This window comes from Fictibacillus barbaricus, assembly GCF_014635025.1.
In the GTDB taxonomy this organism is placed as follows: domain Bacteria; phylum Bacillota; class Bacilli; order Bacillales; family Fictibacillaceae; genus Fictibacillus; species Fictibacillus barbaricus.
In genome coordinates this window covers 1-56,126 of the sequence record NZ_BMCE01000006.1, presented here as the reverse complement: position 1 = coordinate 56,126, position 56,126 = coordinate 1, and the positions used below count along the sequence as shown (strand labels likewise).

Here is a 56,126-nt window from a genome sequence, read left to right as displayed (position 1 = left end):
TAGCGCAGCAGATCATCAATAACGAAGTGCCTGAAACGCTTCGTGATAAGCGTGTTATGACACTTGATATGGGGACGGTTGTTGCCGGTACAAAGTATAGAGGTGAATTTGAAGACCGCTTGAAAAAGGTAATGGATGAGATTCGCCAGGCAGGCAACATCATTCTATTCATCGATGAACTTCATACGTTGATCGGTGCTGGTGGAGCAGAAGGTGCGATTGATGCATCCAATATTTTAAAGCCAGCTCTTGCTCGTGGTGAACTTCAATGTATTGGTGCTACAACACTTGATGAATACAGAAAATATATTGAGAAAGATGCAGCGCTTGAGCGCCGTTTCCAGCCGATCACGGTAAATGAGCCGACGAAAGATGAAAGCATTCAAATTCTTCAAGGTCTTCGTGATCGTTATGAAGCACATCACCGTGTAACGATTACTGATGAAGCGATTGAGGCATCTGTTCAATTATCAGACCGATATATCTCAGACCGCTTCTTGCCGGATAAAGCGATTGACTTAATTGATGAAGCAGCATCAAAAGTACGTCTTCGTTCTTATACAGCTCCGCCAAACTTAAAAGAGCTGGAACAAAAATTAGAAGAAGTCCGTAAAGAGAAAGATGCAGCAGTTCAAAGCCAAGAGTTCGAAAAGGCCGCTTCACTAAGGGATTCTGAACAGCGCCTGCGTGAAGAGCTTGAGAAAACAAAAGACGTTTGGAAAGAGAAGCAAGGAAAAGAGAATACAGAAGTAACACCAGAAGATATCGCTCAAGTCGTTTCTTCATGGACGGGAGTTCCGGTTTCAAAGCTTGCTGAAGAAGAGACTGCACGCCTATTGAAGATGGAAGAAATCCTGCATGATCGTGTAATCGGTCAGTCTGAAGCGGTAACAGCCATCTCTAAAGCGATTCGAAGAGCGCGTGCAGGATTAAAAGATCCGAAGCGTCCGATCGGTTCGTTTATCTTCTTAGGACCAACAGGTGTTGGTAAAACAGAGCTTGCTCGAGCAGTGGCTGAAACGCTGTTCGGAGATGAGGATGCGATTATCCGCATCGATATGTCTGAGTACATGGAGAAACATACGACATCACGTTTAGTTGGTTCGCCTCCAGGATATGTTGGACATGAAGAAGGCGGTCAGTTAACTGAAAAAGTAAGAAGAAAGCCTTACTCTGTTATCTTGCTTGATGAGATTGAAAAAGCGCATCCTGAAGTCTTTAACATCTTGCTTCAAGTACTCGAAGACGGGCGTCTTACCGATTCCAAAGGACGCACTGTCGACTTCCGAAATACGGTTGTGATCATGACTTCAAACGTAGGAGCGAGCACACTTAAACGTAACCGTTCATTAGGATTTGCTGTTCATAGCGAAGGCCAGAAGTACAACGATATGAAGTCCAAAGTGATGGATGAATTAAAACGTGCTTTCCGTCCGGAGTTCTTGAACCGTATTGATGAGATCATCGTGTTCCATTCTCTTGAGAAAGAACACTTGCTCAAAATCGTGACGCTTATGGCGGATTCACTCAAAAAACGTCTAAGCGATCAAGGTATCGAGATAGAACTTTCCCAAGCAGCTCTAGAAAAAATAACGGAAGAAGGATACGATCCAGATTATGGAGCACGTCCATTACGCCGTGCCCTGCAGCGTAAGATTGAAGACCGCTTATCTGAAGAGCTTCTTAAAGGTAATATCAACAAAGGGCAAACCGTTAAGATCGATGTGGAAGAGAATGATTTTGTAGTAGAGACGGTTTAACTCTGAATATATGAGAATATCCTACAAAAAACCCGGAAGGCAGTCATGTCCTCCGGGTTTTTGTCGAAATAATTCTTACGTTTCGTCTTTTTTTGCGGAGCCCAAAATGGAAAGAGTTGTTAGGATTTATGTTATGATAAAAGGAAGTAAATCCTGTATTTTTCAGTATTGAACTATTTACTATATAAAAGCTTCGGATTTGATAAATAGATGTATTTTATGGTGTGAAGTTTGGAAGAGGAGTTTTTTAGATGGCTAAAGTAAAATCAATCTTTCTTTGCCAAGATTGCGGTTATGAATCTCCAAAATGGATGGGGAAATGTCCAGGCTGCCAGGCTTGGAATACGATGGTCGAAGAAACGATCCGTCCCGAAAAGAACGTAAGGGGCTTAAGTTCTGTCGGAGATACAAACGTAAAGCAAAAACCTCAGTCGATAACGGAGATCAAGAGTGAGCAGGAACCGCGTATCCCAACAAATTATCAGGAGTTTAACCGCGTTTTAGGCGGCGGAATCGTTCCGGGCTCACTTGTTTTAGTAGGAGGAGATCCGGGAATCGGAAAATCAACGCTGCTTTTGCAAACATCCGCACAGCTCGCTCGTAAAGGAGAACGTGTTCTATACATATCTGGTGAGGAATCGGTTAAGCAGACGAAATTAAGAGCAGATCGATTGGAGATCGATGCAAAAGATTTGTTTGTTTTAGCTGAAACAGATTTAGAACTTATTGAGCAGGCTATGAGCGATGTGATGCCGTCAGTCATGATAATAGACTCTATTCAAACCGTATATCGGTCTGAAGTAACATCAGCACCCGGAAGTGTTTCACAAGTAAGGGAATGTACATCACATCTCATGAGAATGGCGAAAACAAAGGGTATTGCTGTATTTATCGTTGGACATGTTACAAAAGAGGGTAATATCGCCGGTCCCCGTCTTTTAGAGCATATGGTAGATGCCGTGTTGTACTTTGAAGGTGAAAGACATCATACTTTCCGTATATTAAGAGCTGTTAAAAATCGTTTTGGCTCAACTAACGAGATTGGTGTTTTTGAAATGAAAGAAGAAGGGCTCGAAGAAGTATTAAACCCTTCTGAAATTTTCCTGGAAGAACGTTCAAAAGGGGCAGCAGGCTCTACGGTTGTTGCTTCTCTAGAAGGAACGCGGCCGATGCTCGTGGAGCTTCAGGCTTTAATATCTCCTACAAGCTTTGGCAATCCTAGAAGGATGGCTACCGGAATCGATCATAATCGTGTCTCTCTATTAATGGCCGTTTTAGAAAAGCGAGTGGGATTGCTGCTTCAGAACCAAGATGCGTACTTGAACGTAGCGGGTGGTGTAAGACTTGATGAACCAGCCATCGATCTGGCTGTTGCGATCAGTATCGCGTCAAGCTTTCGCGATTCACCCACAAAGCCTACGGATGTTATGATTGGTGAAATAGGATTAACGGGAGAGGTTAGAAGGGTTTCCCGTATTGAGCAGCGAGTACATGAAGCTGCAAAGTTAGGTTTTACGCGTGCTATTATACCTGATAAAAATATCGGCGGCTGGACAGTTCCAAAGGGGATTGAAGTCGTTGGTGTATCTACTGTTTATGAGGCATTACAAGCAGCGTTAGGAGGGTAAAGCATATTATGGACCATGCGATTAAAGAAGCAATCATAAGCCAAATGTTACAGCTTGTTGCTCCCGGCACTCCGCTACGGGAAGGTATCGACAATGTTTTGCGTGCGAATACGGGCGGACTGATCGTTGTTGGATATAACGATAAAGTAAAAGAAATAGTAGATGGGGGTTTTTCAATTAACTGTAAGTACTCCCCGGCATCACTATATGAGCTTGCCAAAATGGATGGAGCTATTATCTTAAATGAAGATGCAGTTAAAATTCTTTACGCGAATACACAGCTAATTCCGGATACTGTTATTCCTTCTACGGAAACGGGTATTCGCCACAGAACAGCTGAGCGAGTTGCGCGCCAGACTGGCAACCTCGTCATCTCGATCTCTCAGCGCCGAAACGTCATTACGCTTTATCAAGGGATGATCCGTTATTCCTTAAAAGAGATCGGTGTCATCTTAACAAAAGCAAACCAGGCGATTCAAACACTTGAAAAATATAAAGTGGTTTTTGATCAGAGTGTTACGAATCTTGGCGCGCTTGAATTTGAAGAATTGGTGACTTTCCAAGAAGTTACACAAGTTATTCATAGAATTGAGATGGTTTTACGCATAAAAAATGAGATTATTAAATATGTTAATGAACTTGGTGTTGAAGGAAGACTCATCAGAATCCAGATGGAGGAGCTTGTTTCTAACATTGAGGAGGAAGCGCTGCTCTTAATCAAGGACTATATGAAGGATAGCGAAAGTGATCCATATGCTATTCTTCGCCAGTTGAATAAACTTTCCAGTGAAGAATTATTTGATGAATCTGTCATTATGAAACTTTTAGGCTTCTCAGCCGGTATGAATATACAAGATGAGACCATTCATCCGCGCGGATACCGTATTCTTGCCAAGATACCAAGATTGCCATCTGTTATTATCGAGAATTTAACAGATGCTTTTGACAACCTTCCACAAATCTTACGCGCATCTATTGATGAGTTGGACGAGGTTGAAGGTATAGGTGAGATCCGTGCAAGAAAAGTAAAAGAAGGATTAAAACGAATCCAAGAACAGCTTTTTGTAGATCGCCATATCTAGTCTTATCATAAGAATAGGCGAAACATAATTTAAAAAGAATTTTCTATTTTTGCACGTTTTTATTACGGTCATTTTGTAAATAATGATTAGGGGAGGTGAATCAGGCATGCTAAAAAGAATTGTTCAACTATTTTTTATCGTCATAGGGGGCATGCTAGGCTATCTTTATATACCAGATCTCATTCGTGTACTTAACTTTGGCGATTTGCCGAATCAAGTAACATCCCCATATGTCGGGGCAGTGATTGGTGCACTTATACTATTTTTATCTACATTTTGGCTGTCAGATTACGTAGTAGGTTTAATACGCTGGGCAGAGGAAACGGTTGTCAAAGCCCCTGCAACCGATCTTTTATCAGGAACGATGGGATTGATCTTTGGACTGATCGTTGCGTTTTTGATTCAGTCACCGCTTAGCTCTATGGATATCGTTGTTGTAAGTTCGATCTTGCCGATCGCTATTACGTTTCTACTCGGTTATCTAGGTTTTCAGGTTGGTTTTAAAAAGAGAGACGAGTTGATTCAGCTGTTCTCCTTAAACCGACAAGGAAAAGAACGAAAGAAAGAAGCAGAGGTAGATAAGCCGCGCGGGAAGTACAAGATACTGGATACAAGTGTTATTATAGACGGACGAGTTGCCGATATCTGTCAAACCGGTTTTTTAGAAGGACCGCTTATCATCCCTCGTTTTGTGTTAGAAGAATTGCAATATATCGCTGATTCTTCTGATGTATTGAAACGAAATCGAGGGCGCCGTGGTCTTGATATCCTAAATCGTATTCAAAAAGAGCTTTCTATGAAAGTTGAAATCTATGAAGGTGACTTTGAAGAAGTAACCGAGGTAGACAGCAAACTTGTGAAACTCGCTCAGTTGTTAACCGGCGTTGTTGTAACGAACGATTTTAACTTAAATAAAGTATGTGAACTGCAGAACGTTGCCGTACTTAACATTAATGATTTGGCAAATGCGGTAAAACCGGTTGTATTACCTGGTGAGGAACTGGTTGTCCAAGTTATTAAAGATGGGAAAGAGCAGAATCAAGGCGTTGGCTATCTGGATGATGGAACGATGATCGTTGTAGAAGATGGACGTGATTATGTTGGTAAAACGATCGATGTGATTGTAACTTCCGTCCTTCAAACATCAGCGGGCCGTATGATTTTTGCTAAGAAAAAGTTGTTAGAAAAAGCATTGTAATGAACGGTGGGGAAGCACGTGAATTATTGGACAGTCATTCCTGCTGCTGGACAAGGGAAAAGAATGAATGCCGGCATTTCCAAGCAATGGATTGAGCTATTAGGAAAACCGGTTCTTGCACACACGCTTGATGTGTTTGAGAAAGACCCTGCATGTGCAGGTATTATCCTAGTTGGCAGTGAGCAGGAATTGCAGCAGATGCAGAATTTTGTACAAACATTCCAATATACAAAAGTGCGACAAATCGTTCCAGGCGGGGAAGAACGTCAGCAAAGTGTATATGAGGGCTTAAAGAAGGTACCGGAAGATGCAGACCTTGTTCTCGTTCATGATGCAGCACGTCCTTTCATCACTATTGACTCCATTGGACAACTTGTAAACAAAGCTGTAGACACTGGTTCTGCCGTATTAGCTGTACCTGTCAAGGATACGGTTAAACGAGTTGTTCAACATCAGGTGGAAGAAACGATCGACCGTTCCAGCTTGTGGGCTGTTCAAACCCCGCAAGCTTTTCGTCTTTCTATCGTAAAGAGAGCACATGAAGAAGCAGATTCGGATGGTTATCTTGGAACGGATGATGCGAGCCTTGTGGAACGAATTGGAGAAACAGTCGCTATTGTAATGGGAGACTATCATAATATAAAATTAACTACGTCTGATGACTTGTTGTATGGACAAGCCATCTTGTTAGAGAGACAGGGGGAAAAAGCATGATGCGCATCGGACAGGGTTTTGATGTACATGCCTTTTGTGAAGGGCGTCCGTTAATTATCGGCGGAGTAACCATTCCATATGAAAAGGGACTTTTAGGACATTCAGATGCTGACGTTCTTTTGCATGCGATCACAGATGCATTGTTAGGAGCAGCGGGTGAAGGGGATATCGGGAAACACTTCCCAGATACTGATCCTGCCTATAAAGACGCAGACTCAAAACGATTACTATCAGACTCTTGGAAGATGGTCGAGAACAAGGGCTATCGTTTAGGCAATATAGATTGTACGATCATCGCACAAAAACCAAAAATGCTGCCGCACATTGAAGAAATGCGTTCAGTAATTGCTGGTATCTTTGCTGTTCCGGCAGACCAGATCAATGTAAAAGCAACAACGACTGAAAAGCTAGGATTCCCTGGCCGTGAAGAGGGAATCGCCGCACAAGCTGTTGTTTTAATCGAGAAGTCAGATTTATAAACTTAAAATTTTGAAGAGGTGAAGCAAGATGGCAAACGAAGTTCGAGTACGCTATGCACCAAGTCCAACAGGACATTTACATATCGGGAACGCACGAGCTGCTTTATTTAATTATTTATATGCACGCCACACTGGCGGTAAATTTATTATCCGAATCGAAGACACCGATCAGAAACGCAACATCCAAGGTGGGGAAGAAAGTCAGTTGAACCACTTGAAATGGCTTGGTATGGATTGGGATGAAAGTGTTGATATCGGCGGAGATTATGGCCCTTATCGACAAATGGAACGACTTGATCTTTATGAAAAGTATACAGATGAACTTCTGTCAAAAGGCCTTGCTTATACGTGTTATTGTACGGAAGAAGAGCTGGAAGCATCTCGGGAAGAGCAGATGGCAAAAGGTGAAACGCCTGTATATGACGGACGCTGCCGCAGCTTAACGGTTGAAGAGAAAGCTGCTTTAGAAGCAGAGGGCCGACGTCCGAGCATTCGTTTCCAAGTACCACAAGACCGCACCATAACGTTTGATGATATGGTAAAAGGTGAAGTTTCCTTTGAGTCCAATGGGTTTGGTGACTTTGTTATCGTAAAAAAAGACGGAATCCCGACATATAACTACGCAGTTGTGATTGATGATCACGAAATGGCGATCTCTCATGTACTACGCGGTGATGACCATATCTCAAATACACCGAAGCAGTTATTGATCTATGATGCGCTGGGCTTCGAACACCCGAAGTTTGGCCATACAACATTGATCGTTAATGAAAACAGAAAGAAATTAAGTAAACGTGACGAATCAATCGTTCAGTTTATCGAGCAATATAAAGACTTAGGCTATCTGCCGGAAGCGCTGTTTAACTTTATTGCCCTTTTAGGATGGTCACCGGGCGGGGAAGAAGAAATCTTCAGCCGTGAAGAATTTATCAAAATCTTTGACCCGAACCGTTTATCAAAAGCACCTGCTGTATTTGATACACAGAAGCTAGAATGGCTGAACAACCAATATATGAAACAGCAAGATGTTGATCGCATCGTTGAACTTTGCTTGCCTCATCTTAAAAAAGCAGGAAGAATCTCTGAAAATCCAAGTGCAGAAGAACAAGAGTGGGTAACGAAACTTGTTGCTCTTCATCAGGAGAAGATGAGCTATGGTGCAGAAATCGTAGACCTAACGGAACTATTCTTTAAAGAAGAGATCGAATATGAAGGGGAAGCGCTAGAAGTATTACAAGGTGAAGGAGTTCCATCCGTTATGGAAGCTTTCTTAAACCAGGTTGAGAACAGCGAATCGTTTGAGGCAGAAGATATTAAAGCGATGATGAAGACTGTTCAAAAAGAAACCGGACAAAAAGGGAAGAACTTGTTCATGCCAATCCGTGTGGCTACAACTGGACAGACACATGGTCCAGATCTCCCAGCAGCTGTTTCTCTTTTAGGAAAAGAAGTCATTGTAAAGCGCCTAAATGCAGTACTGACTCAAATTAATAAGTAATAAAAGTACACATTTTGCGAAGATTATAATATAGTAAAAGAAACTTAAATTTAAAGGTAAAACGCAGATGAGGAAAGTAGGCTAGCGCCTTTTCATAGTAGAGAGAACCATCACCGGCTGAAAGTGGTTCATGAAAATGCTTGCTGAAGTGCCCCTCGGAGTCCCTGGCTGAAAGCATAGTAGGTTTGGGCGGAATCTCCCCGTTATGGAGCTTAAGGGAACAGGTGCTTTTTATTTTACCTGTTAAACAGAGTGGAACCGCGTCTAAAACAAGCGTCTCTGTGTCATTTTTGGCACAGAGGCGTTTTTTATTTCTCGCCATTTTATAAAAGAATGCTGTTCTTGAGTCGTTTTTCTAAAGTGACTTCATTGATAAGTTGATTAGAGTGTAAGGTGCGAGACTCCTGCGGGATCAGTGGGACAGGTGAGACTTTTATAGGCGCAAAGCGCCAAGGCTCACCGCACACCCCGCGGAAAGCGAGCATCCTGGAACGGAGATCAACCACTTTCAAGAGCAACAAAGTAAGCGTAAAGTGCCTTATTTTAAAAAGCAAGGAGGTTGGGGGAGCTTGTTTTCAGACATAAAAGAAGACATTCAGGTCGTTTTCGAAAAAGATCCAGCTGCAAGAAGTTCGTTGGAAGTGATCTTAACGTATTCAGGATTGCATGCTGTATGGGCCCACAGACTGGCGCATAAATTGTTTAAACGAAACTGGCTGTTCTTAGCTCGTTTAATATCACAGATCAGCCGCTTTTTTACAGGGATTGAAATACACCCTGGCGCACAGATCGGGAAACGTTTCTTTATCGATCATGGAATGGGCGTCGTAATCGGTGAAACGTGTATTATCGGGAATGATGTAACGTTATATCAAGGGGTAACACTCGGTGGAACCGGAAAAGAAAAAGGAAAGAGGCATCCAACATTAGAGGACCATGTACTCGTCGCCACAGGGGCCAAAGTCCTGGGGAACATTACAATTGGGAAAAATTCTAAGGTCGGAGCGGGTTCGGTTGTTCTGCAAAATGTTCCTCCTAACGCGACCGTAGTTGGAATACCAGGGAGAGTCGCCGTTCAAGACGGAGTCAAGGTTGGCTGTGAGCTTGATCATCGTGACTTACCTGATCCGGTAGCAGATAAATTTAGAGAAATGCATGATGAGATGATAAAAATGCGTGAAGAACTGGAAAGACTGAAAAAAGGGAGTGAAGTCTAATATGGGTATTAAAATTTATAATACGATGACACGTCAGAAGGAACTTTTTGTTCCATTAGAAGAAGGCAAGGTAAAGATGTACGTGTGCGGACCGACTGTATACAATTACATTCATATCGGAAATGCTCGTCCCGCTATCGTTTTTGACACCGTTAGAAGGTATCTCGAATACAGAGGCTTTGATGTACAGTTTATCTCTAACTTTACTGATGTTGATGACAAGCTGATTAAAGCAGCGAATGAAATGGGGAGCGATGTTCCGACGATCGCTGAAAAGTTCATCAATGCCTATCACGAGGATACTTGCGCGCTAGGAGTTCAAAAAGCAGATGCACATCCTCGAGTAACAGAAACGATGCCCGAGATTATTGAATTTATCGAGAATTTAATCAAGAAAGGTTTTGCTTATGAAGCAGCGGGTGATGTTTATTTTAAAACGCGTTCGTTCAACGGCTACGGAAAACTGTCGCACCAGTCCATTGATGACTTAAAATCTGGGGCAAGAATTGAAGTTGGCGAGAAAAAGGAAGATCCGCTTGATTTTGCGTTATGGAAAGCAGCAAAAGAAGGCGAGATCTATTGGGAAAGTCCATGGGGCAATGGGCGTCCTGGCTGGCATATCGAGTGCTCGGCAATGGCTAAGAAATATTTAGGCGATTCGATCGATATTCATGGCGGAGGGCAAGATTTAACATTTCCGCATCACGAGAATGAGATTGCACAATCTGAAGCATTAAATGAAGCTCCGATGGCTAAATATTGGATGCATAATGGGTATATTAATATTAACAACGAAAAAATGTCCAAATCACTCGGGAACTTTGTACTCGTTCACGATCTGGTAAAACAGCAGGACCCGCAAGTTATCCGATTCTTTATGCTTGCTGTACATTACCGCAACCCGATCAACTTCAGCCAAGAACTTTTAGAAGCGGCTGAATCAGGTTTAAACCGAATCCGCACGGCGTATGAGAACTTAAAACATCGTTTAACCGTTTCGGCAGATCTTTCTGAAGATACGGATAAGTGGACGGCACTCATTTCAGAAACAAGAGCGAAGTTTATCGCAGATATGGATGATGATTTCAACACAGCAAACGCTATCTCCATTCTGTTTGATTTCTCAAGAGAAGCGAATGTCTACCTTCAGGAAAAGAACACATCTAAAGCTGTTATCACGGAATTCATCGCATTATTTGATGAACTTACAGGTGTGATGGGACTTACTCTTCATAAGGAAGAGGAACTGTTGGATGAACAGATTGATGCTCTGATCCAAGAACGAAATCAGGCCCGTAAAGAAAAGAACTTTGCTCGTGCCGATGAGATCCGTGATCTGCTCAAAGAACAGAACATCATTTTGGAAGATACCGCACAAGGTGTACGGTGGAAAAGAGATAGGTAGATGAAACTAACAGATGCAGATTTTAAACAATTGAACGGAACCACGCTTGCTTACATGGGCGATGCGGTTATGGAACAATTTGTCCGTGAACACCTTATCCGTAACGGTCAGATAAAACCGAACAGACTTCATGTATCAGCTACCAAGTTTGTTTCAGCAAAAGCTCAGGCAGTCATGGTCGTTCAACTGCTTGAAGAAAACTATTTTACAGAAGAAGAGATCGCTGTCATCAAGCGTGGTCGAAACGCCAACCAAGGAACAGTTCCAAAGAATACAGATGTTCAAACGTATAGACATGCAACAAGTTTTGAGGCGATCATCGGTTATCTCCATCTGTTGAACCAGCATGAACGTCTTAAAGAGATCATGGAATATGTCTTAACAGATAAATCTTGAAAGGGGGAGGTCAAAAGATGAGTGAAGGAAAAGAACAAGAACTGATTATTGGCCGTAATCCGGTCATGGAAGTGCTGCGCTCCGGCCGTGATATTAATAAAATTTTTGTAGGAGAGGGTTCTCAAAAGGGTCCTGTTAGTACAATTGTTTCAATGGCAAAAAAACAAAACGTACTTGTACAATATGTACCGAAACAAAAGCTAGATTCTTTAAGCGGCGGAGGTAACCACCAGGGTGTTATCGCTGGTGTGGCTGCATATACCTATGCTGAGATCGATGATTTGTTTAAAATAGCTGAAGAACGCGGTGAAGAGCCTTTCTTTATTTTATTGGACGAGCTGGAAGATCCGCATAACCTAGGATCGATCATGCGTACAGCTGATGCCGTCGGAGCACATGGCATCATCATACCGAAAAGACGTTCAGTAGGTTTAACGGCAACTGTTGCAAAGGCTTCTACGGGGGCTATCGAATATATTCCTGTTGTTCGTGTAACCAATATTGTTCAGACCATGAAAGAATTAAAGGACCGCGGCATGTGGTTTGCCGGGGCTGATATGAAAGGGAAAGAAGATTACAGGCAGGCAAAGTGGGACATGCCATTAGGCCTTGTTATTGGAAGTGAGGGGAAAGGGATGGGGAGACTCGTTTCTGAGACATGTGATTTCCTCGTTCAGCTTCCAATGAAGGGACAAGTAACTTCTTTAAACGCTTCAGTTGCTGCCAGTCTGTTAATGTATGAAGTGTACCGCAACCGCAATCCGCTAGAAGCGCGAAAATGAAAACCCGCCACTATCTGATTGTTGATGGATACAACATCATTGGCGCTTGGCCCGAACTTCGGAGCCTAAAAACATCAGACTTTGCAAAAGCAAGGGATCTGCTGATCGAGTATATGGCAGAGTACCAGGGAACAACGGGGTATCAAGTCATTGTTGTATTTGATGCCCACCTGTCACCCGGCACAGAGAAAAAGACAAAAAATCATCGTGTGGAAGTTATTTTTACACGAGAGAATGAAACAGCGGATGAACGGATTGAACGGCTGGTTGGAGAATTGAAATCGATAGACACACGTATTTATGTGGCGACATCGGATTCAACAGAACAGTGGCAGATCTTTGGTAAAGGTGCACTTCGCAAATCCGCACGCGAACTAAAGAACGAAATGGATGAAATAGAAAAACACATACATGTTTCCGTCGGCGAACGAAAAAGAAAACAAAACCCCTCCTCTATCCATCTATCAGATGAAATTGCCGAAATATTTGAAAGATGGAGAAGAGGTCAAAAATAAGGAATCTTGACGCTTTTGTGAACTATAAGATATAATATTTCTATATTTTGCCGGTAAAAACCTGGTGGGGGGATTTGTCGTGAACATAGATCTCAAGGAACTGTCAGTAAGCGATTACGAGCTAATGGAAGATGAAAGCCTTGTGGAACTGGTTCATGAGGGAGACAGCGCAGCACTTGAATATTTGATCAACAAGTATAAAAATTTTGTTCGTGCTAAAGCGAGATCATACTTTTTAATCGGTGCAGACCGGGAAGATATTATTCAAGAAGGAATGATCGGGCTGTACAAAGCCATTCGTGATTTTAAAGAGGACAAGCTGTCATCCTTTAAAGCTTTTGCCGAACTCTGTATTACGAGGCAAATGATTACCGCTATTAAAACGGCAACTAGACAAAAACACATTCCGTTAAATTCGTATGTGTCGTTGGACAAGCCCATCTATGATGAAGAGTCTGACCGTACACTAATGGATGTTATATGCGGTACAAAGGTCACCGATCCTGAAGAACTGATTATCAATCAAGAAGAATTTGATGATATTGAAGTAAAGATGGGAGAAATATTGAGTGATTTAGAACGTAAAGTTCTTATGCTGTACCTCGACGGAAGATCATATCAGGAAATCTCAGTTGATCTCGACAGGCACGTAAAATCGATTGATAACGCCCTGCAGCGAGTAAAACGTAAATTAGAACGGTATCTAGAATTAAGAGAGATAACATCTTAAGAGCAGGGGGAAGTGATCCTGCTCTTTTTTTGCTTACTTTGTTTTTTTAAGCTCCAGGCTGCTCGCTTTCCGCGAGGGGTAAGGTGAGCTAGCTAATTGCACCTGCAGAGTCTCACCTGTCCCGCTGCTCCCGCTGGAGTCTCGCACCTTGCGCTAATTAACGGGGTGCTTTACGAAACCCTTTCAAAAGCCACAACCTTTAAGATCGGAATGTAGAAATAACCTAATGAAGTAGCGTTTAGACTTAATTAGATGCGATTTTAGACTTAATTACTATCTATTTAGACTTAATATGGTTCAGTTTAGACTTAATTTAGATCTGCTGCCCTTTTGGAAGTGTCCTTAAAAGTCTACGCCTGTAGAGGAAAGAATGAAAGGGGCCAGTTTATCCTGGGAAAGGGAGCGGATTAAATGCCATCAACATGGTTTTGAGGTCATTTCCCCTTTATTGACAAGCTTATACCCCTATGTTAAGGTTTTAAAAGTAACATTGTAACGTGGATGAGTGGCTTTGTCGCACGAAAGGTGTTTATTTAGCATGAGAAAAAAAGTTTTTTTAGCCTGTAAACAATGCTCAAAACGAAATTATACTACGATGAAGAACCAACAAAACAATCCTGAACGAGTCGAGGTTAAAAAGTTTTGCAGCTACTGCAATGCTCATACCATTCACCAGGAAACGAAGTAAGCGAAGTAAGCTTTTTTTATAAATGTTAAATGAATTAAAGGCATGGGGGTTTATGAAGATGGCGGATGTTGCAGAAAAGACAAAAAAATCACCAGCAAAGTTTCTTTCCGATGTAAACAAGGAAATGAAGCGCGTTAGCTGGCCTTCGCGAAAAGAATTATTTCGCTATACGGGGATTGTACTGTCAACTGTAGTGATTATGGCTTTGTTCTTCTGGGTTGTGGATCTAGGTATTTCACAATTAGTTGAGCTTATTTTAGGGTAGATTAGATACAGCTTCTTTTGGATAGAATGCTAGAGTATTATCCATTTTAGGAGGGAAAGGACACGGGTCCCATCGTATGGAAAAAAATTGGTACGTAGTTCATACCTATTCAGGTTATGAAAACAAGGTAAAAGCAAACTTGGAAAAGCGTTTAGAATCTATGGGGATGACAGACAAGATTTTCCGTGTACTTGTACCTGTAGAAGAAGAGACCGAAACAAAGAACGGCAAGACGAAAACTAGCATGAAGAAAGTTTTCCCGGGTTATGTATTAACGGAAATGATCATGACGGATGATTCATGGTACGTAGTGCGTAATACACCTGGGGTAACGGGGTTTGTCGGTTCTGCTGGAGCGGGCTCAAAACCAACGGCACTATTGCCTGAGGAAGTAGAACATATTCTTAAAGGTATGGGTATGGAAGCGCCGCGTGTTGAAGTGGATTTCGAGATCAAGGAATCTGTAAAAGTAAAAGAAGGTCCTTTTGCTGACTTCGTTGGTACGATCGAAGAGATCGATGCAACAAAACGCAAGCTTAAAGTTCACGTCAATATGTTTGGCCGTGAGACGCCTGTTGAACTCGAGTTTAACCAAGTTAGCAAGTTATAATGGAAAAAGACTTGTAATCACTTTGAAAAGGTGATAGAATTTTTTATGTTTGATATTACTAATCAACTGCTTCTTCTCTTTTAGGAGGGGAAGCGTATTTTTGAGTGGGAGGGTTTCGGCCCATAATACCACATCACGGACTTAAGGAGGTGTGTCGCGTGGCTAAAAAGGTTATTAAAATGGTGAAATTGCAAATCCCTGCTGGTAAAGCAAACCCGGCACCGCCAGTTGGACCTGCACTAGGACAAGCTGGGGTAAACATCATGGGATTCTGTAAAGAATTCAACGCTCGTACTGCTGATCAAGCTGGTTTAATCATTCCGGTAGAAATCACGGTTTTCGAAGACCGTTCATTTACATTCATCACTAAAACTCCTCCGGCTGCTGTTCTTTTAAAGAAAGCTGCGGGAATCGAGTCAGGTTCTGGTGAGCCAAACAAGAAAAAAGTTGCGACTGTAAAGCGTGATAAAGTTCGCGAAATCGCAGAAACAAAAATGCCTGATCTAAACGCTGCTAGCGTAGAAGCTGCAATGCGTATGGTTGAAGGTACAGCGCGCAGCATGGGAATTGTTATCGAAGACTAATTCCGTGTTTGATGTTTATTAGGTTGCGAGTAAATGGATTGATATCCTGCCGTTAACGGTTCGCAACCTTTATTCATGCAATGCGTTTGAATTGCGTTTATTCATAAGCGCAATAAGTGGGAGGAATATCCGCTAAACCACATAAGGAGGACAATACAATGGCAAACAAAGGTAAGAAGTACCAAGAAGCGGCTAAATTAGTAGACCGCACAAAAGCATACGATGTTGCAGAAGCGATCGAGCTTGTTAAAAAAGCTGCTCCTGCAAAATTTGACGAGTCTGTAGAAGTTGCAGTTCGTTTAGGTGTAGACACGAAGAAAGCTGACCAACAAGTTCGTGGAGCAGTAGTGCTTCCAAACGGAACTGGTAAAACTCAACGTGTATTAGTTTTCGCTAAAGGTGAAAAAGCAAAAGAAGCTGAAGCTGCTGGAGCAGATCACGTTGGAGATTCTGACTACATCAACAAAATCCAACAAGGCTGGTTCGAGTTCGACGTAATCGTTGCAACTCCTGACATGATGGCTGAAGTTGGTAAACTTGGACGTGTTTTAGGACCAAAAGGCTTAATGCCAAACCCTAAAACAGGAACTGTTACATTTGAAGTAGAAAAAGCGATTAACGAGATCAAAGCTGGTAAAGTTGAATACCGTGTTGATAAAACGGGTAACGTACACGTGCCGATCGGTAAAGTATCTTTCGAAGCTGACAAGCTTGCAGAAAACCTTTCAACAATCATCGAAACATTGTTAAAAGTAAAACCTGCTGCTGCTAAGGGAACTTACATGAAGAACGTAGCAATTTCTTCAACTATGGGACCTGGGATCAAAGTTAACCCATCTTCTTTCACTGTAAAACGATAGTTGACAAACGGGAAAACACCCGTTATATTATATACTGTTAAACACAAACGCATCAGATGAATGCCGTAGACAGCAGGAGCCATCAGGCTTAAAATTTTCCTGCCGAGGTGAAGCGTCGATAAGCTCATTAGTTATTTACTTATGACTTTAGATACTCACGCCTCCATGTCTCGACATGGAGGCTTTGTTTTTGGACAAAACCTGCGGTGATGCAATCATTTTACAGGAGGTGTAATAATGAGCAGCATTTTAGAAACAAAAAAGCAAGTAGTATCCACTATTTCTGAGAAAATCAAAAATAGCCAATCAACGATCCTTGTTGACTACCGTGGTCTTACTGTTGCTGAGGTTACTGAACTTCGTAAGTCTTTGCGTGATGCTGGCATCGAGTTTAAGGTTTACAAAAACTCAATGGTAGTCCGCGCTGCTGAAGCGAATGACCTTAAAGAATTAGCTGAACACTTGACTGGTCCTACAGCGATCGCATTCTCAAATGAAGATGTTGTAGCTCCGGCTAAGATCCTTAACGACTTCGCGAAGAAACACGAAGCGCTTGAAATTAAAGCTGGTGTAATCGAAGGACGCATCGCGTCTCTAGAAGAAGTAAAAGCTCTTGCTGAACTTCCTTCAAGAGAAGGTCTTCTTTCTATGGTACTCAGCGTGCTTCAAGCACCTATCCGCAACTTTGCGTTGGCTACTAAGGCTGTTGCAGAACAAAAAGAAGAACAAGGCGCGTAAGCCGATTCTTCATCCAATAATAACTTACATTCCATAAGGAGGAAATTATAATGTCAAAAGAACAAATCATTGAAAGCTTAAAAACAATGACTGTTTTAGAGCTTAACGACCTAGTTAAAGCAATCGAAGAAGAGTTTGGTGTAACTGCTGCTGCTCCTGTAGCTGTAGCTGGTGGAGCTGCTGGTGCAGACGCTGCTGCTGAACAAACTGAATTCGACGTAATTCTTGCAAGCGGTGGAGCTTCAAAAATTAAAGTTATCAAAGTTGTTCGTGAACTTACAGGTCTTGGACTTAAAGAAGCGAAAGAACTTGTTGACGGTGCTCCAAAGCCAGTTAAAGAAGGCGTATCTAAAGAAGAAGCTGAAGAAATCAAAGCTAAGCTTGAAGAAGTTGGAGCTTCTGTTGAAGTTAAGTAATTCAAAAGAAAAGGTTCGCCCGATGGCGGACCTTTTTGCTTGTTTTATTGTTAGATAGACCGTTAAACGATTTTGAAACGGGAATACTGTCTTTATCAGAAGGTAAGGAGAGTTGTTTAAACGATGAAGAACCATTATTATTCTGAAACACCGGGTACAGAAAGTAAAAGAGAAACATGGGATTTTGTATTAAAGGGTGAAAAGTTTCGTTTCACGACAGATGCCGGCGTTTTTTCCAAAAAAGAAGTAGATTTTGGCAGCCGTGTTTTAATAGAGTCCTTTGTACCTCCGGAAGTGCCTGGTGATTATATAGATGTAGGCTGCGGATATGGACCGATCGGACTATCACTTGCAAAAGCAGAGCCTGATCGAACTGTTCAAATGGTAGATATTAATGAAAGAGCTGTTGAACTCGCGAAAGTAAATGCTCAAGCTAACAAAGTAGATAACGTCAAGATCATGAAAAGTTATCTGTTTACCGAAGTGAAAGACAGTGATTTTGCGGCTATTATTACAAATCCGCCAATCCGGGCAGGCAAGGCAGTTGTTCATCAGATTTTTGAGGATGCCCATCGTAAACTTTGCATTGGTGGCGAGTTATGGGTGGTCATTCAAAAGAAACAAGGTGCGCCATCTGCTATGGAAAAAATAGAAGAATTATTCGGGCAAGTTGAAACTGCCGCGAAGAAAAAAGGTTACTATATTTTACGCGCAATAAAAGTTTGACTTGATAAATCCCGTATGTTAGTATTATAAAATGCCAATGGATTCGCATTTTCCTGCTTATTTTTCGTGGTAAGCGAAAAAACGTTGATATATCAACGTTTTTTACTCATGTTTAGACGTATAGAATGTGAAAAAGTTGGACAAAATTATATAATAGCTTTTATCAAAATAGGAAAACTGCGGTTTTAACATATGAAACCCTTTTTCTTTTTGTTTTCTAATGTTCTTACTAGAATGTTAGATAGAAATAAAAAAACACGAAAAAAACGCTGGATTTGAGGGGTGAAGCAGTTGACAGGTCAACTAGTTCAGTTTGGACGCCACCGCCAACGAAGAAGTTATGCAAGAATTAGCGAAGTGCTTGAATTACCAAACTTAATTGAAATTCAAACCGCTTCCTATCAATGGTTTCTTGATGAGGGGTTACGTGAAATGTTCCGAGACATTTCGCCGATTGAAGATTTTACAGGGAACCTCGTTTTAGAGTTTATTGATTATAACTTAGGTGAGCCGAAGTATCCTGTAGATGAATCAAAAGAGCGCGATGTTACTTACGCTGCTCCGCTTCGTGTGAAAGTGCGTCTGATCAACAAAGAGACGGGCGAAGTAAAAGAGCAGGAAGTATTTATGGGAGATTTCCCGTTAATGACAGATACGGGAACCTTTGTGATCAACGGGGCAGAGCGTGTAATTGTATCACAGCTCGTTCGTTCACCAAGTGTTTACTATAGTGAGAAAATCGACAAAAACGGTAAAAAAGGTTTTACCGCTACTGTCATTCCAAACCGCGGTGCCTGGCTGGAGTTTGAAACAGATGCTAAGGACGTAGTTTATGTGCGTATTGACCGCACGAGAAAAATCCCTATTACCGTATTGCTTCGTGCTTTAGGGTTTGGGTCTGATCAAGAAATCATTGATTTGCTTGGAGAAGACGAGTATCTTCGCAATACGCTGGATAAGGATAATACAGAAGGAACGGATAAAGCCCTTCTCGAAATCTATGAGCGTCTTCGTCCAGGAGAGCCTCCAACAGTAGATAATGCCAAAAGTTTATTAGATTCAAGGTTCTTTGACCCGAAACGCTATGACTTGGCTAACGTTGGACGTTACAAAATCAATAAAAAGCTTCATATAAAGAATCGCCTGTTCAACCAGAAACTAGCTGAAACGCTCGTTGATGCTGAAACCGGTGAAGTAATTGCTGAAGAAGGTACACTTCTTGACCGCAGAACGCTAGATAAGATTATTCCTGCTCTTGAAAGTGGTGTAGGTTTCAAAACTGTAACACCTGCAGGTGGAGTGGCAGAAGATCAAGATATCGCACTTCAATCTATTAAAATCTATGCACCTGACGATCAAGAAGGCGAAAGAATCATTAATGTTATCGGAAACGGACTTGTTGATAAAGAAATTAAAAACATTACCGTGTCAGACATTATTGCTTCTATCAACTACTTCTTTAACCTATTGCATCAAGTAGGAAGCACGGATGATATCGACCACCTTGGAAACCGTCGTCTGCGTTCTGTTGGTGAACTTCTTCAAAACCAATTCAGAATCGGACTTTCCAGAATGGAGCGTGTAGTTCGTGAACGTATGTCTATCCAAGACACGAACGCGATCACACCGCAAGCACTGATCAATATCCGTCCTGTTATTGCTTCTATTAAAGAGTTCTTTGGTAGCTCTCAGCTTTCACAGTTCATGGATCAAACGAACCCGCTCGCAGAATTGACGCACAAACGTCGTCTTTCCGCACTAGGGCCAGGTGGTCTTACACGTGAACGTGCAGGCTTTGAAGTTCGTGACGTTCACTACTCTCACTACGGACGTATGTGTCCGATCGAGACGCCGGAAGGTCCGAACATCGGGCTGATCAACTCACTTTCTTCTTATGCAAAAGTGAACCAATACGGTTTTATCGAAACACCATACCGTCGTGTAGATCCTGAAACAGGCCGTGTAACGAGCCGTATCGATTACTTGACTGCCGATGAAGAAGATCTATACGTAGTGGCTCAGGCAAACTCCATCCTTGGAGAAAACGGAGAATTCATGAACGAAGACGTAATCGCACGTTTCCGTGGTGACAACACTGTTGTTAAGCGCGAACGCATCGACTACATGGATGTATCGCCGAAACAGGTTGTATCCGCTGCGACAGCTTGTATTCCGTTCTTAGAAAATGATGACTCCAACCGTGCCCTGATGGGAGCGAACATGCAACGTCAGGCTGTACCTTTGCTTGTTCCTGAATCACCGATCGTTGGTACAGGAATGGAGCACGTATCTGCAAAAGACTCCGGAGCTGCAGTTATCTGTAAGCACGAAGGTATTGTAGAGCGTGTTACAGCGAAACAAGTTCAAGTACGCCGCATTAAAGAAGTAGATGGCAAGGAAGTTAAAGGCGACCTTGACACTTACAACATGCTTAAGTTTATTCGTTCCAACCAAGGAACGTGTTATAACCAGCGTCCGATCGTAAGCACAGGTGACCGAGTAACCAAAGGGGAAATCTTAGCGGATGGACCTTCGATGGAAAAGGGTGAACTTGCTCTAGGTCGTAACGTTCTTGTTGCCTTCATGACTTGGGAAGGTTACAACTACGAGGATGCTGTCATCATGAGCGAACGCCTCGTAAAAGATGATGTTTACACTTCTATTCATATTGAAGAATATGAGTCAGAAGCGCGTGATACAAAACTTGGACCAGAAGAAATCACTCGTGATATTCCAAACGTCGGAGAAGATGCATTACGCAACCTGGACGAACGCGGAATCATCCGTGTTGGTGCAGAAGTTAAAGATGGTGACATCCTAGTTGGTAAGGTAACGCCTAAAGGGGTAACTGAACTAACTGCAGAAGAGCGCTTATTGCATGCGATCTTCGGTGAAAAAGCCCGTGAAGTCCGTGATACTTCATTGCGTGTACCTCACGGTGGCGATGGAATCATCTTGGATGTTAAAGTATTCAACCGTGAAGATGGCGATGAACTTCCTCCAGGCGTGAATCAGCTCGTTCGTGCATATATCGTGCAAAAACGTAAGATTCACGAAGGGGATAAGATGGCCGGACGTCACGGAAACAAAGGTGTAATTTCTAAGATTATGCCTGAAGAAGACATGCCGTATCTTCCAGATGGAACACCAGTTGACATCATGTTAAACCCGCTAGGGGTACCTTCCCGTATGAACATCGGTCAGGTATTGGAGCTTCACCTTGGAATGGCTGCTCGCCAGCTGGGCATTCATGTCGCTACACCGGTATTCGATGGAGCGCGTGAGGAAGATGTTTGGTCTACGATCGAAGAAGCCGGAATGGCTCGCGATGGTAAAACGGTACTTTATGATGGACGTACAGGTGCTGCGTTCGATAACCGTGTATCAGTTGGGGTTATGTATATGATCAAACTGGCTCACATGGTCGACGATAAGCTGCATGCTCGTTCAACTGGACCATACTCACTTGTTACACAGCAGCCTCTTGGCGGTAAAGCGCAATTCGGAGGTCAGCGTTTCGGTGAGATGGAAGTATGGGCGCTTGAAGCATATGGCGCAGCATACACACTGCAGGAAATTCTTACGGTTAAATCCGATGATGTTGTCGGCCGTGTGAAAACGTATGAAGCTATCGTTAAAGGTGAAAACGTTCCTGAACCAGGTGTTCCAGAATCATTTAAAGTATTGATCAAAGAACTTCAATCTCTTGGAATGGACGTTAAGATCTGTTCTGGAGATGATCAGGAAATTGAAATGAGAGAGCTTGATGATGAAGACGATCAGGCAAGCGAGAAGTTAAATCTAAATCTTGAGTCTTACACTGCGAATGACTAAACCAGGATATCAAAAGGGAGGTACGCTCCTTGATAGACGTAAATAATTTTGAATATATGAAAATTGGTCTTGCTTCACCGGACAAGATCCGGTCGTGGTCAAGAGGGGAAGTAAAGAAACCTGAAACAATCAACTACCGTACACTTAAGCCTGAAAAAGACGGCTTGTTCTGTGAGAGAATTTTCGGTCCTACAAAAGACTGGGAATGTCATTGCGGAAAGTATAAGCGCGTCCGTTATAAAGGCGTGGTTTGTGACCGTTGTGGTGTTGAAGTAACAAGAGCTAAAGTTCGACGTGACCGTATGGGTCACATCGAGCTTGCTGCTCCTGTATCTCACATTTGGTACTTCAAAGGTATCCCAAGCCGTATGGGTCTTGTTTTGGATATGTCTCCAAGAGCATTAGAAGAAGTAATCTACTTCGCATCTTACGTTGTTACTGAAACAGGAGATACTCCTCTTGAGAAGAAACAACTGCTTTCAGAAAAGGAATACCGCACATACCGTGAAAAGTATGGAAAAGGCTTTACTGCACAGATGGGTGCAGAAGCGATCAAACGACTTCTAGAAGACATCGATGCTGAAAAAGAAGTAGAGGTGCTGAAAGAGGAGCTTAAAACTGCACAAGGGCAACGCCGTACTCGTGCGATTAAGCGTTTAGAAGTATTGGAAGCATTCCGTCATTCCGGCAATCATGCCGATTGGATGATTCTTGAAGTACTTCCGGTTATCCCGCCGGAATTGCGTCCGATGGTTCAGCTTGATGGCGGACGTTTCGCCACTTCTGATCTTAACGACCTTTACCGTCGTGTTATCAACCGTAACAACCGTTTGAAGCGTCTATTAGACCTAGGTGCTCCTAACATTATCGTTCAAAATGAAAAACGTATGCTTCAAGAAGCAGTCGATGCATTAATCGATAATGGCCGCCGTGGCCGTCCGGTTACAGGGCCAGGAAACCGTCCATTAAAATCACTTTCACACATGCTGAAAGGGAAACAAGGACGTTTCCGTCAAAACTTGCTGGGTAAACGTGTTGACTACTCTGGTCGTTCGGTTATCGTTGTAGGTCCGAACTTAAAGATGTATCAATGTGGTCTGCCTAAAGAGATGGCACTGGAACTGTTTAAACCGTTTGTTATGAAAGAGCTAGTATCAAAAGGCCTTGCACACAATATTAAGAGTGCAAAACGTAAAGTAGAGCGCGTTCAGCCTGAAGTTTGGGATGTTTTAGAAGAGGTTATCCGCGAGCACCCAGTGCTTCTTAACCGTGCACCTACACTTCACAGACTTGGTATCCAAGCATTCGAACCAACGCTTGTTGAAGGCCGTGCAATTCGTCTTCACCCGCTCGTATGTACAGCATATAACGCTGACTTCGACGGTGACCAAATGGCGGTTCACGTACCTTTATCTGCTGAAGCTCAAGCAGAGGCTCGCATCTTAATGCTTGCGGCCCAAAACATCTTGAACCCGAAAGATGGTAAGCCAGTAGTAACCCCTTCACAGGATATGGTATTAGGTAACTATTACTTAACACTTGAGCGTGCAGGAGCTATTGGAGAAGGGTCTGTATTCAAAGACATCAATGAAGCGATCATTGCTTATGAAAACGGATATGTACACCTGCATTCACGAATTGCAGTGCCTGTATCCAGCTTGAATAAAGAAACTTTCACAGAAGAACAACAATCTAAACTTCTGATGACAACCGTAGGTAAATTGTTATTTAACGAGATCCTGCCGCCGTCATTCCCTTACATTAACGAACCGACTACGACGAACCTTCAAGTGGAAACACCTGAAAAGTACTTCTTAGATCCGGCTGCAAATGTAAAAGAAGAAATTCAGAAGCATGAAGAAATTGTTCCTTTCAAGAAAGGGATCCTTGGTAAGATTATCGCTGAAGTATTCAAACGTTTTAAGATTACTGAAACGTCTAAAATGCTTGACCGCATGAAGGACTTAGGATTTAAATACTCTACACGCGCTGGTATCACGATCGGTGTATCCGATATCGTTGTATTACCTGAAAAGCAAGAAATCCTTGCTGTTGCGGAAGAAAAAGTAGTAAACGTTACAAAGCAATTCAGACGTGGTTTGATCACTGAAGAAGAACGCTATGAGCGTGTAATTAATGTTTGGAGTTTGGCGAAAGACGAAATCCAAAATAAATTGATGGGTACCCTTGATAAGCGAAACCCAATCTTTATGATGAGTGACTCCGGTGCCCGTGGTAACGCATCTAACTTTACACAGCTTGCTGGTATGCGTGGTCTAATGGCCAACCCGGCTGGTAAAATCATCGAGCTTCCGATCAAATCAAGTTTCCGTGAAGGCCTTACTGTACTCGAGTACTTTATCTCTACTCACGGAGCGCGTAAAGGTCTTGCCGATACAGCGCTTAAAACAGCTGACTCTGGTTACCTTACTCGTCGTCTGGTTGACGTTGCTCAAGACGTTATCGTACGTGAAGATGACTGTGGAACAGACCGCGGCTTAGAAGTTGCTGCTATTAAAGAAGGCAACGAAGTGATCGAGCCGCTTCATGAGCGCTTGATCGGCCGTACTGCCTTTAAAAAGGTATACCACCCTGAAACAAACGAAATTCTTGCAGACGTTAACGAGCTGATCACAGAAGATATGGCTGCTCATATTGAAGAAGTAGGCGTGAAGTCAGTAACGCTTCGTTCTGTATTTACGTGTGATACTCGTCACGGTGTTTGTAAGAAATGTTACGGGCGCAACCTTGCAACAGGCTCTGACGTTGAAGTTGGGGAAGCTGTTGGAATTATCGCTGCTCAATCCATCGGTGAGCCAGGTACACAGCTTACAATGCGTACCTTCCATACAGGTGGGGTAGCAGGAGACGATATCACACAAGGTCTTCCGCGTATCCAGGAATTGTTTGAAGCGCGTAACCCGAAAGGTCAGGCTGTTATTTCTGAGCTTGAAGGTACGGTTGTCGGCGTGAACGACAATAAAGATAAGCGTGAAGTTGTCGTCCAAGGCGAGATAGAATCTAGATCTTACACGATTCCTTTCGGTGCCCGCATTAAGGTTGTTGAAGGGGATAAGGTAAGTGCTGGGCAAGTATTGACAGAAGGTTCTATCGATCCTAAAGAATTAATTAAGGTACGCGGTGCTGAAGGCGTACAAGAATACCTATTGCGTGAGGTACAGAAAGTTTACCGTATGCAAGGGGTTGAAATCGGGGATAAGCACGTTGAGGTTATGGTTCGCCAGATGCTTCGCAAAGTGCGCATCATCGATTCTGGTGATTCTCAAGTACTTCCAGGAGCTCTTATGGACATCCATGCGTTTACGGATGTTAACCGTAATGTACTTCTTGAAGGTGGAACTCCTGCTACAGGACGCCCGGTACTTCTTGGTATTACAAAAGCATCACTTGAGACAGAATCCTTCTTGTCTGCTGCATCGTTCCAAGAAACAACTCGAGTTCTTACGGATGCTGCCATCAAAGGTAAGCGTGACGAACTACTCGGACTTAAGGAAAATGTTATTATCGGTAAGTTGATCCCGGCTGGAACAGGTATGAACCGTTACAGAAACCTAGGAATCAATTCTCCGGTAGTTGAAGAAGAGAACAGCGAAGAGGCAGAACTGCCGACAGAACTTGTTTCTCAAGATTAATAAATGAAATGTTGACATTGGGAGCGCATCGGTGATATGATAACGGATGTGCTCCTAAGAATTGTTACTTTGGAGGATATTCGTATGTCTTATGAAAAAGTGACACAGGCTTCTGAAATTATCGTAGGTACTAAGCAAACAATCAAAGCTTTACAAAACGGCGAGGTCAAAGAGCTGGTCGTTGCGGAAGATGCTGATTTTCGAGTAACGAGCAAAGTATTGCAGATTGCTGAAGAGAAGTATGTACCGATCGTGAAGGTTGATTCCATGAAAAAGCTTGGAAAAGCATGCGGTATAGATGTCGGGGCCGCAACTGTTGCGATAAAAGGATAAAATTACTGTTTTTGCGATGAGCAAGGTCTGTCGCTCCGCTCGCAAAAACTTTCTTTTGTCCTAAAATGAACCACCTGGGTCGGTGGTATTACGAAACAAGAGAGGAGGAAATACAAAATGCCTACAATTAACCAATTAGTTCGCAAAGGTCGTGTTTCTAAAATAAAGAAATCTGACTCTCCTGCGTTAAACAAAGGTTACAACAGCTTCAAAAAGTCCCAAACTAACGTTTCATCTCCGCAAAAGCGTGGAGTTTGTACACGTGTTGGTACTATGACTCCTAAGAAGCCGAACTCGGCGCTTCGTAAGTATGCGCGTGTTCGTCTAACTAACGGAATCGAAGTTACAGCTTACATTCCTGGTATTGGCCACAACCTACAAGAGCACAGTGTTGTTCTTATCCGTGGTGGACGTGTAAAAGACTTACCGGGGGTACGCTACCACATCGTTCGTGGTGCTCTTGATACGGCTGGTGTTAACAACCGTATGCAAGGTCGTTCTAAATACGGAACTAAGCGTCCAAAAGAAGCTAAGAAATAATATAGCTTTTAAAATAAATTAAACAACTATCAGAAAGGAGGGGACCACATGCCACGTAAAGGACCTGTTGCTCGTCGTGATGTGTTACCTGATCCAATTTACAAGTCTAAGCTTGTAACTCGTCTAATCAATAAAATTATGATTGACGGTAAGAGAGGGGTAGCTCAAACAATCTTGTACAATGCGTTCGATCTTATTAAAGAACGTACAAACCAAGATCCTATGGAAGTGTTTGAACAAGCTCTTAAAAATATCATGCCAGTTCTTGAAGTTCGTGCACGCCGTGTTGGTGGTGCTAACTACCAAGTTCCTGTTGAAGTTCGCCCAGAGCGTCGTACAACACTAGGACTTCGTTACCTAACGAACTACTCTCGTCTACGCGGAGAAAAGACAATGGAAGAACGTCTTGCGTACGAGATTATGGATGCTGCTAACAATACTGGTGCTTCAGTTAAGAAGCGCGAAGATATGCACAAAATGGCTGAAGCGAACAAAGCGTTTGCTCACTACCGCTGGTAAAATCATAGAGACAGTTTTCGGACTGTCTCTAAAACACTATAAAAATTCCTGTGCATAAGGAAGGAGAGAAATTCATGGCTAGAGAATTCTCCTTAAAAAATACTCGTAATATCGGGATCATGGCTCACATTGATGCTGGTAAAACAACGACTACTGAACGTGTACTTTACTACACTGGCCGTATCCACAAAATTGGTGAAACTCATGAAGGAGCTTCACAAATGGACTGGATGGAGCAGGAACAAGAGCGCGGAATTACGATTACTTCCGCTGCGACAACTGCTCAATGGAAAGGTCACCGTATCAATATCATTGATACACCAGGACACGTAGACTTTACAGTTGAAGTAGAACGTTCATTACGTGTATTAGACGGAGCGGTTGCTGTACTTGATGCTCAATCAGGTGTAGAACCACAAACAGAAACAGTATGGCGTCAAGCGACTACTTACGGTGTTCCACGTGTAGTATTCGTAAACAAAATGGACAAGATTGGTGCGGATTTCTTATACTCCGTTAAAACGATCCATGATCGTCTTGGTGCTAACGCACACCCGATCCAATTACCGATCGGTGCTGAAGACCAATTCGAAGCAATCATCGACCTAATCGAAATGAAGGCTGTCTTCTATGGTAACGACCTTGGTACTGATATCGAAGTTCGTGACATTCCTGAAGAGCACATGCCTTTAGCTGAAGAATACCGTAACAAGCTAATTGAAGCGGTAGCTGAGCTAGATGAAGAAATGATGATGAAGTACTTAGAAGGTGAAGAGATTACGAAAGAAGAGCTTAAAGCAGGAATCCGTCAAGGTACTTGTAACGTTGAGTTCTACCCAGTAATCTGTGGATCTGCATTTAAGAACAAAGGTGTTCAGCTAATGCTTGACGCTGTTCTTGATTACCTTCCATCACCAGTTGATGTACCAGCGATTAAAGGTACACTTCCAGATTCAGAAGAAGAAGTAACTCGTGAATCAAGTGACGAAGCTCCGTTCTCAGCACTTGCATTTAAAGTTATGACTGACCCTTATGTTGGTAAGTTAACGTTCTTCCGTGTTTACTCTGGAACACTTAACTCTGGATCATACGTACAGAACTCTACTAAAGGAAAGCGCGAGCGTATTGGACGTATTCTTCAAATGCACGCAAACTCCCGTGAAGAGATCTCTATCGTATATGCTGGAGATATCGCGGCAGCTGTAGGTCTTAAAGATACTACAACTGGTGATACACTATGTGATGAAAAGAGCCTTGTTATCTTGGAATCAATGGTATTCCCAGAGCCAGTTATCTCTCTATCTATCGAGCCGAAGTCTAAAGCAGACCAAGATAAGATGGGTATGGCACTTGCTAAGCTTGCTGAAGAAGATCCAACATTCCGTACTGAAACAAACGAAGAGACTGGACAAACGATCATCGCAGGTATGGGTGAGCTTCACCTAGACATCCTAGTTGACCGTATGCGCCGTGAATTCAAGGTAGAAGCTAACGTGGGTGCTCCTCAGGTTGCTTACCGTGAGACAATTCGCCAAGCAGCTAAAGTTGAAGGTAAATTCGTTCGTCAGTCTGGTGGTCGTGGACAATACGGTCACGTTTGGATCGAATTCGAGCCAGGTGAAGAAGGATCTGGATTCGTATTTGAAAACAAAATCGTTGGTGGGGTAGTTCCTCGTGAATACATCCCTGCTGTACAAGCTGGTATTGAAGAATCAATGAAAAACGGTATGCTTGCTGGTTTCCCATTACTTGACCTTAAAGCCCGTATCGTTGACGGTTCATACCATGATGTTGACTCCAACGAGATGGCGTTTAAGATTGCCGGTTCAATGGCTCTTAAAAACGCAAAAGCAAAATGTGACCCTGCAATTCTTGAGCCAATCATGAAAGTTGAAGTGGTTGTTCCTGAAGAGTACATGGGAGACATTATGGGTGACGTAACTTCTCGTCGTGGACGTGTTGAAGGTATGGAAGCTCGTGGTACTGCACAAGTGGTTAAAGCAATGGTTCCACTTGCAGAAATGTTCGGATATGCAACTAGCTTGCGTTCTCGTACACAAGGCCGCGGTGTTTACTCAATGCACTTCGATCACTACGAAGAAGTACCGAAGTCAATCTCTGAAGAAATCATCAAAAAAGCAACTGGAGCTTAATCTCTTCGGTTGTAAGAAGCAATATTTTCATGTAATCTAAAATGGGCAGTACAAACTGTCTGTTTTAAATAAAAAAACTACTATATGTACACATATTAAGGAGGAATCTTTCTCATGGGTAAAGAGAAATTTGATCGTTCCAAAACGCATGCTAACATTGGTACTATCGGTCACGTTGACCATGGTAAAACAACTTTAACAGCTGCTATCACTACTGTTCTTGCTAAGAAAAACGGTAAAGGTGTAGCTATGGCTTATGACCAAATCGACGGTGCTCCAGAAGAGCGCGAGCGTGGTATCACAATCTCAACTGCACACGTTGAGTATGAAACTGATTCTCGTCACTATGCACACGTTGACTGCCCAGGACATGCTGACTATGTTAAAAACATGATCACTGGTGCTGCACAAATGGATGGTGGGATCCTAGTAGTATCTGCTGCTGACGGCCCAATGCCACAAACTCGTGAGCACATCCTTCTTTCTCGTCAAGTAGGTGTACCTTACCTTGTTGTATTCATGAACAAGTGTGACATGGTAGACGACGAAGAACTTCTTGAGCTAGTTGAAATGGAAGTTCGTGACCTTCTTTCTGAGTATGACTTCCCAGGAGATGACATTCCTGTAATCAAAGGTTCTGCTCTTAAAGCTCTTGAAGGAGATGCTGAGTGGGAAGCTAAAATCCATGAGCTAATGGACGCTGTAGATTCTTATATCCCAACTCCTCCTCGTGACACTGAAAAGCCATTCATGATGCCAGTTGAGGATGTATTCTCAATCACTGGCCGTGGTACAGTTGCTACTGGACGTGTTGAGCGTGGAGTAGTAAAAGTTGGTGACGTAGTTGAGATCCTTGGTCTTACTGAAGAGCCAAAATCAACAACTGTAACAGGTGTTGAAATGTTCCGTAAGCTTCTTGACTATGCTGAAGCTGGAGACAACATTGGTGCACTTCTTCGTGGGGTTTCCCGTGACGATGTTGAGCGTGGACAAGTTCTTGCTAAGCCAGGTACTGTTAAAGCTCACACTAAGTTCAAATCAGAAGTTTATGTTCTTTCAAAAGAAGAGGGTGGACGTCACACTCCATTCTTCTCTAACTACCGTCCTCAGTTCTACTTCCGTACAACTGACGTAACTGGTATCATCCAACTTCCTGAAGGCGTAGAAATGGTTATGCCTGGAGATAACGTTGAGATGACTGTAGAACTAATCGCTCCAATCGCTATCGAAGAAGGAACTAAGTTCTCTATTCGTGAAGGTGGACGTACAGTTGGTGCAGGCGTAGTTGCAACAATCACTGAGTAATCTCATTACTCTTTAATAAAAAGCACTCTCCTTATGGAGGGTGTTTTTTTATTTATTCTGTTGCGCTTTACGTTTGCGGGGTCTCTACTGTCCCGCTGCTTCCGCAGGAATCTCGCACCTTCCGTTCCAGTCAACGTCTTTATCAACAGATTGCTTTTAAAAAACATACCTAAAAAACTATAATCTTGTAGAAAAGAACGATTTCTGTCTGAAAAACCAGGGATATTCCTTATGACCATAATCGATAGACAGCACAGAGCTGCCAAGATATCAATAATTCCTGAAAATCAGGGTTTAATCCGGCAAGTTTCGTACATAATCCGGCGAGTTTTCCATCTAATCCGGCAAATTTTACGTATTTTTCGGCAAGTCGATCAGTTTCGTCCAAAGACACAAATCTTGCATACGAACTCAATCATTACCGGAACACAAGCAACTTAACCGTCATTACTGTTTCTTCTATATAGATGAAACTCATTTAAGTGTGTAAAAGAAGAAAAAGGAAGTTGAAATCGGCGAATAAAGTCTCTATAATAGAAAAAGTGCGATTAGCAATAAAAAAATGCAAATAAAACTTGCATTGGGCGTTGCTATTCACTATAATAAGTAATGTTGGTCATTCACTGCGATGATTCGGAAGGTTGCTGACACACCAGGCCCCTTTGCCATGGCTGGTGACATCAGGTTGAATTTCCGTGGAGCAATGTCTGTTTATCAAAATAGGCGAATAAAGGAGGGAAAATAATGGCAAAGCAAAAGATTCGTATCCGTTTAAAGGCGTATGATCACAGAATTCTTGATCAATCAGCTGAAAAAATCGTTGAAACTGCTAAGCGTTCAGGAGCAAAGGTATCAGGTCCAATCCCACTACCTACTGAGAAAGCGATCTACACGATCCTTCGTGCGGTTCATAAGTACAAGGACTCTCGTGAGCAGTTCGAAATGCGTACTCACAAGCGCTTGATCGATATTATCGAGCCAACACCACAAACAGTTGATTCGTTAATGCGTTTGGATCTACCGTCTGGTGTAGACATCGAAATTAAACTATAATTTCACGTTTGCTAATAAATTATTTTACTTACTAATAGGAGGTGTGACGAATGACCAAAGGAATCTTAGGTAAAAAAATTGGTATGACTCAAGTTTTCGCAGAAAACGGAGATCTTATCCCAGTTACTGTAGTAGAAGTAACTCCTAACGTTGTTCTTCAAAAGAAATCCGTTGAGAACGATGGCTACGAGGCTATCCAACTTGGATTTGACGATAAAAAAGAATCTCGTACTAACAAGCCGCAAGCAGGTCATGCTGCGAAAGCTAGCACGAGCCCTAAGCGCTACGTTAAAGAATTCCGTAATGTTGATGTTGCGGGATACGAAGTTGGTCAGGAAGTCAAGGTTGATATTTTTGCAGAAGGTGACGCTGTAGACGTTACTGGTACATCTAAAGGAAAAGGATTCCAAGGTGTTATCAAACGTCACGGGCAATCACGCGGGCCAATGAGCCACGGTTCCCGTTACCACCGTCGTCCTGGTTCAATGGGTGCAGTTGACCCTAACCGTGTTTTCAAAGGGAAAGCATTGCCTGGACGTACTGGCGGAGATACAGTAACTGTACAAAACCTTGAAGTTATTAAGGTTGATACAGAACGTAATCTTCTATTGATCAAAGGTAACGTACCTGGAGCGAAAAAGAGCTACGTTACAATTAACTATGCTGTTAAAGCAAAGGATGCTAAATAAGGAAGGAGGACAATCTGATGCCAAAAGTAGCATTATTTAAACAAGATGGTACTCAAGCTGGCGATATCGAATTAAACGAATCCGTTTTCGGTATTGAACCAAATAAAAGCGTGCTTTTCGACGCTGTTATTATGCAGCAAGCATCACAGCGCCAAGGAACTCATGATGTTAAGAACCGTTCCGAAGTTGCTGGTGGTGGACGCAAGCCATGGAAACAGAAAGGTACTGGACGTGCTCGTCAAGGATCTATCCGTTCTCCACAATGGGTTGGCGGTGGAGTGGTTTTCGGACCTACACCAAGAAGCTATTCTTACAAATTACCTAAGAAGGTTCGTCGCTTAGCTATTAAATCAGCGCTATCTTCTAAGGTTCTAGATAACGACTTGATCGTATTAGAAGCACTTGCATTCGACGCTCCTAAAACAAAGGAAATGAAGCAAGTACTTACAAATCTATCCGCAGATCGTAAAGCATTAGTTGTAACTGCTGATTACAATGACGCTGTTGCTCTATCTGCACGTAACATCCCTGGCGTAACAGTTGTTACGGCTAACGGCGTTAGTGTTCTTGACGTGTTAAACCACGACAAGCTTCTTATGACTAAAGACGCTGTGGAAAAAGTAGGGGAGGTGCTCGCATAATGGAAGCTCGTGATGTGATTAAGCGCCCCGTTATTACAGAGCGTTCTACTGAAATAATGGCTGACAAAAAATACACGTTCGAAGTAAACCCTCGTGCAACTAAGACTCAAATCAAAGGCGCACTAGAAGAAATCTTTGGCGTGAAAGTACAAACTGTTAACACTGCTAACTACAAAGGTAAGTTTAAGCGTGTAGGCCGTCACACTGGTTACACATCTAAACGTAAAAAAGCTGTAGTTACATTAACTCCAGAAAGCAAAGAACTCGACTTTTTTGAAGGAGTTTAAGAAGAACTCGTAAAGGAGGGAAATTACAATGGGTATCAAAAAGTTTAAACCGACAACTAACGGTCGTCGTAACATGTCTCAGCTTGACTTTGCTGAAATTACAACTGACCAACCAGAAAAATCCTTGCTTGCTCCACTTAGCAAAAAAGCTGGTCGTAACAACCAAGGTAAACTAACTGTTCGTCACCAAGGTGGTGGACACAAGCGTAAGTATCGTATCATCGATTTCAAACGTAACAAAGATGGAATACCAGGTCGCGTTGCTACAATCGAATACGATCCAAACCGTACAGCTAACATCGCTCTGATCCACTACGCAGATGGTGAGAAGCGTTATATCCTAGCTCCAAAAGGAATCCAAGTAGGTCAACAGATCATGTCTGGACCTGAAGCTGATATCAAAGTGGGTAACTCACTTCCATTAGCTAATATTCCTGTAGGTTCTACTATCCACAACATCGAACTTAAGCCTGGTAAAGGCGGGCAATTAGCTCGTTCAGCTGGTGCTGAAGCTCAGCTTCTTGGTAAAGAAGAAAGATACGCACTAGTTCGTCTTGGTTCTGGTGAAGTTCGTATGATCCTTCTTACTTGCCGTGCAACAATCGGTCAAGTTGGTAACCTTGAGCATGAACTTGTAAACGTTGGTAAAGCAGGTCGTTCTCGTTGGAAGGGTATCCGCCCAACAGTTCGTGGTTCTGTAATGAACCCTAACGATCACCCACACGGTGGTGGTGAAGGACGCGCTCCAATCGGACGTAAATCACCAATGTCTCCATGGGGCAAACCAACTCTTGGATATAAAACTCGTAAGAAAAACAGCCAAACTGACAAGTACATTGTACGTCGTCGCAAAAAATAATGTGATTGTCCTACGGTTCAATCGAGCCGTAGCGCAAACACAAAGGGAGGTTCTCAAATGGGTCGCAGTTTGAAAAAAGGGCCTTTTGTAGATGACCACTTGATGAAAAAGGTCGAGGCACTTAATGAATCTAACGACAAGAAAGTAGTTAAAACTTGGTCTCGTCGTTCTACGATTTTCCCTGACTTCATCGGTCACACAATCGCTGTTTATGATGGTCGTAAGCACGTGCCGGTATATGTAACAGAAGATATGGTCGGTCACAAGCTAGGTGAGTTTGCACCTACTCGTACTTACAAAGGCCATGCAGCTGATGATAAGAAAACTAGACGTTAATTGAGGGGAGGTACACAAAATGGAAGCAAAAGCAATTGCTAAACAAGTGCGTATTGCTCCTCGTAAAGCTCGTATCGTAATCGACTTGATTCGAGGCAAGCAAGTAGGTGAGGCACTTGCGATTCTACGTTTGACGCCTAAAGCAGCTTCTCCTGTAATTGAAAAGGTGCTTAAGTCTGCTATTGCAAACGCAGAACACAACTATGAAATGGAACCGAACAACCTAGTGATTAAGCAAGCGTTCGTTGATGAAGGTATTACTCTTAAGCGTTTCCGTCCTCGTGCGATGGGTCGCGCAAGCCGTATCAACAAACGTACTAGCCACATCACAATCGTTGTTTCTGAAAAGAAGGAGGGTTAAGACGTGGGTCAAAAAGTAAATCCAATAGGTCTACGTATTGGCGTCATCCGTGACTGGGATTCAAAATGGTACGCTGAAAAGGATTACGCTAATCTTTTACATGAAGACCTTAAGATCCGTTCTTATATTGAAAAGCGTTTAAAAGACGCGGCTGTATCCGGTGTTGAAATCGAACGTGCAGCTAACCGTGTAAATATCACAATCAAGACTGCTAAGCCAGGAATGGTAATCGGTAAAGGTGGATCTGAAGTTGAAGCACTTCGTAAAGCTCTTAACGATATGACTGGTAAGCGAGTTCATGTAAACATCTTTGAAATCAAGCAAGCTGACGTTGATGCTAAGCTAGTAGCTGAAAACATCGCTCGTCAACTTGAAAACCGTGTATCTTTCCGTCGTGCAATGAAGCAAGCGATTCAACGTGCTATGCGTGCTGGTGCGAAAGGTATCAAGACAGAAGTATCAGGCCGTCTTGGCGGAGCTGATATCGCTCGTTCTGAACATTACAGTGAAGGAACAGTTCCTCTTCACACACTTCGTGCAGACATCGACTACGGTACTGCTGAAGCAGACACAACTTACGGTAAGCTTGGAGTGAAAATCTGGATTTATCGTGGTGAGGTCCTTCCAACAAGAGGAACGAAAAAAGAGGAAGGAGGCAAATAATTATGTTATTGCCAAAACGTGTTAAATATCGTCGTGAACACCGTGGTAAAATGCGTGGAAACGCAAAAGGCGGTACTGAAGTTCATTTCGGGGAATTCGGTTTGCAAGCTCTAGAAGCTTCTTGGATTACTAACCGCCAGATCGAAGCAGCTCGTATTGCGATGACTCGTTATATGAAGCGTGGCGGTAAAGTATGGATTAAAATTTTCCCGTCTAAGCCTTACACTGCAAAGCCTCTTGAAGTCCGAATGGGTTCTGGTAAAGGTGCTCCTGAAGGATGGGTAGCAGTTGTTAAGCCTGGAAAAGTTATGTTTGAAATCGCTGGTGTCTCTGAAGAAGTGGCACGCGAAGCGTTGCGTCTTGCAGCACACAAACTTCCAGTAAAATGTAAGTTTGTTAAACGCGAAGAAGTGGGTGGTGACACAAATGAAGGCTAATGAAATCCGTAACCTGACCACTGCAGAAGTTGAACAAAAAGCAAAAGCACTTAAAGAAGAGCTTTTTAACCTTCGTTTCCAACTAGCGACAGGTCAACTAGAAAACCCAGCCCGCATTCGTGAAGTTCGTAAAGCAATTGCCCGTGCAAAAACGGTTTTACGTGAAAGAGAGCTTGGGATTACTAACGGTTAAATCTTGAGAGGAGGTTCGCACAATGAGTGAACGTAACCAGCGCAAGGTGTATACTGGTCGTGTTGTATCTGACAAGATGGACAAAACGATTACAGTACTTGTTGAAACATACAAAACACACCCTTTATATAACAAGCGCGTGAAATACTCTAAAAAGTTAAAAGCGCATGATGAAAACAACACTGCAAAGATCAATGATATCGTTAAGATCATGGAGACGCGCCCGCTTTCTAAAGATAAGCGATTCCGTCTAGTAGAAGTTGTTCAAGAAGCAGTAATTATTTAATAAATTGTTCGGATTATACTCATATCCGAAAGGAGGTCCATTCGCATGATTCAACAAGAATCCCGTTTAAGAGTAGCAGATAACTCCGGTGCGAAAGAGCTACTTTGCATTAAAGTTCTTGGTGGTTCTGGTCGTAAGTACGCTAACGTTGGTGACATTATTGTATGTTCGGTTAAGTCCGCAACACCAGGTGGCGTTGTTAAGAAAGGTGACGTTGTTAAAGCGGTAGTGGTACGCTCTAAGCGTGGTATGCGCCGTAACGACGGATCTTACATCCGCTTTGATGAAAACGCGGCTGTAATCGTTAAGGATGACAAAGGTCCTCGAGGAACTCGTATCTTCGGACCTGTAGCACGTGAACTTCGTGACAAGCAATTTATGAAAATCGTATCTCTTGCTCCAGAAGTTCTTTAATATATTTACTAGCAAGGCGCTTATTGTCTTGTAAGGAGGTGCAACATCACAATGCCATTGCATGTGAAAAAAGGCGATAAAGTACAAGTTATTTCCGGCAAGGATAAAGGCAAACAAGGTGTGATCCTTGAAGCATATCCAAAGCTAAACAGAGTGCTTGTTGAAGGCGTGAACGTTGTTAAGAAACACGCAAAACCTTCTCAAGCTAATCCACAAGGTGGAATCCTTAGCCAAGAAGCACCAATTCATGCTTCTAACGTAATGCCTCTTGACCCTAAAACTGGTGCTCCTACTCGTGTAGGCTACAATGTAGTTGATGGGAAAAAAGTTCGTGTGGCCAAAAAATCTGGTGAAACCCTAGATAAATAAGTCTCAGAGTGAAAGGAGGACACATAATGAACCGTCTACAAGAGCGATATAAATCAGAGATCTTACCATCTCTAATGGAAAAGTTTAATTACACTTCAATTATGCAAGTGCCAAAGATTGAAAAAATCGTTATTAACATGGGTGTTGGTGAAGCAGTTTCCAACTCTAAAGTGTTAGATACAGCAGTAGAGGAACTTACAGCAATCGCTGGTCAAAAGCCTGTGATTACTCGTGCAAAGAAATCTATCGCTGGATTCAAACTTCGTGAAGGTATGCCGATCGGATCAAAAGTTACACTTCGCGGAGAGCGCATGTATGACTTCCTTGATAAGTTAATCAGCGTTTCCCTTCCACGTGTACGTGACTTCCGCGGGGTTTCCAAGAAGTCTTTCGACGGCCGCGGTAACTACACGCTTGGAGTTAAAGAGCAATTGATCTTCCCGGAGATCGACTATGATAAAGTAAACAAAGTTCGCGGAATGGACATCGTTATCGTAACGACTGCGAACACTGACGAAGAAGCACGTGAGCTTCTTACACAAGTCGGAATGCCATTCCAAAAATAACCTTTAGCCAAAGGAGGTTTACCCGTGGCAAAGAAATCCATGATTGCTAAGCAACAACGCAAGCAAAAGTTCCAAGTGCAAGAATATACGCGCTGTGAACGTTGCGGGCGTCCTCATTCAGTAATCCGCAAGTTCAAACTGTGCCGTATCTGTTTCAGAGAACTTGCTTACAAAGGTCAAATTCCTGGCGTTAAAAAAGCCAGCTGGTAATACCCTGAAAAAAGGGAAGGAGGTAACTAGTAATGGTTATGACAGATCCAATTGCAGATATGCTTACTCGTATCCGCAACGCAAACACTGTTCGTCACGATAAGTTGGAGCTTCCTGCTTCTAATATGAAAAAAGAAATAGCTGAAATCCTTAAGCGTGAAGGTTTTGTTCGCGATGTTGAATATGTAGAGGATAGCAAACAAGGAATGATTCGCATCTTCCTTAAGTACGGTTCTAACAATGAGCGTGTAATCTCAGGTCTAAAGCGTATTAGTAAGCCTGGTTTACGTGTTTATGCAAAATCAAGTGATCTGCCACGTGTACTTGGCGGACTTGGAATTGCGATCGTATCTACTTCTAAAGGCATTATGACTGATAAAGAAGCTCGCCAATCACAAATGGGTGGCGAAGTACTAGCGTACGTTTGGTAATAAATAGCGAATGGAGGTGTCAACATGTCTCGCGTAGGTAACAAACCGATAGAAGTTCCAGGCGGCGTTACGATCGATGTTGCTAATGACAACACTGTATCTGTAAAAGGCCCTAAAGGTGAACTTTCTCGCAAATTCAATGCTGACATTAAAATTAATGTTCAAGATAACGAAATTACTGTGGAACGCCCGAGCGACCACAAAGAGCACCGTGCATTGCATGGTACGACTCGCAGCGTATTAAACAACATGGTAATCGGTGTAACAAACGGTTATGAAAGAGCTCTTGAAATTATCGGGGTTGGATATCGTGCTTCCAAAGCTGGTAACAAGCTTGTACTTAACGTAGGTTACTCTCACCCTGTTGAAATCGTTCCTGAACAAGGAATCGACATCGAAGTACCTTCTAACACGAAGGTTATCGTTAAGGGTATTGACAAGCAACGTGTAGGTGAAGTTGCTGCAAACATCCGTTCAGTTCGTTCACCTGAGCCTTACAAAGGTAAAGGTATTCGTTACGAAGGTGAATTCGTTCGCCGTAAAGAAGGTAAGACTGGTAAATAAAGCCGTTAGGTAGCGGAAAGGAGTGCAAAGGATGATCACGAAAGCAGATAAGAATGTCAATCGTAAGAAAAGACATGCTCGTGTTCGCCGCGTTGTAAGCGGAACAGCACAACGTCCTCGTTTGAACGTATTCCGTTCTACAAAGCACATCTATGCTCAATTGATCGATGATCAAGCAGGTGTAACAATTGTATCTGCATCTTCCCTTGATAAAGGTGTAAGTGTAGAAAACGGTGGAAACGTGGATGCTGCTAAAGCGATTGGTGAAGAAATCGCAAAGCGTGCAATTGAAAAAGGAATCAAAGCGGTAGTATTTGACCGTGGCGGTTATTTATACCATGGACGTGTAAAAGCATTAGCAGACGCAGCTCGTGAAGCTGGGTTAGAATTTTAATCGAAGGAGGGAACCTGATGCGTATCGACCCTAACAAACTTGAACTTGAAGAACGCGTCGTTACGGTTAACCGTGTAGCTAAGGTAGTAAAAGGTGGACGTCGTTTCCGCTTTGCTGCAGTGGTTGTCGTAGGTGACAAAAATGGTCACGTTGGATTCGGTACTGGTAAAGCCCAAGAGGTGCCAGAAGCGATCCGTAAGGCGATTGAAGATGCTAAGAAGAACTTAGTAACTGTACCAATCGTAAAAACAACAATTCCTCACCAAGTAATTGGACGCTTTGGAGCAGGTAACGTACTTCTTAAGCCTGCATCTGAAGGTACTGGGGTAATTGCTGGTGGACCTGTACGTGCGGTATTGGAGCTTGCTGGTGTAGGTGACATCCTTTCTAAGTCACTTGGATCTAACAACCCAATCAACATGGTTCGTGCAACAATTGAAGGTTTGAAAAATTTAAAGCGTGCTGAAGATGTTGCGAAACTTCGCGGTAAATCAGTACAAGAGCTTTTAGGTTAAGGAGGGAACTTTAGATGGCTAAGAAATTAGAAATCACCCTCACTCGCAGTGTAATCGGCCGTCCGGAAAACCAACGTATCGTTGTTAAGACACTTGGTTTACGCAAAATGCACCAGACAGTTGTGCACGAAGATAACGCGGCTATCCGCGGTATGGTTAATAAGGTGTCTCACCTTTTAACAGTGAAAGAATTAGAAGCTTAATAAGTTAAATAAATCATGAGGAGGTGCTCAGATGAAACTTCATGAGTTGAAGCCATCAGAAGGATCCCGTAAAGTTCGCAACCGTGTAGGTCGCGGTATCGGATCAGGCAATGGTAAAACAAGTGGTCGTGGACACAAAGGTCAAAACTCTCGTTCAGGCGGTGGTGTTAGACCTGGATTCGAAGGTGGACAAAATCCATTAGCACGTCGTTTACCGAAACGCGGATTCACAAACCCTACTCGTAAAGAGTATGCAGTTGTAAATCTTGAGAAGCTAGTACGTTTTGAAGAGGGCACAGAGGTAACTCCTGAACTTCTTCTTGAAACAGGAGTAGTAAGCAGTCTTAAGAACGGTATCAAAGTTCTAGGTAATGGCAAGTTAGAAGTTAAGCTTACAGTTAAGGCGCACAAATTCTCTGTTTCTGCTAAAGAAGCAATTGAAGCAGCGGGCGGAACTACTGAGGTGATCTAATGTTCCAGACAATCTCCAACATTATGCGTGTGGGTGATCTGAGAAACAAGATATTGTTTACACTTGCAATGCTGGTGGTGTTCCGTCTAGGAACATTCATCCCAGTACCTGGTGTAAATCGCGATGTACTGAAATTCAGTACAGGCGACAGTGCTAACATTTTTGGTTTTTTAAATACGTTTGGCGGTGGAGCGTTACAGAACTTCTCCATTTTCGCTATGGGTATCATGCCGTATATTACAGCTTCGATCATCGTGCAGCTTCTGCAGATGGACGTTGTTCCTAAATTTACGGAGTGGAGTAAGCAAGGTGAAGTTGGGCGTAAGAAATTAGCTCAGTTCACGCGCTATGGAACTATTGTTCTTGGTTTTATCCAGGCAATCGGTATGTCTATCGGTTTTAACAATCTTTTCCCAGGACTTATTCAAAACCCTAGCATGACTACGTATCTATTTATCGCGTTAGTTTTAACTGCAGGTACTGCATTCTTAATGTGGTTAGGTGAGCAGATTACCCTTAAGGGGATTGGAAACGGAATCTCAGTTCTGATTTTTGCGGGGATTGCCGCAGCTATTCCTACAGCAGTTAACCAGCTTTTCACAACGCAATTTGAGGGCGGTAACGATCAGTTATTCATGCATATCGTAACGATTGTACTGCTTGCTCTTGCGATTGTACTCGTTATTATGGGTGTTATCTTTATTCAACAAGGTGTTCGGAAAATCCCGATTCAGTATGCAAAACGAGTCGTTGGAACAAAGCCTGTTGGCGGCCAGTCCACTCATCTGCCGATCAAAGTTAACGCAGCAGGTGTTATCCCGGTTATCTTCGCGATTTCCTTGATCATCACGCCAAGAACTGTTGCTGGCTTTTTCGGACAGAATGATGTTACGACTTGGATTATCAACACGTTTGACTACACGAAGCCAGTCGGAATGATTATATATGCGCTCCTTATTATTGGGTTCTCGTATTTCTATACGTTTATCCAGGTAAATCCGGAGCAAATGGCGGAAAACTTAAAGAAGCAGGGTGGATACATTCCTGGGATTCGCCCAGGGGCTAACACTCAAACTTATATAACAAGAATTCTGTATCGATTAACATTTGTTGGATCTCTATTCCTGGCTGCAATCGCAGTCCTGCCAGTTGTCTTTACAGCAATTCCAGGTTTGAACCTTCCGCCAGCCATTCAAATTGGTGGAACAAGCTTGCTGATTGTTGTAGGTGTGGCATTAGACACCATGAAGCAGATTGAGAGCCAGCTGATCAAGCGGCACTACAAAGGCTTCATTAAATAAGAGCTCGGGAAGAATCATCTTCCCAGCATGCTCTTACAAAAAGACGATTGTGATTTATGGAGGGATTAGATGTATCTAGTCTTAATGGGATTGCCCGGAGCAGGTAAGGGTACTCAAGCAGAACGAATTGTTGAGAAATACGGAATACCTCATATCTCAACTGGAGATATGTTCCGAGCAGCAATCAAAGAGGAGACTCCTCTTGGACTTGAGGCAAAATCGTACATGGATGCGGGTAACCTCGTTCCTGACGAAGTTACAATCGGTATCGTACGTGACCGACTTTCTAAAAAGGACTGCGAAAAAGGATTTTTACTAGATGGATTCCCTCGGACAGCTGCCCAAGCGGAAGCACTGGAAGAAATCACGAATGAGCTAGACCGAAAGATTGATTATGTTCTAAACATCTCAGTAGATTCGGATAAGCTGATGCAGCGATTAACAGGTCGTCGGATTTGCCAAACATGCGGAAGCACGTATCATGTAATATTCAACCCGCCAAAGGTTGAAGGAGTATGTGATAAAGACGGCGGTACGCTTATCCAACGTCAAGATGATAATGAAGAGACCGTTCGAAACCGTTTAGATGTAAACATGAAGCAGGCTAAACCACTGCTTGATTTTTATGGTGAAAAAGGTTACCTGAAAAACATTAATGGTGATCAGGATATCGACAAAGTCTTTCAAGACATTGACCAACTTATTGGGGGATTGGCGAAATGATAATCTGCAAAACACCGCGGGAGATTGAAATCATGCGGGAGGCAGGTCGCATTGTTGCCTTAACTCATCAAGAGTTAAAAAAACACATTAAGCCTGGCATAACTACTAAGGAACTGGACAAAATTGCTGATAAGTTTATCCGCAGCCAAGGTGCAATTCCTTCATTTAAAAACTATAATGGTTTTAGTGGGAGCATCTGTGCTTCTGTAAATGAAGAACTTGTGCACGGGATCCCAGGTAAACGCGTACTCAACCATGGCGACATTATCTCTATAGATATTGGGGCGAAGTACAATGGATACCACGGAGACTCCGCTTGGACGTATGGGGTTGGCGAGATTTCAGATGAAGCTCAAAAACTTCTGGATGTGACCGAAGAGTCTTTATATAGAGGACTTCAAAAGGCAAAAGCCGGTGCCCGGTTGACTGATATTTCTCATGAGATACAAAAGTATGCTGAGGAAGAAGGTTTTTCTGTTGTTCGCGAATACGTTGGACACGGAATAGGCCAGGACTTACATGAGGACCCGCAGATTCCTCATTATGGACCGCCTGGTAAAGGGCCAGTACTGAAAAAGGGCATGGTTCTAGCAATAGAACCTATGATAAATGCGGGAACTCGCTATGTTCGAACATTATCCGATAACTGGACGGTTGTCACAACGGATGGCAAATGGTGTGCTCACTTTGAACATACGGTTGTCATTACGGAAGAAGGCTTTGAAATCTTAACTAAGATCTAAGTGAAGGTGATGAAATGGTAAGCGAATCTGATTCGGTACCGAACATAGGTCAACTGGTTCGGATACTAAAAGGAAGAGACGCAGATCGGTTAGGTGTTATCGTCGGTATTCTCGATGGGCGTTTCGTCCTCGTAGCAGATGGCGACAAGCGCAAGTTTGATCGGGCCAAACGGAAAAACCTAAACCACTTAGAACTGCTAGATTTTACTTCTCCGGAAGTTGTTAAAAGCATTCTTGAAACAGGTCGTGTAACCAATGGCAAATTGCGTTATGCAGTAGCGAAGTTTTCCGACGAGAAAGTCATTGCTCTGAAGAAGGGAGATCAAGTCGATGGCTAAAGATGATGTTATTGAGGTAGAAGGTACAGTTATTGAACCTCTTCCGAACGCCATGTTTCGTGTTGAACTAGAAAACGGACACAAAGTTCTAGCGCACGTTTCTGGAAAGATTCGTATGCACTACATTCGAATTCTTCCAGGGGATAAAGTAACCGTAGAATTGTCTCCGTATGACTTATCACGTGGTCGTATAACGTATCGTTTTAAATAATCAATGTACTCCGTGACATAAGGAGGTTATAAAAAATGAAGGTAAGACCATCAGTCAAGCCAATATGTGAAAAATGTAAAGTGATTCGCCGCAGAGGCACTGTAATGGTGATCTGTGAAAATCCGAAACATAAACAAAAACAAGGTTAATAAACAGGAGGTGCAAAAATTATGGCACGTGTTGCAGGTGTAGATATTCCTCGTGACAAGCGAGTAGTTATCTCATTAACTTACATCTTCGGTATCGGTAAAACAAAAGCACAGCAAATTCTTGCTCAAGCTGGAGTTTCTGAAGATACACGCGTTCGTGATCTTACTGAAGATGAATTAAATAAAATCCGCGAAGTCATCGATGGACACAAAGTGGAAGGTGACCTTCGCCGTGAAGTATCACTTAACATCAAGCGTCTAATCGAGATCGGAGCATATCGTGGTGTTCGTCATCGTCGTGGATTACCAGTACGTGGTCAAAACACGAAGAACAACTCCCGTACTCGTAAAGGACCTCGTAGAACTGTAGCGAATAAGAAAAAGTAAGTAAAGGAGGTAAACTCTAAATGGCAAAAGCACGTAAGACTAATACACGTAAGCGTCGTGTCAAAAAGAATGTTGAAGTCGGCGTAGCACATATCCGTTCTACATTCAACAACACGATCATTACGATCACTGACACGCACGGGAACGCAATCTCTTGGGCGACTGCTGGTCACCTAGGATTTAAAGGTTCTCGTAAGTCTACTCCGTTCGCAGCACAAATGGCAGCTGAAACAGCTGGTAAGACTGCAATGGAACATGGTATGAAAACGTTGGAAGTATCCGTTAAAGGACCTGGTGCTGGACGTGAAGCAGCAATCCGTGCCCTTCAAGCGGTAGGCTTAGAAGTAACAGCTATTCGTGACGTTACTCCTGTACCTCACAACGGTTGCCGCCCGCCAAAACGCCGTCGCGTGTAACGATATACACGGTATATATTTCTATAACTTGTCTATAATGGTTATAGTGAAAGTTTTGGTAATTGATAAGTCGGAATGCCTATGGGGAATTTCGGCTGGAAATCTCCAGCCGAGATTCGACGTTTGAAGGAGGGTTCAGTTGAATGATCGAAATCGAAAAGCCAAGAATTGAGACGGTTGAAATCAGCGACGATGCCACATACGGAAAGTTTGTTGTTGAACCACTTGAACGTGGATACGGGACTACACTAGGCAACTCCTTGCGTCGTATCTTGTTGTCCTCACTACCTGGTGCAGCAGTTACATCTATTCAGATTAATGGCGTATTGCATGAGTTCTCTACAGTTGAAGGTGTAGTTGAAGATGTAACAACCATCATCTTAAACCTAAAGCGATGTTCAAGGCGACGGTGTTGTAACAGCTGGTGACATTACTCATGACAGCGATGTTGAAATCCTTAATCCGGATCTTCATATCGCAACACTAGCAAAAGGAGCTCATTTCCAAATGAAGCTTCATGCTAAGCGTGGTCGTGGTTATGTTCAGGCAGAAGGCAATAAACGCGAAGACCTGCCGATCGGAGTTATTCCTGTTGATTCAATTTACACACCTATTTCTCGTGTGAATTACCAAGTGGAAAACACTCGTGTAGGACAAGTAACAAACTATGATAAGCTAACGCTTGATGTATGGACAGATGGGAGCATTCGTCCAGAGGAAGCAGTTTCTCTTGGTGCGAAGATCATTAGCGAACATTTAAACATTTTTGTTGGCTTAACAGATCAAGCTCAGAACGCTGAGACGCAACCTTGGAAAGAAATCTCTTGAAGAAGTTCAAGAGAAACTTGAAGAGTTAGGTCTTTCATTACGCGCTGACGATTAATTCGTAATACGCGCTTTTTCAAGACGAGAGAGAAACGCGCAGAGGAGGGAATACAAGCATGGGATACCAAAAGTTAGGTCGTGTATCTGCGGTTCGTAAAGCAATGCTTCGTGATTTAGCTACTGATTTAATCATCAACGAGCGTATTGAAACTACAGAAGCACGTGCAAAAGAAGTTCGTAAATTTGCTGAAAAAATGATTACGCTTGGTAAGCGTGGAGACCTTCATGCTCGTCGTCAAGCAGCTTCATTTCTTCGTAATGAAGTAGCTGACACAGAGACTGGCCAAAGATCTCTTCAAAAGCTTTTCAGTGATCTTGCACCTCGCTATGCTGAGCGTAACGGTGGTTACACTCGCATCGCAAAAATCGGCCCTCGCCGTGGTGATGGTGCACCAATGGTTATCATTGAATTAGTTTAATAAAACGTATGAAAGGGCGGGATCAAGTCTTCGATGACAATCTTGCCCTTTTTTATTTGATTTAAAGTGCTTTAACAAAAGCATTTGTAGCTATTAGTAAGGGTTGATCTGCGCTCCATGTGCTCGCTTTCCGCGGGGTGGGCGGTGAGCCTCCCTATCGCTTTGCGCTGGCAGGGTCTCACCTATCCCCCTCATCCCGCAGGAGTCACGCACCTTGCGCTCCAATCAACTTGTCAATGAAGAGTTAGTCAATTAAAAAACAACAATTTTTAGAAAAGATTAATTATGAGCAGAGAGCAGCTAGAATGAGCAGCAGCTAAGAGGAGGATGTCACATGAAAAACATCATTACCGTTAAAGATGTGACCTTTTATTATCCAGGAGAAGAGACACCTACACTAAAAGGTGTAACGTTAGATGTGCATAAAGGAGAATGGCTGTCTATTGTCGGCCACAACGGTTCAGGCAAATCTACATTAGCCAAGATGCTTAACGGACTTCTGTTGCCTAACGAAGGGACTGTTTATGTCTCAGAATACGCGACAGCGCGTCCAGAGGACATCTGGGAGGTAAGAAGACAAGTTGGTATGGTCTTTCAGAATCCGGATAATCAATTTGTCGGGACAAGTGTACAAGATGATATCGCGTTTGGTCTCGAAAATTTCGGTGTTCCCCGGAAAGAGATGATTAAGCGGATCAGTGAGAGTGTAGAGCGTGTTGGGATGGAAGCTTTTTTAAATCAGGAGCCGCACCAACTATCTGGAGGTCAGAAGCAGAGAGTGGCCATAGCTGGTATATTAGCACAAAAGCCATCTGTTATTGTTTTGGATGAGGCAACATCCATGCTTGATCCTATCGGACGGTTAGAGGTCATTGAGACTGTACGTGAACTGAATAGAAAAGAAGGCATCACTGTCATTTCCATCACACACGATTTAGAGGAAGCGCTAAGTGCAGACAGAGTCGTCGTCATGAAAATGGGGGAAAAGGCAGCTGAGGGCATACCTGAAGTGATTTTTCAGCAGAGGGAATTGTTAAAATCAGCTGGTCTGGATTTACCGTTTTCACTAAAGTTAAGCGAAGCTCTTCGTCAAGAAGGGGTAGAGCTTGATAAAGGCTATTTAACACAGGAAGCGCTGGTGAATGCATTATGGAAATTAGCATAAATAGCCTGGAACACCGATACATGCAAGGTACACCATTTGAGAGGCGTGCGCTTCACGATATCAGCCTCGATATAAACGACGGAACATTTCTTGCTTTAATTGGTCATACAGGGTCAGGAAAGTCAACGCTCATTCAGCATCTTAACGGACTTTTAAAGCCTTCAAGCGGTTCGATAAAAATGGGGAGCACGGTTTTAGAAGCAGGCGGAAAAAAACAAGATTTAAAACCTCTTCGAAAGAAAGCAGGAATTGTTTTTCAATATCCAGAGCATCAGCTTTTTGAAGAAACAGTTGAAAAAGATATCATGTTTGGTCCGCGCAATTTCGGTGTATCAGAAGAAAAAGCCAAGAAAACTGCTGCAAAAGTGATTGAAATGGTTGGACTGCCGCAAACGGTTCTAGAAAAGTCGCCATTTGATCTAAGTGGAGGGCAAATGCGCAGAGTTGCCATTGCTGGTGTACTTGCGATGAATCCAGAAGTACTGATTCTAGACGAACCCACTGCAGGGCTAGATCCCTCAGGCCGGGTTGAAATCATGGAGCTGTTTTACAATCTTCACAAGAGTAAAAGCTTAACAACCATTCTAGTTACTCATAGCATGGAGGATGCCTCTCGATACGCAGATGAGATCGCGGTTATGCATAAAGGGGAACTTTATCTGCATGGAAAACCAGCTGATATCTTTAATCAGAGAGAAGCTCTGCAGCAAGCAGGTCTAGATGTGCCTGAGACTGTACAGTTTCTTATGAGATGGAATGAGAGATCTGGGCAGAACCTCTCCCTGTCAAACTTTACGATTGAGGAACTGGCAAAGCAAGTGAGCCAGAGCCTGAAGAAGAGGGGGAGCTAGCATGCTGCAAAATGTAATTATCGGGCAATATTATCCTGCTTCTTCTCCATTGCATCGTATGGATTCACGCTCAAAGCTGATTGCTGCATTCTTTTACTTATTTATTGTTTTTTTAGCTAATAACTGGGTAACATACGGCTTGCTTATCGCTTTTACGGCGGTAACGATTACGTTGTCTAAAGTACCAATGCGGTTCTTATATAAAGGTTTAAAGCCGATTCTTATTCTTGTTGTCTTCACACTCTTTCTGCATGTGTTTTTAACGAAAGAAGGGGATCTTCTCTATAAAGCAGGCTTTCTCGAAATATACGAGGGCGGAATAATCCAAGGGGTATTCATTGCGATGAGACTTTTGCTCCTTGTTTTAATGACGTCTTTATTGACTTTAACAACTACACCGATCGATATTACAGATGGCTTGGAACACTTGCTTGGACCGTTAAAAAAATGGAAGCTTCCAGTTCATGAATTTGCTTTGATGATGTCGATCTCTCTACGGTTTATTCCGACTCTTCTACAAGAAACGGAGAAGATCATGAAAGCACAGATGGCGCGAGGTGCAGATTTTACAAGCGGTCCGATTAAAGAACGAGCTAGGGCGTTTGTACCCCTTCTAGTCCCGCTATTCGTTTCCTCGTTCAAACGGGCTGAGGAGCTTGCACTTGCTATGGAAGCTAGAGGATATCGAGGCGGTGAAGGAAGAACGCGTCTGAGAGCACTTGAATGGCATAAACGCGATTCATTTGCCCTTATATTGTTGCTGCTGCTGACCGTTTTGTTATTCGTATTACGCAGTTAAAGGAGATTGAAACATGGCTCGTATGAAAGTAACCGTCGCTTATGACGGTACTGAATTTGCAGGATACCAGATCCAGCCCAGCGGCAGAACGGTGCAAGGAATCATCCAGTCGGTTCTGCAAAAGATGCATAAAGGTGAACCCATCAGTATTGCTGCTTCTGGACGTACGGATGCAGGTGTACATGCTGTCGGCCAAGTGTTTCATTTTGATTCTGATTTAAGTATATATCCAGATGCATGGTGCAAAGCTTTAAATGCAATGCTGCCAAACGATATTCTGATCAGAAAGGTAGAAGAGGTAAGCCCGTCTTTTCATTCCCGTTTTTCTGCTGTAAGCAAAGAATATCATTATAAGCTGCTGACAAGTAAACAAGCGGATGTGTTTAAAAGAAACCATATGCTTCATTATTCTTACGCAATAAACGTGGATGATATCAAAAGGGCGGCTTTATTCTTTTTAGGCACCTACGATTTTACTTCCTTTTCATCCGCTCGTTCGGAAGTAGCTGATAAAGTACGGACGATCTATGCGCTGGATATTGTAGAAGAGGGAGAGCAGCTAACGTTTCAGATTAAGGGAAGCGGCTTTTTATACAACATGGTTCGTATCATCGTCGGTACACTTTTAGAAGTGGGATCAGGCAAGCGGAAGCCGGAAGATATCCAGCATATTTTAGTTGGCAAAGACCGTTCATTAGCAAGGAAAACAGCACCTGCACATGGACTCTATTTGCATCAAGTAAATTACCAAGATAAACCTGAATAATATTTAGGATACACTTGACATCGTTGTTTATATATTATAAGATATTATTTGGTATTTCTACAGATATCGTCCACATGCCCCGTGTTGATATCTCGGGAAATGTTCACATTGAATATAATGAATTTGATTGAAGATACAGGAGGGAAAACACATGCGTACGACTTTCATGGCGAAAGCTTCTGAAGTAGAACGTAAATGGTTTGTGATCGACGCTGAAGGCAAGACTCTTGGACGTCTTTCTAGTGAAGTAGCTTCTATCCTTCGCGGTAAGCATAAACCTATTTATACACCACACGTTGACACTGGTGATCACGTTATCATCATCAACGCGGAAAAGATCGAATTAACAGGTAAGAAATTAACTGACAAAATTTATTACCGCCACACTGGTCACCCAGGTGGACTTCGTACGAGAACTGCATTAGAAATGCGTACAACTCGTCCGGTTCAAATGCTTGAGCTAGCAATCAAAGGTATGATTCCTAAGAACAGCCTTGGTCGCCAAATGTTCAAAAAGCTTCACGTATATGCTGGAGCTGAACACAACCATCAAGCACAAAAACCTGAGAACTACGAATTACGCGGATAATAAAAGGAGGGTATTTACGTGGCACAAGTACAATATTATGGCACTGGACGTCGTAAGCACTCCGTTGCACGTGTACGATTAGTTCCTGGTGAAGGCCGTATCGTTATCAACGGACGTGACATTGACGAATTTTTCGGATTAGAAACATTAAAGCTTATCGTTAAGCAACCACTTAACACAACTGAAACAACTGACAAGTATGACGTATTAGTAACTGTTCATGGTGGTGGATACACTGGACAAGCAGGAGCTATCCGTCATGGTATCTCTCGTGCGCTTCTAGAAGCAGATCCTGAGTACCGTGCATCTCTTAAAGCAGCTGGATTCCTTACTCGTGACGCTCGTATGAAAGAGCGTAAGAAGTACGGACTTAAAGGCGCTCGTCGTGCACCTCAGTTCTCAAAACGTTAATTCTTTATATGTTCATCAAAACCCTGTTCTCATCACGAGAGCAGGGTTTTTTTGTTTATCAGTCTAAATTAAGGATGATTGCTACTGTTTAAGATGTAACTTGTACCAATCGTTTGAACATCATTCACCCTCTCTTTAGCCATTACTCGGTTTTTTTCCCATCTTTTATGCAGTGTCGTTAACCAGCGCTTTGAGAAAAATATAGATATGGCAAAAACAATGCGAACTTAAAAACGCAGGAAGGGGAGAAAATGATGGCAATCGTGCTTAACAACTTCAAAGAGAAACAAAGATACAAAAAAGAGAATTTTGAGCGAAAAGTACTTCGAGATTTATCTCTTGCCACTATAAAAAAGGAATTTCAACGTTTATTTCAACCGTTTTTTCAATACTCGCTTTTATATCAAAATGATATTGAGGATGCATGCATAGACATGGCCATTGACGCTTATCTGTTAGGTGCAGGCTATAGCCGCTTTGCTTATCACGGCGAAACATTAGAAAAAATAAAGGACAGAGCTTATGAAAAGCAAAAGGCGATCGCAGATGGTCTCTATGAATATTGGCAGTTCTGGTGCTGGGGCACAGAGATGATGATGGAATCTTTACATCTGTGTTGTGAAGCTTTTGTACACGTTTGGTGGATGGAAGGATATAAAAACGGAGAAAAACGATATCGGATGAAACTTCAATAAGTATAATTTTTCTCTTGTCCCATATACATAGGATATATGGCTTGTATAGGGGGACGAAACATGAAGAAATGGGTGAAGGGAGCCGCATTTGCATTAGGATGTGCAGTCCTTATCTTTATTTTCACCTATCGTTTTTTAGATAATGATTCATGGCGTTCATGGAATTTGCCGCTGTCTGGAAAGATCATTGTCATAGACCCAGGACATGGAGGTGCTGACGGCGGTGCGGTTGGGGATGGAGAAGTATTGGAAAAGGAAATTGCTTTGAACATCTCAGTTATGCTTCGTGATTACCTGCAAGAAGCAGGGGCACTTGTCATCATGACACGTGAAACAGATAAAGATCTGGCAGATGAAGACACAAAGAAGTTAAGACATCGAAAATGGGAAGACTTAAAAGAGAGAAAACGAATTATTAATGAGAATCATGCGGACTTATTTATATCGATCCATTTAAACTCACTACCTTCATCTCGGTGGAGAGGGGCTCAAGTGTTTTATCACCCCGGCAAAGAAGGCGGAGAAGCTTTATCTAAATTTATACAAGATGAAATTAAGCGGAACTTGGAAAACACAAATCGATTTGCAAAATCAATAGAGGGTCTTTATCTGCTTCGAACAGCAGAAGTACCAGGTGCCTTAGTTGAGGTTGGATTTTTATCTAATCCATCAGAACGGGAATTGTTAAAAACAGAATCGTATCAGGAAAGTGTAGCCGCTTCGATCTACCAAGGTATGCTAAGGTATTATACAAATGAAAAACCACCAAAATCTCCTCTTGATTGAGGAGATTTTTATTATGACCTTAAAAAACCGCTTACATGCTTGATTGTTGCGGTTGTGATATACTGAAAAGGAATTTTACAGGTAAAGGATGTGTCTATGTGCTAACAGAAGAAAAAGTCATCGAGCTGTTAAGTCCTATTCAAGACCCTTATTTACATAAAAGCATGGTGGAATCCGGAAGTATTCGTGAGTTAAAAATAAAAGAAGGTTATGTTGGTTTGAAAATCGGTCTCGTGCATACAGGTACGCCAGAACAAATGCAGCTTCAGCAACAGATAGTGCAAGTATTAAAAAACGCAGGGGCAGAATCCGTTGGTCTGCGTTTTGAAAAAAGAGAAGATGTAGAGGCCGAACAACAACCGAGCGGTCAGCAGCAGGGTGCACCATCTATTCTATCTGAAAACAGCAAAACAGAATTTATTGCGATCGCTAGTGGTAAAGGCGGTGTAGGGAAGTCTACTGTGTCCGTTAACTTGGCAGTTGCGCTCGCAAGATTAGGGAAAAAAGTCGGGCTGATCGATGCGGATATTTACGGTTTTAGTGTTCCTGATATGATGGGAATCACCGAACGCCCAAAAGTAAAAGGAGACCGGATCTTTCCTGTTGAGCGTTTTGATGTAAAAGTAATTTCCATGGCTTTCTTCGTGGAAGATAACGCACCTGTTATTTGGAGAGGGCCGATGTTAGGAAAAATGCTCATGAACTTTTTTAGTGAAGTTGAATGGGGAGACTTAGACTATGTTCTTCTTGATCTACCGCCAGGAACAGGTGACGTAGCCTTGGACGTTCATAAGATGCTTCCGAAGTGTAAAGAAGTGATCGTTACAACGCCGCATGCAACAGCAGCTTTCGTAGCAGCACGAGCGGGAACAATGGCGATCAAAACAAACCACGAAGTCCTCGGCATCGTAGAGAACATGTCGTATTTCCAAAGTGAATCTACGGGTGAAAAAGAATATGTATTCGGTAAAGATGGAGGAAAACGATTAGCAGAAGAATTAAATGTTCCTTTACTCGGACAGATTCCTCTTGGCCAGCCCGAGATCAAAGAAGATGATTTTGCACCAAGTGTCTATGAACTGACTCATCCGATCGGTGAGCATTATATTCAAATGGCAAAAACGATTATCGAGAAAACAAAATAAAAAAAGCCTTCCATACGGGAGGCTTTTATTGTGAGCTTTTAGACTCTTGGTTCTGTCCGCCGCTGCCTGATGCTTCTTTTTCTTTTTTGGAAATGGACTGATCGATTTCTTCATGAGCCACTTTTTTCAGCATATCTTGTATCTGAGCCTGAACAATGGGACTTTCAAATGTTTCAAGCATTACCTTTTTCATTTCTGTTCTGACAGGCTGGGTATCAACAAGAGCTAATAATTTTTGTGCCATTTGCGGGTTTTGCATGATTTTCATAACTTCTGCCTGATATTGTGGGTCTTTAATTAGGTCCTTCATCAGTTTTTCATGTTCTTTACGCATACTTTTTGCAAAGGCAACTGAGAACTTAGGATCTTTAAATAGCGCCTGCCAAAACTTCTGTCCCTTTTCAGATAGAAGCTGCTTTTCAATCGTCTGTTTGATTACTTCTTGATCGATCAGTATTTCTTGTTGAATTTCTTTATCTGATAAAACTTCTTTAATGGCCTTTTTTCCCTCATCTGTTTTTAACAGATCGACAAGCATCTTCTTGGTTGCTTCGTAATCGATCTGTGTACTGCCCTGGGCTTCGTTTTGAGCACAGCCCGAAAGAGCAACGAGCATCATACAAAAGAGGAAAATGTATATTTTTTTCAACCGAATTCCTCCTCCTTTCAAGTGGGCTCAATACTTATAGGATTGATTTTTAAGGCTTATTTATACTGGTTATTTAAAGGAAAACTGGCAATTTAAAAAAGACATTGGTACAATCGTTACGGAGCATGTAAGAGGGGGAAATAAGGGTGAAAATTAAAAGCTGGCTCTTTTTATTCATAACCACATTGTTAATTGGGATTGTAAGTGCAATCACCGTTGGTCTTATATTAAAGTTTCCTGAGAACAGCAGTCTGTTCGAACTGTTATTATATATCTTTGGATTGATCGGATTTGGTGCATTGTTCAGTGTTTTCAGCCAGATGGGGTTCTTTGCTTATCTGACCGTCCATCGCTTTGGCCTCGGTATCTTTAAAAGCCACCGCTTATGGAATGGTGTGCAGCTGGTTCTCATTGCGGTTGTATTATTTGATCTATTCTTCTTGCGGTATTCGTCTTTTCATAAAGAAGGCGAGAGCATCATTAATTATATTGTCATTCCGCTGGCGATTTTAGCTTATGGACTGCTCATCGCATATTTAAAAGTAAAACAAACGTCGAATGTAGCATTCATTCCTACTTTATTCTTTATTACGGTTGTTACCATTCTAGAGTGGGTGCCTGTACTAAAAGAAAACAACACACTATCGCTATGGATGGGGTTTGTTCCATTAATGCTTTGTAACACATATCAAATCTTGATGCTGCACCGATTGCTTCAGCCCGACCAAAAAAAGAACGCAAAACAAACAAAGCCCACTGCCTTGTAAGCAGGGGCTTTTTATTCATTAATTAACCTCTTTACTTTTCGCTTCGGTATTTGCGATCATTTCACTTACACTCACAAATTTGAAGCCATCTCCGCGGAGCTTATCGATGATCGTCGGTAATGCTTTGTGTGTTTGCTTAACAGAATCAGATGCATGCAATAAAATAATGTCTCCTGCCTTTGTACCATCTGTTGCCGTTGTCACGATCTTTTCTACTCCAGGGTTCTTCCAATCTTTTGTATCGATGCTCCAATGAACCACCGTATGATTCAAATCCTCAGAAATGTTCAGTACACGCTCATCAAAATTACCGTTTGGCGGTCTAAGCAACGAAGTCATTTTCCCGGATACTTTTTTAATCTTTTCTTGAGCTAGGAGGATATCTCGTTTAATCTGTTTGTCTTCCCATTCTGTATAACTTTTATATTGATAGCCTAAGCTCGCTACTTCATGGCCATCTTTTACGATTCGTTCAACAATATCTGGGTGACGTTCTGCCCAAGCAGCGGATATAAAGAACGTACAGTTTTTCACACCTTTTTCTTTTAAGACATCAAGAATCGGTGTAACCCTCTTGTCTCCCCAGCTGATATCAAAGGTAAGGGATACTTTGTTTCCTTGATCTTCTCCTTTATAGATTGCGCGAGGACCCTCTTTTGATGAAAAAACAGACAGCTGCTGTTGTCCTACAAAAGCAATGGAAGCTGCAAAAAATGCCGCAAACACAACAACCATGTACTGTTTTACTTTTTTGCCGTTTATGACAAAGAAATATTTCATATAACTTCTTACCCCCTGTCCAACTTACTTACAAAATATTTATGTTGATACGGACAAGATATGCCGGTTATTTAGAAAAACGTAAAATAATAACACACCATTTTCATGGCAATAATGTTAAAAGAAAAATACAAGCGGGGTGTTATCAATTGTCTTTGGTAGGAATGCTGTTAAACCATCAGGAGCTTCATGAATTTGAATATGTGTTAAAGAAAGAGATGGAAGAACTAAGGTTTGATCTAGAAGATCATAAGATTGACGGAATTGTAAAATCGGTTCTTGAAGAGAGATACCAGATCATCTATCGTCTATTCTGCAGGTTTGCAAAACCCTCAGACTGCAGAAGGTACTTAAGGCAAAAACAAAGAAATTAACTTTTTTTTAAAAAACTGTTGACCAGAATATATTGAAGGTGGTATATTACTACTTGTCGCTTTTACAGGACGCAACAAACAAAAATAAGAAACATCGAAAAAAGCTGTTGACATCAAACAGCAAACGGTGGTATCTTATAAAAGTCGCCAAAACGAGCGACGCACGAAATAAGCAACAAAAAAGTTCTTTGAAAACTGAACAAAAG

At 42.5% G+C, this 56,126-nt stretch carries 72 protein-coding genes, 1 pseudogene and 2 other annotated features (1 of these 75 running past the window's edge); of the genes and pseudogenes, 70 read left to right on the top strand and 3 right to left on the bottom strand.

Annotated features, from left to right (window positions below):
• The 28 genes from clpC to tuf all read left to right on the top strand — a co-directional run.
• Positions 1-1,760: the 3' portion of an ATP-dependent protease ATP-binding subunit ClpC gene (gene clpC, locus IEV52_RS20885; protein ID WP_188404494.1), read on the top strand. 661 nt of this gene lie to the left of the window's left edge; only the last 1,760 of its 2,421 coding nucleotides appear in the window; its start codon lies beyond the left edge, outside the window; it ends in the stop codon at positions 1,758-1,760.
• Between the two features lie 251 nt (positions 1,761-2,011).
• Positions 2,012-3,388, top strand: a complete 1,377-nt coding sequence (radA, locus tag IEV52_RS20880; protein WP_188404493.1) for a DNA repair protein RadA — start codon at positions 2,012-2,014, stop codon at positions 3,386-3,388.
• A gap of 8 nt (positions 3,389-3,396) precedes the next feature.
• Positions 3,397-4,470, top strand: coding sequence for a DNA integrity scanning diadenylate cyclase DisA (gene disA / locus IEV52_RS20875; protein WP_188404492.1), 1,074 nt, complete (start codon positions 3,397-3,399; stop codon positions 4,468-4,470).
• A gap of 106 nt (positions 4,471-4,576) precedes the next feature.
• Positions 4,577-5,668: a PIN/TRAM domain-containing protein gene (locus IEV52_RS20870; protein ID WP_188404491.1), complete on the top strand. Its 1,092-nt coding sequence runs from the start codon at positions 4,577-4,579 to the stop codon at positions 5,666-5,668.
• 18 nt (positions 5,669-5,686) lie between these two features.
• Entirely contained in the window at positions 5,687-6,382 is a 696-nt protein-coding gene (gene ispD / locus IEV52_RS20865) for a 2-C-methyl-D-erythritol 4-phosphate cytidylyltransferase (RefSeq protein WP_188404490.1), read from the top strand.
• Positions 6,379-6,861 (top strand): 2-C-methyl-D-erythritol 2,4-cyclodiphosphate synthase, encoded by a 483-nt coding sequence (ispF, locus tag IEV52_RS20860; RefSeq protein WP_188404489.1) that lies wholly within the window; start codon positions 6,379-6,381, stop codon positions 6,859-6,861. Before ispD ends, ispF begins: the two co-directional genes overlap by 4 nt.
• Positions 6,862-6,889: 28 nt before the next feature.
• Positions 6,890-8,359 carry a glutamate--tRNA ligase gene (gene gltX, locus IEV52_RS20855; protein ID WP_188404488.1) on the top strand — a complete coding sequence of 490 codons (1,470 nt, stop codon included), beginning with the start codon at positions 6,890-6,892 and terminating at the stop codon, positions 8,357-8,359.
• A 55-nt stretch (positions 8,360-8,414) separates the two neighbouring features.
• Positions 8,415-8,643 (top strand) — a binding site (T-box leader).
• Positions 8,644-8,928: 285 nt separating this feature from the next.
• Entirely contained in the window at positions 8,929-9,576 is a 648-nt protein-coding gene (gene cysE, locus IEV52_RS20850) for a serine O-acetyltransferase (protein WP_188404487.1), read from the top strand.
• 1 nt (position 9,577) lies between these two features.
• Positions 9,578-10,981 (top strand): cysteine--tRNA ligase, encoded by a 1,404-nt coding sequence (cysS, locus tag IEV52_RS20845; protein ID WP_188404486.1) that lies wholly within the window; start codon positions 9,578-9,580, stop codon positions 10,979-10,981.
• The gene (locus IEV52_RS20840) at positions 10,982-11,377 is read left to right on the top strand and encodes a Mini-ribonuclease 3 (RefSeq protein WP_188404485.1); all 396 of its coding nucleotides are present in this window, start codon (positions 10,982-10,984) and stop codon (positions 11,375-11,377) included. It begins immediately after the preceding gene.
• A 17-nt stretch (positions 11,378-11,394) separates the two neighbouring features.
• Positions 11,395-12,159 carry a 23S rRNA (guanosine(2251)-2'-O)-methyltransferase RlmB gene (gene rlmB / locus IEV52_RS20835; protein ID WP_188404484.1) on the top strand — a complete coding sequence of 255 codons (765 nt, stop codon included), beginning with the start codon at positions 11,395-11,397 and terminating at the stop codon, positions 12,157-12,159.
• On the top strand, positions 12,156-12,674 hold the full coding sequence (locus IEV52_RS20830) for an NYN domain-containing protein (protein WP_188404483.1): 519 nt from the start codon (positions 12,156-12,158) through the stop codon (positions 12,672-12,674). Before rlmB ends, IEV52_RS20830 begins: the two co-directional genes overlap by 4 nt.
• Positions 12,675-12,753: 79 nt before the next feature.
• Positions 12,754-13,404 (top strand): RNA polymerase sporulation sigma factor SigH, encoded by a 651-nt coding sequence (sigH, locus tag IEV52_RS20825; RefSeq protein WP_066285495.1) that lies wholly within the window; start codon positions 12,754-12,756, stop codon positions 13,402-13,404.
• 538 nt (positions 13,405-13,942) lie between these two features.
• On the top strand, positions 13,943-14,092 hold the full coding sequence (rpmG, locus tag IEV52_RS20820) for a 50S ribosomal protein L33 (protein WP_077365486.1): 150 nt from the start codon (positions 13,943-13,945) through the stop codon (positions 14,090-14,092).
• 22 nt (positions 14,093-14,114) lie between these two features.
• The gene (gene secE / locus IEV52_RS20815) at positions 14,115-14,357 is read left to right on the top strand and encodes a preprotein translocase subunit SecE (RefSeq protein WP_308464589.1); all 243 of its coding nucleotides are present in this window, start codon (positions 14,115-14,117) and stop codon (positions 14,355-14,357) included.
• A gap of 76 nt (positions 14,358-14,433) precedes the next feature.
• Entirely contained in the window at positions 14,434-14,967 is a 534-nt protein-coding gene (gene nusG / locus IEV52_RS20810) for a transcription termination/antitermination protein NusG (RefSeq protein WP_188404482.1), read from the top strand.
• A 158-nt stretch (positions 14,968-15,125) separates the two neighbouring features.
• Entirely contained in the window at positions 15,126-15,551 is a 426-nt protein-coding gene (gene rplK, locus IEV52_RS20805; RefSeq protein WP_066238005.1) for a 50S ribosomal protein L11, read from the top strand.
• Between the two features lie 158 nt (positions 15,552-15,709).
• A complete protein-coding gene (gene rplA, locus IEV52_RS20800) occupies positions 15,710-16,411 on the top strand; it encodes a 50S ribosomal protein L1 (RefSeq protein ID WP_188404481.1) in 702 nt (233 codons plus the stop codon).
• A 45-nt stretch (positions 16,412-16,456) separates the two neighbouring features.
• Positions 16,457-16,609: a sequence feature (ribosomal protein L10 leader region), on the top strand.
• A gap of 39 nt (positions 16,610-16,648) precedes the next feature.
• A complete protein-coding gene (gene rplJ / locus IEV52_RS20795; protein ID WP_188404480.1) occupies positions 16,649-17,149 on the top strand; it encodes a 50S ribosomal protein L10 in 501 nt (166 codons plus the stop codon).
• 50 nt (positions 17,150-17,199) lie between these two features.
• Positions 17,200-17,565 carry a 50S ribosomal protein L7/L12 gene (gene rplL, locus IEV52_RS20790; RefSeq protein WP_188404479.1) on the top strand — a complete coding sequence of 122 codons (366 nt, stop codon included), beginning with the start codon at positions 17,200-17,202 and terminating at the stop codon, positions 17,563-17,565.
• Positions 17,566-17,688: 123 nt separating this feature from the next.
• Complete coding sequence (locus tag IEV52_RS20785; RefSeq protein ID WP_188404478.1) at positions 17,689-18,291, top strand: class I SAM-dependent methyltransferase; 603 nt, start codon at positions 17,689-17,691, stop codon at positions 18,289-18,291.
• Between the two features lie 291 nt (positions 18,292-18,582).
• Entirely contained in the window at positions 18,583-22,125 is a 3,543-nt protein-coding gene (gene rpoB / locus IEV52_RS20780) for a DNA-directed RNA polymerase subunit beta (RefSeq protein ID WP_188404477.1), read from the top strand.
• Between the two features lie 29 nt (positions 22,126-22,154).
• Positions 22,155-25,778: a DNA-directed RNA polymerase subunit beta' gene (rpoC, locus tag IEV52_RS20775; RefSeq protein ID WP_188404476.1), complete on the top strand. Its 3,624-nt coding sequence runs from the start codon at positions 22,155-22,157 to the stop codon at positions 25,776-25,778.
• A gap of 84 nt (positions 25,779-25,862) precedes the next feature.
• Positions 25,863-26,111, top strand: a complete 249-nt coding sequence (locus IEV52_RS20770; protein ID WP_188404475.1) for a 50S ribosomal protein L7ae-like protein — start codon at positions 25,863-25,865, stop codon at positions 26,109-26,111.
• A 117-nt stretch (positions 26,112-26,228) separates the two neighbouring features.
• Positions 26,229-26,651, top strand: a complete 423-nt coding sequence (gene rpsL / locus IEV52_RS20765; protein WP_188404474.1) for a 30S ribosomal protein S12 — start codon at positions 26,229-26,231, stop codon at positions 26,649-26,651.
• A 48-nt stretch (positions 26,652-26,699) separates the two neighbouring features.
• Positions 26,700-27,170: a 30S ribosomal protein S7 gene (rpsG, locus tag IEV52_RS20760; RefSeq protein ID WP_066237973.1), complete on the top strand. Its 471-nt coding sequence runs from the start codon at positions 26,700-26,702 to the stop codon at positions 27,168-27,170.
• Between the two features lie 74 nt (positions 27,171-27,244).
• Positions 27,245-29,323, top strand: a complete 2,079-nt coding sequence (fusA, locus tag IEV52_RS20755; RefSeq protein ID WP_188404473.1) for an elongation factor G — start codon at positions 27,245-27,247, stop codon at positions 29,321-29,323.
• A 114-nt stretch (positions 29,324-29,437) separates the two neighbouring features.
• Positions 29,438-30,628, top strand: a complete 1,191-nt coding sequence (gene tuf, locus IEV52_RS20750) for an elongation factor Tu (protein WP_188404472.1) — start codon at positions 29,438-29,440, stop codon at positions 30,626-30,628.
• Between the two features lie 229 nt (positions 30,629-30,857).
• Here the strand turns inward: tuf and IEV52_RS20745 are convergent, their stop codons facing one another.
• On the bottom strand, positions 30,858-31,043 hold the full coding sequence (locus IEV52_RS20745) for a hypothetical protein (protein ID WP_229754403.1): 186 nt from the start codon (positions 31,041-31,043) through the stop codon (positions 30,858-30,860).
• 329 nt (positions 31,044-31,372) lie between these two features.
• On the opposite strand from IEV52_RS20745, the gene rpsJ reads away from it, so the two are divergent.
• From rpsJ to IEV52_RS20545, 40 genes and pseudogenes are all read left to right on the top strand, one after another.
• A complete protein-coding gene (gene rpsJ / locus IEV52_RS20740) occupies positions 31,373-31,681 on the top strand; it encodes a 30S ribosomal protein S10 (protein WP_053356198.1) in 309 nt (102 codons plus the stop codon).
• A gap of 50 nt (positions 31,682-31,731) precedes the next feature.
• Positions 31,732-32,370 carry a 50S ribosomal protein L3 gene (gene rplC, locus IEV52_RS20735; protein WP_188404470.1) on the top strand — a complete coding sequence of 213 codons (639 nt, stop codon included), beginning with the start codon at positions 31,732-31,734 and terminating at the stop codon, positions 32,368-32,370.
• 17 nt (positions 32,371-32,387) lie between these two features.
• Positions 32,388-33,011 carry a 50S ribosomal protein L4 gene (gene rplD, locus IEV52_RS20730; protein ID WP_188404469.1) on the top strand — a complete coding sequence of 208 codons (624 nt, stop codon included), beginning with the start codon at positions 32,388-32,390 and terminating at the stop codon, positions 33,009-33,011.
• Positions 33,011-33,298 carry a 50S ribosomal protein L23 gene (gene rplW / locus IEV52_RS20725; RefSeq protein WP_066237959.1) on the top strand — a complete coding sequence of 96 codons (288 nt, stop codon included), beginning with the start codon at positions 33,011-33,013 and terminating at the stop codon, positions 33,296-33,298. Before rplD ends, rplW begins: the two co-directional genes overlap by 1 nt.
• A 28-nt stretch (positions 33,299-33,326) precedes the next feature.
• Positions 33,327-34,157 (top strand): 50S ribosomal protein L2, encoded by an 831-nt coding sequence (gene rplB, locus IEV52_RS20720; protein ID WP_188404468.1) that lies wholly within the window; start codon positions 33,327-33,329, stop codon positions 34,155-34,157.
• 57 nt (positions 34,158-34,214) lie between these two features.
• Positions 34,215-34,493, top strand: a complete 279-nt coding sequence (rpsS, locus tag IEV52_RS20715; protein ID WP_066285535.1) for a 30S ribosomal protein S19 — start codon at positions 34,215-34,217, stop codon at positions 34,491-34,493.
• 19 nt (positions 34,494-34,512) lie between these two features.
• The gene (rplV, locus tag IEV52_RS20710) at positions 34,513-34,854 is read left to right on the top strand and encodes a 50S ribosomal protein L22 (protein WP_066237948.1); all 342 of its coding nucleotides are present in this window, start codon (positions 34,513-34,515) and stop codon (positions 34,852-34,854) included.
• A gap of 3 nt (positions 34,855-34,857) precedes the next feature.
• Entirely contained in the window at positions 34,858-35,517 is a 660-nt protein-coding gene (gene rpsC, locus IEV52_RS20705) for a 30S ribosomal protein S3 (RefSeq protein ID WP_188404467.1), read from the top strand.
• Between the two features lie 2 nt (positions 35,518-35,519).
• Positions 35,520-35,954, top strand: a complete 435-nt coding sequence (gene rplP, locus IEV52_RS20700) for a 50S ribosomal protein L16 (protein ID WP_066237943.1) — start codon at positions 35,520-35,522, stop codon at positions 35,952-35,954.
• Positions 35,944-36,147 carry a 50S ribosomal protein L29 gene (rpmC, locus tag IEV52_RS20695; protein WP_188404466.1) on the top strand — a complete coding sequence of 68 codons (204 nt, stop codon included), beginning with the start codon at positions 35,944-35,946 and terminating at the stop codon, positions 36,145-36,147. Before rplP ends, rpmC begins: the two co-directional genes overlap by 11 nt.
• Positions 36,148-36,169: 22 nt before the next feature.
• A complete protein-coding gene (gene rpsQ, locus IEV52_RS20690; RefSeq protein ID WP_188404465.1) occupies positions 36,170-36,433 on the top strand; it encodes a 30S ribosomal protein S17 in 264 nt (87 codons plus the stop codon).
• A gap of 45 nt (positions 36,434-36,478) precedes the next feature.
• Positions 36,479-36,847 carry a 50S ribosomal protein L14 gene (rplN, locus tag IEV52_RS20685; protein ID WP_066237936.1) on the top strand — a complete coding sequence of 123 codons (369 nt, stop codon included), beginning with the start codon at positions 36,479-36,481 and terminating at the stop codon, positions 36,845-36,847.
• Between the two features lie 57 nt (positions 36,848-36,904).
• The gene (gene rplX / locus IEV52_RS20680) at positions 36,905-37,216 is read left to right on the top strand and encodes a 50S ribosomal protein L24 (RefSeq protein ID WP_066294477.1); all 312 of its coding nucleotides are present in this window, start codon (positions 36,905-36,907) and stop codon (positions 37,214-37,216) included.
• 26 nt (positions 37,217-37,242) lie between these two features.
• Positions 37,243-37,782, top strand: a complete 540-nt coding sequence (gene rplE, locus IEV52_RS20675) for a 50S ribosomal protein L5 (protein ID WP_188404464.1) — start codon at positions 37,243-37,245, stop codon at positions 37,780-37,782.
• A gap of 24 nt (positions 37,783-37,806) precedes the next feature.
• Positions 37,807-37,992 (top strand): 30S ribosomal protein S14, encoded by a 186-nt coding sequence (gene rpsN, locus IEV52_RS20670; protein ID WP_066237928.1) that lies wholly within the window; start codon positions 37,807-37,809, stop codon positions 37,990-37,992.
• A gap of 32 nt (positions 37,993-38,024) precedes the next feature.
• Positions 38,025-38,423 (top strand): 30S ribosomal protein S8, encoded by a 399-nt coding sequence (gene rpsH / locus IEV52_RS20665; protein WP_188404463.1) that lies wholly within the window; start codon positions 38,025-38,027, stop codon positions 38,421-38,423.
• Positions 38,424-38,447: 24 nt separating this feature from the next.
• A complete protein-coding gene (gene rplF, locus IEV52_RS20660; RefSeq protein WP_066237919.1) occupies positions 38,448-38,987 on the top strand; it encodes a 50S ribosomal protein L6 in 540 nt (179 codons plus the stop codon).
• A gap of 31 nt (positions 38,988-39,018) precedes the next feature.
• Entirely contained in the window at positions 39,019-39,381 is a 363-nt protein-coding gene (gene rplR / locus IEV52_RS20655; RefSeq protein ID WP_188404462.1) for a 50S ribosomal protein L18, read from the top strand.
• Positions 39,382-39,395: 14 nt separating this feature from the next.
• Positions 39,396-39,896, top strand: coding sequence for a 30S ribosomal protein S5 (gene rpsE, locus IEV52_RS20650; protein WP_066237913.1), 501 nt, complete (start codon positions 39,396-39,398; stop codon positions 39,894-39,896).
• A 14-nt stretch (positions 39,897-39,910) separates the two neighbouring features.
• Entirely contained in the window at positions 39,911-40,099 is a 189-nt protein-coding gene (rpmD, locus tag IEV52_RS20645) for a 50S ribosomal protein L30 (protein ID WP_066237910.1), read from the top strand.
• Between the two features lie 31 nt (positions 40,100-40,130).
• The gene (gene rplO / locus IEV52_RS20640) at positions 40,131-40,571 is read left to right on the top strand and encodes a 50S ribosomal protein L15 (RefSeq protein ID WP_188404461.1); all 441 of its coding nucleotides are present in this window, start codon (positions 40,131-40,133) and stop codon (positions 40,569-40,571) included.
• Positions 40,571-41,872 carry a preprotein translocase subunit SecY gene (gene secY / locus IEV52_RS20635; protein ID WP_188404460.1) on the top strand — a complete coding sequence of 434 codons (1,302 nt, stop codon included), beginning with the start codon at positions 40,571-40,573 and terminating at the stop codon, positions 41,870-41,872. The genes rplO and secY overlap by 1 nt, the downstream gene beginning before the upstream one ends.
• A 69-nt stretch (positions 41,873-41,941) precedes the next feature.
• The gene (locus tag IEV52_RS20630; RefSeq protein ID WP_188404459.1) at positions 41,942-42,595 is read left to right on the top strand and encodes an adenylate kinase; all 654 of its coding nucleotides are present in this window, start codon (positions 41,942-41,944) and stop codon (positions 42,593-42,595) included.
• Entirely contained in the window at positions 42,592-43,338 is a 747-nt protein-coding gene (map, locus tag IEV52_RS20625; protein ID WP_188404458.1) for a type I methionyl aminopeptidase, read from the top strand. The genes IEV52_RS20630 and map overlap by 4 nt, the downstream gene beginning before the upstream one ends.
• A 14-nt stretch (positions 43,339-43,352) precedes the next feature.
• Positions 43,353-43,676 (top strand): KOW domain-containing RNA-binding protein, encoded by a 324-nt coding sequence (locus tag IEV52_RS20620; protein WP_066390694.1) that lies wholly within the window; start codon positions 43,353-43,355, stop codon positions 43,674-43,676.
• Positions 43,669-43,887 carry a translation initiation factor IF-1 gene (infA, locus tag IEV52_RS20615; protein WP_066237890.1) on the top strand — a complete coding sequence of 73 codons (219 nt, stop codon included), beginning with the start codon at positions 43,669-43,671 and terminating at the stop codon, positions 43,885-43,887. The genes IEV52_RS20620 and infA overlap by 8 nt, the downstream gene beginning before the upstream one ends.
• A 35-nt stretch (positions 43,888-43,922) precedes the next feature.
• Positions 43,923-44,036, top strand: a complete 114-nt coding sequence (rpmJ, locus tag IEV52_RS20610) for a 50S ribosomal protein L36 (RefSeq protein WP_007203526.1) — start codon at positions 43,923-43,925, stop codon at positions 44,034-44,036.
• A 21-nt stretch (positions 44,037-44,057) separates the two neighbouring features.
• A complete protein-coding gene (gene rpsM / locus IEV52_RS20605; protein WP_066285569.1) occupies positions 44,058-44,423 on the top strand; it encodes a 30S ribosomal protein S13 in 366 nt (121 codons plus the stop codon).
• Positions 44,424-44,443: 20 nt separating this feature from the next.
• Positions 44,444-44,839, top strand: a complete 396-nt coding sequence (rpsK, locus tag IEV52_RS20600; protein WP_066237883.1) for a 30S ribosomal protein S11 — start codon at positions 44,444-44,446, stop codon at positions 44,837-44,839.
• Between the two features lie 143 nt (positions 44,840-44,982).
• Positions 44,983-45,722, top strand: a pseudogene (locus tag IEV52_RS20595) (DNA-directed RNA polymerase subunit alpha).
• Between the two features lie 58 nt (positions 45,723-45,780).
• Complete coding sequence (gene rplQ, locus IEV52_RS20590; protein WP_188404457.1) at positions 45,781-46,143, top strand: 50S ribosomal protein L17; 363 nt, start codon at positions 45,781-45,783, stop codon at positions 46,141-46,143.
• 334 nt (positions 46,144-46,477) lie between these two features.
• Positions 46,478-47,308, top strand: coding sequence for an energy-coupling factor ABC transporter ATP-binding protein (locus IEV52_RS20585; protein ID WP_188404456.1), 831 nt, complete (start codon positions 46,478-46,480; stop codon positions 47,306-47,308).
• Positions 47,293-48,159 (top strand): energy-coupling factor ABC transporter ATP-binding protein, encoded by an 867-nt coding sequence (locus tag IEV52_RS20580; RefSeq protein ID WP_188404455.1) that lies wholly within the window; start codon positions 47,293-47,295, stop codon positions 48,157-48,159. Before IEV52_RS20585 ends, IEV52_RS20580 begins: the two co-directional genes overlap by 16 nt.
• A gap of 1 nt (position 48,160) precedes the next feature.
• Positions 48,161-48,958 (top strand): energy-coupling factor transporter transmembrane component T family protein, encoded by a 798-nt coding sequence (locus IEV52_RS20575; protein ID WP_188404454.1) that lies wholly within the window; start codon positions 48,161-48,163, stop codon positions 48,956-48,958.
• Between the two features lie 13 nt (positions 48,959-48,971).
• Complete coding sequence (gene truA, locus IEV52_RS20570) at positions 48,972-49,724, top strand: tRNA pseudouridine(38-40) synthase TruA (RefSeq protein WP_188404453.1); 753 nt, start codon at positions 48,972-48,974, stop codon at positions 49,722-49,724.
• Positions 49,725-49,875: 151 nt separating this feature from the next.
• Positions 49,876-50,313 (top strand): 50S ribosomal protein L13, encoded by a 438-nt coding sequence (gene rplM / locus IEV52_RS20565; RefSeq protein ID WP_188404452.1) that lies wholly within the window; start codon positions 49,876-49,878, stop codon positions 50,311-50,313.
• 18 nt (positions 50,314-50,331) lie between these two features.
• On the top strand, positions 50,332-50,724 hold the full coding sequence (rpsI, locus tag IEV52_RS20560) for a 30S ribosomal protein S9 (RefSeq protein ID WP_188404451.1): 393 nt from the start codon (positions 50,332-50,334) through the stop codon (positions 50,722-50,724).
• Between the two features lie 254 nt (positions 50,725-50,978).
• Positions 50,979-51,419 carry a DUF2521 family protein gene (locus IEV52_RS20555; protein WP_188404450.1) on the top strand — a complete coding sequence of 147 codons (441 nt, stop codon included), beginning with the start codon at positions 50,979-50,981 and terminating at the stop codon, positions 51,417-51,419.
• Positions 51,420-51,479: 60 nt separating this feature from the next.
• Complete coding sequence (cwlD, locus tag IEV52_RS20550; protein ID WP_188404449.1) at positions 51,480-52,205, top strand: N-acetylmuramoyl-L-alanine amidase CwlD; 726 nt, start codon at positions 51,480-51,482, stop codon at positions 52,203-52,205.
• A 98-nt stretch (positions 52,206-52,303) separates the two neighbouring features.
• A complete protein-coding gene (locus IEV52_RS20545; protein WP_188404448.1) occupies positions 52,304-53,350 on the top strand; it encodes an Mrp/NBP35 family ATP-binding protein in 1,047 nt (348 codons plus the stop codon).
• Positions 53,351-53,375: 25 nt separating this feature from the next.
• Here the strand turns inward: IEV52_RS20545 and gerD are convergent, their stop codons facing one another.
• Positions 53,376-53,999, bottom strand: coding sequence for a spore germination lipoprotein GerD (gene gerD / locus IEV52_RS20540; RefSeq protein ID WP_229754402.1), 624 nt, complete (start codon positions 53,997-53,999; stop codon positions 53,376-53,378).
• 146 nt (positions 54,000-54,145) lie between these two features.
• On the opposite strand from gerD, the gene IEV52_RS20535 reads away from it, so the two are divergent.
• Complete coding sequence (locus IEV52_RS20535; protein ID WP_188404447.1) at positions 54,146-54,766, top strand: KinB-signaling pathway activation protein; 621 nt, start codon at positions 54,146-54,148, stop codon at positions 54,764-54,766.
• An 18-nt stretch (positions 54,767-54,784) separates the two neighbouring features.
• Here IEV52_RS20535 and pdaB read toward each other — a convergent pair whose 3' ends face one another.
• Positions 54,785-55,546 (bottom strand): polysaccharide deacetylase family sporulation protein PdaB, encoded by a 762-nt coding sequence (gene pdaB, locus IEV52_RS20530; RefSeq protein ID WP_188404446.1) that lies wholly within the window; start codon positions 55,544-55,546, stop codon positions 54,785-54,787.
• 149 nt (positions 55,547-55,695) lie between these two features.
• Here pdaB and IEV52_RS20525 point away from each other — a divergent pair, with 149 nt between their 5' ends.
• Positions 55,696-55,920: a hypothetical protein gene (locus tag IEV52_RS20525; protein WP_308464588.1), complete on the top strand. Its 225-nt coding sequence runs from the start codon at positions 55,696-55,698 to the stop codon at positions 55,918-55,920.
• The last annotated feature ends 206 nt before the right edge of the window (positions 55,921-56,126 follow it).

Coding starts and splice junctions, on each gene's coding strand:
- radA (WP_188404493.1), top strand. CDS start 2,012: ATGGCTAAAGTAAAATCAATCTTTCTTTGCCAAGATTGCGGTTATGAA.
- disA (WP_188404492.1), top strand. CDS start 3,397: ATGGACCATGCGATTAAAGAAGCAATCATAAGCCAAATGTTACAGCTT.
- IEV52_RS20870 (WP_188404491.1), top strand. CDS start 4,577: ATGCTAAAAAGAATTGTTCAACTATTTTTTATCGTCATAGGGGGCATG.
- ispF (WP_188404489.1), top strand. CDS start 6,379: ATGATGCGCATCGGACAGGGTTTTGATGTACATGCCTTTTGTGAAGGG.
- gltX (WP_188404488.1), top strand. CDS start 6,890: ATGGCAAACGAAGTTCGAGTACGCTATGCACCAAGTCCAACAGGACAT.
- cysS (WP_188404486.1), top strand. CDS start 9,578: ATGGGTATTAAAATTTATAATACGATGACACGTCAGAAGGAACTTTTT.
- IEV52_RS20840 (WP_188404485.1), top strand. CDS start 10,982: ATGAAACTAACAGATGCAGATTTTAAACAATTGAACGGAACCACGCTT.
- rlmB (WP_188404484.1), top strand. CDS start 11,395: ATGAGTGAAGGAAAAGAACAAGAACTGATTATTGGCCGTAATCCGGTC.
- IEV52_RS20830 (WP_188404483.1), top strand. CDS start 12,156: ATGAAAACCCGCCACTATCTGATTGTTGATGGATACAACATCATTGGC.
- rpmG (WP_077365486.1), top strand. CDS start 13,943: ATGAGAAAAAAAGTTTTTTTAGCCTGTAAACAATGCTCAAAACGAAAT.
- secE (WP_308464589.1), top strand. CDS start 14,115: ATGTTAAATGAATTAAAGGCATGGGGGTTTATGAAGATGGCGGATGTT.
- nusG (WP_188404482.1), top strand. CDS start 14,434: ATGGAAAAAAATTGGTACGTAGTTCATACCTATTCAGGTTATGAAAAC.
- rplA (WP_188404481.1), top strand. CDS start 15,710: ATGGCAAACAAAGGTAAGAAGTACCAAGAAGCGGCTAAATTAGTAGAC.
- rplJ (WP_188404480.1), top strand. CDS start 16,649: ATGAGCAGCATTTTAGAAACAAAAAAGCAAGTAGTATCCACTATTTCT.
- rplL (WP_188404479.1), top strand. CDS start 17,200: ATGTCAAAAGAACAAATCATTGAAAGCTTAAAAACAATGACTGTTTTA.
- IEV52_RS20785 (WP_188404478.1), top strand. CDS start 17,689: ATGAAGAACCATTATTATTCTGAAACACCGGGTACAGAAAGTAAAAGA.
- IEV52_RS20770 (WP_188404475.1), top strand. CDS start 25,863: ATGTCTTATGAAAAAGTGACACAGGCTTCTGAAATTATCGTAGGTACT.
- rpsL (WP_188404474.1), top strand. CDS start 26,229: ATGCCTACAATTAACCAATTAGTTCGCAAAGGTCGTGTTTCTAAAATA.
- rpsG (WP_066237973.1), top strand. CDS start 26,700: ATGCCACGTAAAGGACCTGTTGCTCGTCGTGATGTGTTACCTGATCCA.
- fusA (WP_188404473.1), top strand. CDS start 27,245: ATGGCTAGAGAATTCTCCTTAAAAAATACTCGTAATATCGGGATCATG.
- tuf (WP_188404472.1), top strand. CDS start 29,438: ATGGGTAAAGAGAAATTTGATCGTTCCAAAACGCATGCTAACATTGGT.
- rpsJ (WP_053356198.1), top strand. CDS start 31,373: ATGGCAAAGCAAAAGATTCGTATCCGTTTAAAGGCGTATGATCACAGA.
- rplC (WP_188404470.1), top strand. CDS start 31,732: ATGACCAAAGGAATCTTAGGTAAAAAAATTGGTATGACTCAAGTTTTC.
- rplD (WP_188404469.1), top strand. CDS start 32,388: ATGCCAAAAGTAGCATTATTTAAACAAGATGGTACTCAAGCTGGCGAT.
- rplW (WP_066237959.1), top strand. CDS start 33,011: ATGGAAGCTCGTGATGTGATTAAGCGCCCCGTTATTACAGAGCGTTCT.
- rplB (WP_188404468.1), top strand. CDS start 33,327: ATGGGTATCAAAAAGTTTAAACCGACAACTAACGGTCGTCGTAACATG.
- rpsS (WP_066285535.1), top strand. CDS start 34,215: ATGGGTCGCAGTTTGAAAAAAGGGCCTTTTGTAGATGACCACTTGATG.
- rplV (WP_066237948.1), top strand. CDS start 34,513: ATGGAAGCAAAAGCAATTGCTAAACAAGTGCGTATTGCTCCTCGTAAA.
- rplP (WP_066237943.1), top strand. CDS start 35,520: ATGTTATTGCCAAAACGTGTTAAATATCGTCGTGAACACCGTGGTAAA.
- rpmC (WP_188404466.1), top strand. CDS start 35,944: ATGAAGGCTAATGAAATCCGTAACCTGACCACTGCAGAAGTTGAACAA.
- rpsQ (WP_188404465.1), top strand. CDS start 36,170: ATGAGTGAACGTAACCAGCGCAAGGTGTATACTGGTCGTGTTGTATCT.
- rplN (WP_066237936.1), top strand. CDS start 36,479: ATGATTCAACAAGAATCCCGTTTAAGAGTAGCAGATAACTCCGGTGCG.
- rplE (WP_188404464.1), top strand. CDS start 37,243: ATGAACCGTCTACAAGAGCGATATAAATCAGAGATCTTACCATCTCTA.
- rpsH (WP_188404463.1), top strand. CDS start 38,025: ATGGTTATGACAGATCCAATTGCAGATATGCTTACTCGTATCCGCAAC.
- rplF (WP_066237919.1), top strand. CDS start 38,448: ATGTCTCGCGTAGGTAACAAACCGATAGAAGTTCCAGGCGGCGTTACG.
- rplR (WP_188404462.1), top strand. CDS start 39,019: ATGATCACGAAAGCAGATAAGAATGTCAATCGTAAGAAAAGACATGCT.
- rpmD (WP_066237910.1), top strand. CDS start 39,911: ATGGCTAAGAAATTAGAAATCACCCTCACTCGCAGTGTAATCGGCCGT.
- rplO (WP_188404461.1), top strand. CDS start 40,131: ATGAAACTTCATGAGTTGAAGCCATCAGAAGGATCCCGTAAAGTTCGC.
- secY (WP_188404460.1), top strand. CDS start 40,571: ATGTTCCAGACAATCTCCAACATTATGCGTGTGGGTGATCTGAGAAAC.
- IEV52_RS20630 (WP_188404459.1), top strand. CDS start 41,942: ATGTATCTAGTCTTAATGGGATTGCCCGGAGCAGGTAAGGGTACTCAA.
- map (WP_188404458.1), top strand. CDS start 42,592: ATGATAATCTGCAAAACACCGCGGGAGATTGAAATCATGCGGGAGGCA.
- IEV52_RS20620 (WP_066390694.1), top strand. CDS start 43,353: ATGGTAAGCGAATCTGATTCGGTACCGAACATAGGTCAACTGGTTCGG.
- infA (WP_066237890.1), top strand. CDS start 43,669: ATGGCTAAAGATGATGTTATTGAGGTAGAAGGTACAGTTATTGAACCT.
- rpmJ (WP_007203526.1), top strand. CDS start 43,923: ATGAAGGTAAGACCATCAGTCAAGCCAATATGTGAAAAATGTAAAGTG.
- rpsM (WP_066285569.1), top strand. CDS start 44,058: ATGGCACGTGTTGCAGGTGTAGATATTCCTCGTGACAAGCGAGTAGTT.
- rpsK (WP_066237883.1), top strand. CDS start 44,444: ATGGCAAAAGCACGTAAGACTAATACACGTAAGCGTCGTGTCAAAAAG.
- rplQ (WP_188404457.1), top strand. CDS start 45,781: ATGGGATACCAAAAGTTAGGTCGTGTATCTGCGGTTCGTAAAGCAATG.
- IEV52_RS20585 (WP_188404456.1), top strand. CDS start 46,478: ATGAAAAACATCATTACCGTTAAAGATGTGACCTTTTATTATCCAGGA.
- IEV52_RS20580 (WP_188404455.1), top strand. CDS start 47,293: ATGGAAATTAGCATAAATAGCCTGGAACACCGATACATGCAAGGTACA.
- IEV52_RS20575 (WP_188404454.1), top strand. CDS start 48,161: ATGCTGCAAAATGTAATTATCGGGCAATATTATCCTGCTTCTTCTCCA.
- truA (WP_188404453.1), top strand. CDS start 48,972: ATGGCTCGTATGAAAGTAACCGTCGCTTATGACGGTACTGAATTTGCA.
- rplM (WP_188404452.1), top strand. CDS start 49,876: ATGCGTACGACTTTCATGGCGAAAGCTTCTGAAGTAGAACGTAAATGG.
- IEV52_RS20555 (WP_188404450.1), top strand. CDS start 50,979: ATGGCAATCGTGCTTAACAACTTCAAAGAGAAACAAAGATACAAAAAA.
- cwlD (WP_188404449.1), top strand. CDS start 51,480: ATGAAGAAATGGGTGAAGGGAGCCGCATTTGCATTAGGATGTGCAGTC.
- pdaB (WP_188404446.1), bottom strand. CDS start 55,546: ATGAAATATTTCTTTGTCATAAACGGCAAAAAAGTAAAACAGTACATG.